The 54,867-nt window shown below is 68.6% G+C and carries 52 protein-coding genes, 1 tRNA gene and 1 riboswitch (2 of these 54 only partly in view); of the genes, 17 read left to right on the forward strand and 36 right to left on the reverse strand.

Annotated elements, in window-relative coordinates:
• The 3 genes from DMO17_RS06665 to DMO17_RS06675 form a co-directional block, all read right to left on the reverse strand.
• Positions 1–1,325, reverse strand: partial view of a TAXI family TRAP transporter solute-binding subunit gene (locus DMO17_RS06665; RefSeq protein WP_110681715.1) — the 5' portion only. 169 nt of this gene lie to the left of the window's left edge; 1,325 of the gene's 1,494 nt are visible here — the first part of the coding sequence; the start codon lies at positions 1,323–1,325; its stop codon lies off the left edge, out of view.
• A gap of 3 nt (positions 1,326–1,328) precedes the next feature.
• Positions 1,329–2,522 carry a sodium/glutamate symporter gene (gltS, locus tag DMO17_RS06670; protein ID WP_110681716.1) on the reverse strand — a complete coding sequence of 398 codons (1,194 nt, stop codon included), beginning with the start codon at positions 2,520–2,522 and terminating at the stop codon, positions 1,329–1,331.
• An 82-nt stretch (positions 2,523–2,604) separates the two neighbouring features.
• On the reverse strand, positions 2,605–3,615 hold the full coding sequence (locus tag DMO17_RS06675; RefSeq protein WP_110681957.1) for a zinc-binding alcohol dehydrogenase family protein: 1,011 nt from the start codon (positions 3,613–3,615) through the stop codon (positions 2,605–2,607).
• A gap of 132 nt (positions 3,616–3,747) precedes the next feature.
• Between DMO17_RS06675 and DMO17_RS06680 the strand changes: the two genes are divergently transcribed.
• Entirely contained in the window at positions 3,748–4,659 is a 912-nt protein-coding gene (locus tag DMO17_RS06680; protein WP_110681717.1) for a LysR family transcriptional regulator, read from the forward strand.
• A gap of 3 nt (positions 4,660–4,662) precedes the next feature.
• On the opposite strand, the gene DMO17_RS06685 is transcribed toward DMO17_RS06680, so the two are convergent.
• The 3 genes from DMO17_RS06685 to ada are packed head-to-tail and all read right to left on the reverse strand — an operon-like array spanning position 4,663 to position 6,793.
• Positions 4,663–5,412 carry a methyltransferase domain-containing protein gene (locus tag DMO17_RS06685; protein WP_110681718.1) on the reverse strand — a complete coding sequence of 250 codons (750 nt, stop codon included), beginning with the start codon at positions 5,410–5,412 and terminating at the stop codon, positions 4,663–4,665.
• The gene (locus tag DMO17_RS06690; RefSeq protein WP_110681719.1) at positions 5,409–5,711 is read right to left on the reverse strand and encodes a nucleotide pyrophosphohydrolase; all 303 of its coding nucleotides are present in this window, start codon (positions 5,709–5,711) and stop codon (positions 5,409–5,411) included. The genes DMO17_RS06685 and DMO17_RS06690 overlap by 4 nt, the downstream gene beginning before the upstream one ends.
• Positions 5,712–5,767: 56 nt before the next feature.
• Positions 5,768–6,793: a bifunctional DNA-binding transcriptional regulator/O6-methylguanine-DNA methyltransferase Ada gene (ada, locus tag DMO17_RS06695; RefSeq protein WP_110681720.1), complete on the reverse strand. Its 1,026-nt coding sequence runs from the start codon at positions 6,791–6,793 to the stop codon at positions 5,768–5,770.
• 129 nt (positions 6,794–6,922) lie between these two features.
• Here ada and DMO17_RS06700 point away from each other — a divergent pair, with 129 nt between their 5' ends.
• The 5 genes from DMO17_RS06700 (at position 6,923) to bfr (ending at position 14,162) form a co-directional block, all read left to right on the forward strand.
• Positions 6,923–10,414 carry a response regulator gene (locus DMO17_RS06700; protein WP_110681721.1) on the forward strand — a complete coding sequence of 1,164 codons (3,492 nt, stop codon included), beginning with the start codon at positions 6,923–6,925 and terminating at the stop codon, positions 10,412–10,414.
• Positions 10,415–10,429: 15 nt separating this feature from the next.
• Entirely contained in the window at positions 10,430–11,611 is a 1,182-nt protein-coding gene (locus tag DMO17_RS06705) for a response regulator (RefSeq protein ID WP_110681958.1), read from the forward strand.
• Positions 11,612–11,712: 101 nt separating this feature from the next.
• Entirely contained in the window at positions 11,713–12,600 is an 888-nt protein-coding gene (locus DMO17_RS06710) for a PA4780 family RIO1-like protein kinase (RefSeq protein WP_021701414.1), read from the forward strand.
• Positions 12,601–12,692: 92 nt separating this feature from the next.
• A complete protein-coding gene (locus tag DMO17_RS06715; RefSeq protein WP_110681722.1) occupies positions 12,693–13,580 on the forward strand; it encodes an EamA family transporter in 888 nt (295 codons plus the stop codon).
• A 117-nt stretch (positions 13,581–13,697) separates the two neighbouring features.
• Positions 13,698–14,162, forward strand: coding sequence for a bacterioferritin (bfr, locus tag DMO17_RS06720; RefSeq protein ID WP_110681723.1), 465 nt, complete (start codon positions 13,698–13,700; stop codon positions 14,160–14,162).
• Between the two features lie 46 nt (positions 14,163–14,208).
• Here the strand turns inward: bfr and cueR are convergent, their stop codons facing one another.
• The 3 genes from cueR to DMO17_RS06735 form a co-directional block, all read right to left on the reverse strand.
• A complete protein-coding gene (gene cueR / locus DMO17_RS06725; RefSeq protein ID WP_110681724.1) occupies positions 14,209–14,607 on the reverse strand; it encodes a Cu(I)-responsive transcriptional regulator in 399 nt (132 codons plus the stop codon).
• Positions 14,604–16,988 (reverse strand): heavy metal translocating P-type ATPase, encoded by a 2,385-nt coding sequence (locus DMO17_RS06730; RefSeq protein WP_110681725.1) that lies wholly within the window; start codon positions 16,986–16,988, stop codon positions 14,604–14,606. The genes cueR and DMO17_RS06730 overlap by 4 nt, the downstream gene beginning before the upstream one ends.
• 72 nt (positions 16,989–17,060) lie before the next feature.
• Positions 17,061–17,432 carry a hypothetical protein gene (locus DMO17_RS06735; protein ID WP_110681959.1) on the reverse strand — a complete coding sequence of 124 codons (372 nt, stop codon included), beginning with the start codon at positions 17,430–17,432 and terminating at the stop codon, positions 17,061–17,063.
• A 233-nt stretch (positions 17,433–17,665) separates the two neighbouring features.
• On the opposite strand from DMO17_RS06735, the gene DMO17_RS06740 reads away from it, so the two are divergent.
• Positions 17,666–17,863, forward strand: a complete 198-nt coding sequence (locus DMO17_RS06740) for a heavy-metal-associated domain-containing protein (RefSeq protein ID WP_110681726.1) — start codon at positions 17,666–17,668, stop codon at positions 17,861–17,863.
• A gap of 50 nt (positions 17,864–17,913) precedes the next feature.
• Here the strand turns inward: DMO17_RS06740 and DMO17_RS06745 are convergent, their stop codons facing one another.
• The gene (locus DMO17_RS06745; RefSeq protein ID WP_110681727.1) at positions 17,914–18,546 is read right to left on the reverse strand and encodes a TetR family transcriptional regulator; all 633 of its coding nucleotides are present in this window, start codon (positions 18,544–18,546) and stop codon (positions 17,914–17,916) included.
• 150 nt (positions 18,547–18,696) lie between these two features.
• Here DMO17_RS06745 and DMO17_RS06750 point away from each other — a divergent pair, with 150 nt between their 5' ends.
• The 3 genes from DMO17_RS06750 (at position 18,697) to DMO17_RS06760 (ending at position 24,313) form a co-directional block, all read left to right on the forward strand.
• Positions 18,697–19,854 (forward strand): efflux RND transporter periplasmic adaptor subunit, encoded by a 1,158-nt coding sequence (locus DMO17_RS06750; protein ID WP_110681728.1) that lies wholly within the window; start codon positions 18,697–18,699, stop codon positions 19,852–19,854.
• A gap of 12 nt (positions 19,855–19,866) precedes the next feature.
• Positions 19,867–23,001 (forward strand): efflux RND transporter permease subunit, encoded by a 3,135-nt coding sequence (locus DMO17_RS06755; protein WP_110681729.1) that lies wholly within the window; start codon positions 19,867–19,869, stop codon positions 22,999–23,001.
• Between the two features lie 124 nt (positions 23,002–23,125).
• A complete protein-coding gene (locus DMO17_RS06760) occupies positions 23,126–24,313 on the forward strand; it encodes a multidrug effflux MFS transporter (RefSeq protein WP_110681730.1) in 1,188 nt (395 codons plus the stop codon).
• A gap of 3 nt (positions 24,314–24,316) precedes the next feature.
• Here DMO17_RS06760 and DMO17_RS06765 read toward each other — a convergent pair whose 3' ends face one another.
• Complete coding sequence (locus tag DMO17_RS06765) at positions 24,317–25,093, reverse strand: lysophospholipid acyltransferase family protein (protein WP_110681731.1); 777 nt, start codon at positions 25,091–25,093, stop codon at positions 24,317–24,319.
• Positions 25,090–25,839 carry an L-ornithine N(alpha)-acyltransferase gene (gene olsB / locus DMO17_RS06770; protein ID WP_110681732.1) on the reverse strand — a complete coding sequence of 250 codons (750 nt, stop codon included), beginning with the start codon at positions 25,837–25,839 and terminating at the stop codon, positions 25,090–25,092. Before olsB ends, DMO17_RS06765 begins: the two co-directional genes overlap by 4 nt.
• Before the next feature lie 136 nt (positions 25,840–25,975).
• Here olsB and DMO17_RS06775 point away from each other — a divergent pair, with 136 nt between their 5' ends.
• Entirely contained in the window at positions 25,976–26,854 is an 879-nt protein-coding gene (locus DMO17_RS06775; RefSeq protein ID WP_110681733.1) for an acyl-CoA dehydrogenase family protein, read from the forward strand.
• A gap of 41 nt (positions 26,855–26,895) precedes the next feature.
• Here DMO17_RS06775 and DMO17_RS19520 read toward each other — a convergent pair whose 3' ends face one another.
• Entirely contained in the window at positions 26,896–27,378 is a 483-nt protein-coding gene (locus DMO17_RS19520; RefSeq protein WP_146224899.1) for a hypothetical protein, read from the reverse strand.
• Between DMO17_RS19520 and DMO17_RS06780 the strand changes: the two genes are divergently transcribed.
• The 5 genes from DMO17_RS06780 to DMO17_RS06800 all read left to right on the forward strand — a co-directional run bounded on the left by DMO17_RS06780 (position 27,377) and on the right by DMO17_RS06800 (position 31,523).
• The gene (locus DMO17_RS06780; RefSeq protein ID WP_110681734.1) at positions 27,377–28,162 is read left to right on the forward strand and encodes an oxygen-binding di-iron domain-containing protein; all 786 of its coding nucleotides are present in this window, start codon (positions 27,377–27,379) and stop codon (positions 28,160–28,162) included. The genes DMO17_RS19520 and DMO17_RS06780 overlap by 2 nt on opposite strands.
• Before the next feature lie 90 nt (positions 28,163–28,252).
• Positions 28,253–29,353, forward strand: a complete 1,101-nt coding sequence (locus DMO17_RS06785) for a serine hydrolase domain-containing protein (protein WP_110681735.1) — start codon at positions 28,253–28,255, stop codon at positions 29,351–29,353.
• Positions 29,350–29,679 (forward strand): amidase, encoded by a 330-nt coding sequence (locus tag DMO17_RS06790; RefSeq protein WP_110681736.1) that lies wholly within the window; start codon positions 29,350–29,352, stop codon positions 29,677–29,679. The genes DMO17_RS06785 and DMO17_RS06790 overlap by 4 nt, the downstream gene beginning before the upstream one ends.
• Positions 29,680–29,781: 102 nt before the next feature.
• A complete protein-coding gene (locus tag DMO17_RS06795; RefSeq protein WP_110681737.1) occupies positions 29,782–30,369 on the forward strand; it encodes a YceI family protein in 588 nt (195 codons plus the stop codon).
• Positions 30,366–31,523 (forward strand): phospholipase D-like domain-containing protein, encoded by a 1,158-nt coding sequence (locus DMO17_RS06800; RefSeq protein WP_110681738.1) that lies wholly within the window; start codon positions 30,366–30,368, stop codon positions 31,521–31,523. Before DMO17_RS06795 ends, DMO17_RS06800 begins: the two co-directional genes overlap by 4 nt.
• Positions 31,524–31,541: 18 nt before the next feature.
• Here DMO17_RS06800 and DMO17_RS06805 read toward each other — a convergent pair whose 3' ends face one another.
• From DMO17_RS06805 to DMO17_RS06830, 6 genes are all read right to left on the reverse strand, one after another.
• On the reverse strand, positions 31,542–32,138 hold the full coding sequence (locus tag DMO17_RS06805; RefSeq protein WP_110681739.1) for a cytochrome c3 family protein: 597 nt from the start codon (positions 32,136–32,138) through the stop codon (positions 31,542–31,544).
• Between the two features lie 7 nt (positions 32,139–32,145).
• Positions 32,146–32,622, reverse strand: coding sequence for a nitrate reductase cytochrome c-type subunit (locus DMO17_RS06810; RefSeq protein WP_110681740.1), 477 nt, complete (start codon positions 32,620–32,622; stop codon positions 32,146–32,148).
• Positions 32,623–32,633: 11 nt separating this feature from the next.
• Complete coding sequence (gene napA, locus DMO17_RS06815; RefSeq protein WP_110681741.1) at positions 32,634–35,138, reverse strand: nitrate reductase catalytic subunit NapA; 2,505 nt, start codon at positions 35,136–35,138, stop codon at positions 32,634–32,636.
• Positions 35,135–35,395 carry a chaperone NapD gene (locus DMO17_RS06820; protein ID WP_110681742.1) on the reverse strand — a complete coding sequence of 87 codons (261 nt, stop codon included), beginning with the start codon at positions 35,393–35,395 and terminating at the stop codon, positions 35,135–35,137. The genes napA and DMO17_RS06820 overlap by 4 nt, the downstream gene beginning before the upstream one ends.
• 11 nt (positions 35,396–35,406) lie before the next feature.
• Positions 35,407–35,574: a periplasmic nitrate reductase, NapE protein gene (gene napE / locus DMO17_RS06825; RefSeq protein WP_110681743.1), complete on the reverse strand. Its 168-nt coding sequence runs from the start codon at positions 35,572–35,574 to the stop codon at positions 35,407–35,409.
• 65 nt (positions 35,575–35,639) lie between these two features.
• Positions 35,640–35,930, reverse strand: a complete 291-nt coding sequence (locus DMO17_RS06830; RefSeq protein WP_110681744.1) for a hypothetical protein — start codon at positions 35,928–35,930, stop codon at positions 35,640–35,642.
• A 279-nt stretch (positions 35,931–36,209) separates the two neighbouring features.
• On the opposite strand from DMO17_RS06830, the gene DMO17_RS06835 reads away from it, so the two are divergent.
• Entirely contained in the window at positions 36,210–36,491 is a 282-nt protein-coding gene (locus tag DMO17_RS06835; RefSeq protein ID WP_110681745.1) for a transcriptional repressor, read from the forward strand.
• A gap of 52 nt (positions 36,492–36,543) precedes the next feature.
• Here DMO17_RS06835 and DMO17_RS06840 read toward each other — a convergent pair whose 3' ends face one another.
• From DMO17_RS06840 to DMO17_RS06915, 17 genes are all read right to left on the reverse strand, one after another.
• On the reverse strand, positions 36,544–36,849 hold the full coding sequence (locus DMO17_RS06840; RefSeq protein ID WP_110681746.1) for a hypothetical protein: 306 nt from the start codon (positions 36,847–36,849) through the stop codon (positions 36,544–36,546).
• A 17-nt stretch (positions 36,850–36,866) separates the two neighbouring features.
• On the reverse strand, positions 36,867–37,859 hold the full coding sequence (locus DMO17_RS06845; RefSeq protein ID WP_110681747.1) for a TerC family protein: 993 nt from the start codon (positions 37,857–37,859) through the stop codon (positions 36,867–36,869).
• A 112-nt stretch (positions 37,860–37,971) separates the two neighbouring features.
• A complete protein-coding gene (locus DMO17_RS06850; RefSeq protein ID WP_110681748.1) occupies positions 37,972–40,263 on the reverse strand; it encodes an ATP-dependent DNA helicase in 2,292 nt (763 codons plus the stop codon).
• Positions 40,260–41,897, reverse strand: coding sequence for a VRR-NUC domain-containing protein (locus DMO17_RS06855; RefSeq protein WP_110681749.1), 1,638 nt, complete (start codon positions 41,895–41,897; stop codon positions 40,260–40,262). Before DMO17_RS06855 ends, DMO17_RS06850 begins: the two co-directional genes overlap by 4 nt.
• A gap of 124 nt (positions 41,898–42,021) precedes the next feature.
• Positions 42,022–42,183 (reverse strand): hypothetical protein, encoded by a 162-nt coding sequence (locus DMO17_RS19700; protein WP_181418744.1) that lies wholly within the window; start codon positions 42,181–42,183, stop codon positions 42,022–42,024.
• 175 nt (positions 42,184–42,358) lie between these two features.
• Positions 42,359–42,432 (reverse strand) — tRNA-Gly (locus DMO17_RS06860).
• Between the two features lie 53 nt (positions 42,433–42,485).
• Positions 42,486–43,364, reverse strand: coding sequence for an alpha/beta fold hydrolase (locus tag DMO17_RS06865; protein WP_110681750.1), 879 nt, complete (start codon positions 43,362–43,364; stop codon positions 42,486–42,488).
• Positions 43,365–43,682: 318 nt separating this feature from the next.
• The gene (locus tag DMO17_RS06870; RefSeq protein ID WP_110681751.1) at positions 43,683–44,375 is read right to left on the reverse strand and encodes a pseudouridine synthase; all 693 of its coding nucleotides are present in this window, start codon (positions 44,373–44,375) and stop codon (positions 43,683–43,685) included.
• 2 nt (positions 44,376–44,377) lie between these two features.
• Positions 44,378–44,581: a cysteine-rich CWC family protein gene (locus DMO17_RS06875; protein ID WP_110681752.1), complete on the reverse strand. Its 204-nt coding sequence runs from the start codon at positions 44,579–44,581 to the stop codon at positions 44,378–44,380.
• Positions 44,578–46,062, reverse strand: a complete 1,485-nt coding sequence (locus DMO17_RS06880; protein WP_110681753.1) for a sensor domain-containing diguanylate cyclase — start codon at positions 46,060–46,062, stop codon at positions 44,578–44,580. Before DMO17_RS06880 ends, DMO17_RS06875 begins: the two co-directional genes overlap by 4 nt.
• A gap of 80 nt (positions 46,063–46,142) precedes the next feature.
• Positions 46,143–49,817, reverse strand: coding sequence for an urea carboxylase (gene uca / locus DMO17_RS06885; RefSeq protein WP_110681754.1), 3,675 nt, complete (start codon positions 49,815–49,817; stop codon positions 46,143–46,145).
• Positions 49,818–50,075: 258 nt separating this feature from the next.
• Positions 50,076–50,711: an urea amidolyase associated protein UAAP2 gene (locus DMO17_RS06890; RefSeq protein ID WP_110681755.1), complete on the reverse strand. Its 636-nt coding sequence runs from the start codon at positions 50,709–50,711 to the stop codon at positions 50,076–50,078.
• 11 nt (positions 50,712–50,722) lie between these two features.
• Positions 50,723–51,451 (reverse strand): urea amidolyase associated protein UAAP1, encoded by a 729-nt coding sequence (locus DMO17_RS06895; RefSeq protein WP_110681756.1) that lies wholly within the window; start codon positions 51,449–51,451, stop codon positions 50,723–50,725.
• Positions 51,452–51,453: 2 nt separating this feature from the next.
• Positions 51,454–52,236, reverse strand: coding sequence for an ABC transporter ATP-binding protein (locus DMO17_RS06900; RefSeq protein ID WP_110681757.1), 783 nt, complete (start codon positions 52,234–52,236; stop codon positions 51,454–51,456).
• Positions 52,233–53,048, reverse strand: coding sequence for an ABC transporter permease (locus tag DMO17_RS06905; protein WP_110681758.1), 816 nt, complete (start codon positions 53,046–53,048; stop codon positions 52,233–52,235). Before DMO17_RS06905 ends, DMO17_RS06900 begins: the two co-directional genes overlap by 4 nt.
• A 93-nt stretch (positions 53,049–53,141) precedes the next feature.
• Positions 53,142–54,209 (reverse strand): putative urea ABC transporter substrate-binding protein, encoded by a 1,068-nt coding sequence (locus DMO17_RS06910; RefSeq protein ID WP_110681759.1) that lies wholly within the window; start codon positions 54,207–54,209, stop codon positions 53,142–53,144.
• Positions 54,210–54,268: 59 nt separating this feature from the next.
• Positions 54,269–54,372: riboswitch (guanidine-I (ykkC/yxkD leader) on the reverse strand.
• Between the two features lie 166 nt (positions 54,373–54,538).
• Positions 54,539–54,867 carry the end of a putative urea ABC transporter substrate-binding protein gene (locus tag DMO17_RS06915; protein WP_110681760.1) on the reverse strand. The gene runs 727 nt beyond the window's last position, so 329 of the gene's 1,056 nt are visible here — the last part of the coding sequence; its start codon lies beyond the right edge, outside the window; the stop codon is at positions 54,539–54,541.

Raw genomic sequence — 54,867 nt, forward strand, 5'->3', positions numbered from 1 at the left:
AGCTCGACCTCGCGACTGGTCAGTTGGTCGCTGCCCAGCAGCAGGCTGCTGACCGCCAGGGTGGCCACCGGCTCGGCCTGGCCGGGGTAGCTGGCACGCGGCAGCTGATAGGCGAAGCTGCCGGGGCGCTCCTGCTGCAGGCGCGCGATGGCCGCCGGCTCCAGCGGCAGCAGGCGCAGGGCGAAGGCTTCGCTGGCGGCGCGGATGTTGTCGGCCGGGCTGCCGATCACCTGGATCAGGGCGTCCAGCCCGCCATCGCGCAGTTCCGCCAGGCCCTGCTGCAGGTCCAGGCTGGCCGCCTCGGCCAGGTCCTGTGGCTCTAGGCCGTGGGCCGCCAGCACGGCCAGAGCGGTGTGCCGCGAGGCGGAGCCGCCCTGGCCGAGGTTGACGCGCCGGCCGCGCAGGTCGGCGATGCTGCGCAGCTCGCCGTCGGCGCGCACCAGCACATGCACCGGCTCCGGGTAGAGGCTGGCCAGGGCGCGCAGGCGGTGGTTGGGGCCATCTTCGGCGAAGGGCCCGGCGCCGCTCACCGCCAGGTGCGCCATGTCGCTCTGCGACAGGGCCAGCAGCACCTCGCCGGCGCGCAGCAGGCGCAGGTTGTCGAGGCCGCCCTCGGTGTTCAGCGGCAGGATGCTCAGGCCCTGCTCGCGCAGCGCGCTGCTCATGGCCTGGGCGAAGCGCGCGTACTGCCCGGCCTGCGGGCCGCCGGCCAGCGGGTAGCCGCTGTGCAGGCGGCCGAGGCGGCCCTGGATGTTGGTCAGCGAGCGTTCCAGCTCGTCACTGATGACCTTGCGCTCGGCGCTGCCGGTGCCGCCGGGCGCCAGGTTGAGCGCGGTACTGATGGCCAGCACCAGCGCCTCGCGCGGACTGGCCGCGGCGCTGGTCTGCGGCGCCCGCGGGGCACTGAAGCCCTGCGGGACCACGGCTTGCCAGGCGCCGTCCTGCTGGCGGTAGATCAGGCTGCCGTGGGCGCGCAGCAGGTCGCCGCGCCGGTTGCCACCGCTCTCGATACCGCTGAGGCCGCGTGGGCCGGCACCCAGGGCGCTGATCAGGCTGGCCACGCCGGGCGAGTCCCAGGAGCCGAAGTCGAGGTCGCGCTCCAGGCGCAGCTCGGCATCGAAGTACACCAGCAGGCGTGCTTCGCCGGGGGCGGCATGGGCGTCGCTGGCCGAGCCGCGCCGGTGCAGCGCCACCAGGCTCAGGCTGTCGACGGGGAAGGCCTGTTCCAGGCGCTGCCGCAGGTCGGCTTCCAGGGCCTGCTGCTCGGGGCCGCGCGAGCAGGCGGCGAGCAGGGCCAGCAGGGCGATCGTGAGGATGCGCAGCATGGTTCAGCTCCCCATGCCCGGCAGCGCCAGGAATCCGGTCAGTACCAGGGCATTGATCAGGTCGATGAGGAAGGCGCCGACCAGCGGCACCACCAGGAAGGCCTGCGGCGCCGGGCCGTACTTCTGCACGATGGCCTGCATGTTGGCGATGGCGGTGGCGGTGGCGCCCAGGGCGAAACCGCAGAAGGCCGCCGACATCACCGCGCTCTCGTAGTCGCGGCCGACCGCGCGGTACACCAGCGCGCCGCCGTAGGCCAGCACCAGCACCACCTGACCCAGCAGGATCAGCAGCAGCGGGCCGGCCAGGCTGGCCACGCTGGCCAGGTTTAGCGCCATCATGGTCATGGCCAGGAACAGCGCCAGGGCCAGGCTGGAGACCAGCTCGATGGCCGCGTCGTTGAGGCGCAGGCCGACCAGGTGACCGCAATTGCGGATCAGCACGCCGAGCAGCAGGCACCAGAGGAAGCTGGGCAGGGTCACCGGCGCGCCGCTGACCAGGTCGGCCAGCCACTGCCCGGCCAGTACCGCGACCAGCACGGCGGCCAGCACCGGGATCAGGCTGGCGGAGCTGATCGGTGCGGCGTCGCCATCGGCGCTGGGCTGCGCCGCGGCGGCCTGGCCATCGGTGCCGGCCAGGGCATGGCGGCGGATCAGCCACTGCGCCAGCGGGCCACCGCAGATGCCGCCGAGCACCAGGCCGAGTGTGGCACCGGTCATCGCCAGCTCCATCACCGACTGGATGTTGTGCACCTCGGCGAAGCGCTCGGCGTAGGCTGCACCGGTGCCATGGCCGCCGACCAGGGTGATGGTGCCGCCGATCAGGCCCATCAGCGGATGCAGGTCCAGGCCCCAGGCGATCAGCAGGCCGGTGAGGTTCTGCAGCACCAGGAAGGGCGCCAGCACCAGCACGAACAGCAGCAGGCGCTTGCCGCCCTGGCGCAGCAGGCCGAGGTTGGCGGACAGGCCGACGGCGGCGAAGAAGGCCAGCAGCAGTACCGGCTTGAGGGTGACGTCGAACTCCAGGGGCAGCTCCGTGACGCTGCCGACCAGCAGCATACCGAGGGCGAACAGCAGGCCGCCGGTGATCGGGTCGGGGATGTTGTAGCGCGACAGCAGGGGGATCAGGCGGTTGACGTGGCGGCCCAGGAGTAGAACCAGCACGGTCGCCAGCAGGGTTTCCACGGGTTGCAGCGTCATCGGCGCTCCTTATCCGGATCGGCTCTGGCACGCCCGCTTGCGGGGCATGAGCAGAGCCTAGACCAGGGCGCCGGGGCTGTCTTCAGAAGCCTTCCAGAACGATCTTGCCGCGTGCCTTGCCGCTTTCCAGCAAGGCGTGGGCGCGGCGCAGGTTGGCCGCGTCGATGCGCCCGAAGTGCTCGCCCAGGGTGGTGCGCAGCACTGCGGCGTCGATCAGCTGGCCGACACGTTCGAGCAGGCGGTGCTGTTCAATCATGTCGGCGGTCTGGAACAGGGAGCGGGTGTACATGAACTCCCAGTGCAGCGACAGGCTCTTGCGCTTGAGCTGGGTCACGTCGAGCTGCGCCGGATCGTCGATCAGGGCCAGCCTGCCGCGCGGGGCCAGGGCCTCCACCAGCTGGTCGAAGTACTGGTCGGTGTGGGTCAGGCTGGCGACCCGCTCGACCTGCGCGATACCCAGAGCCTGCAACTGCGGCAGCAGCGGCTGGTTGTGATCGATCACGTGTTGGGCGCCCAGCTCGCGCACCCAGGCCTGGGTTTCGGCGCGCGAGGCGGTGCCGATGACGGTCATGCTGGTGAGCCTGCGTGCCAGCTGCACCAGGATCGAGCCGACCCCGCCGCCGGCCCCCATCACCAGCAGGCACTGGCCAGCGCCCTGGCCCTCGCGTGCGCCGAGGTGATCGAACAGCAGTTCCCAGGCGGTGATGCTGGTCAGCGGCAGGGCCGCGGCATGGGCGAAGTCCAGCGAGCCGGGCATGTGCCCGACGATGCGCTCGTCGACCAGATGCAGTTCGCTGTTGGCGCCGGGGCGGTCGATGGCGCCCGCGTAGAACACCCGGTCGCCGGGGCGGAACAGCGTGACCTCGCTACCCACCGCCCGCACCACGCCGGCCACGTCCCAGCCCAGTACCTTGGCCTGGCCGGCTTCGGGCGCCACATTGCGGCGGACCTTGGTGTCCACCGGGTTGACCGAGATGGCCCGCACTTCCACCAACAGGTCGCGCGGGCCGGGCTGGGGCACCGGCAGTTCGAGGTCGAGCAGCGCCTCGGCATGCTCGATGGGCAGGGACTGGTAGTAGGCGATGGCTTTCACGAAGTTCATTCCTCAGGGCGCAAGCGGCAGCCGGGGCGGCTGCTGTCGAGCGCATGGTGATTCATTCAATTGGCGGGAAAAATCGGCTTGCCATAGAGTTTCTTTCAACAGAATTTTGAAAGTGGAGTTGCCATGCTGCGCCTCGATGATCTCGCCCTGTTCGTGCGCACGGCCGAGCTCGGCAGCCTGTCCGCCGCCGCGCGCGAGCTGGACTGCTCGCCGGCGGTGGCCAGCGCCGCGCTCAAGCGCCTGGAGTCGCAGCTCGGCAGCCGCCTGCTGCTGCGCTCCACCCGCAGCCTGCGGCCGACCGCCGAGGGTGAGCGTTACCTGGAGCATGCGCGTGCCGCCTTGGCCAGCCTGGAGGCCGGCCGCCAGCAACTGGCCTGCGGCCGCCAGGGCCTCGGTGGGGTGTTGCAGATCGCCGCGCCCTCGGATTTCGGGCGCAACGTGCTGCTGCCCTGGCTCGACCGCTTCCAGTCCGGCCATCCGCAGCTGGCGCTGCGCCTGCTGCTCAGCGACCGGCTGGCCGACTTCTATCGCCAGCCGGTGGATATCGCCCTGCGCTACGGGGCGCCGGAGGACTCCAGCCTGGTGGCGCTGCCCGTCGCGCCGAGCAACCGCCGCGTGCTGTGCGCCTCGCCCGCCTACTGCGCGCAGCACGGCCGGCCGCGTCGGCCGGAGGAGCTGCGTGGGCATAACTGCCTGCTGTACATGCTCGGCGGTCGGGTGCACGAGCGCTGGAGCTTCACCGCGGGCAAGCGCCGTGAGGCGCTTACGGTGGCGGGCAACCGGGTCAGCGACGATGCCGATGTGGTGCGGCGCTGGGCCGTGGCGGGGCAGGGGCTGGTGTACAAGTCCTGGCTGGACGTGGCCGACGATGTTCGCGCCGGGCGCCTGGAAGTGCTGCTGGCGGACTGGCAGGGCGAACCGACCCCGCTCAACCTGATCTGCGCCCACCGCGACCAGCTCAGCGGCGCGGTGCGCCTGCTGCGCGAGTTCCTCCAGCAGCGCTGTGCCGAGCAGCTCGCCGACGCGCCCTGGTAGCCGCTAGCGCGGCCGGCAGAGCCAGTGCAGGTAGCGGCCGAGGCCGGCGAAGCTCGGGTGGCGGCGGTAGGCCAGTTCCATCTCCAGCAGGTCGGCGAGTTCGGCCTTGGCCTGGAATTCGGCCGGCATGTAGTCGTGGAATACCCGCACGCCACTGCGGCTCGCCACCGTCCAGTGCTCCGCCAGCCGGGCCGCCAGCTCGCGCGGGTCGAGCGGCTGCTGCGGGGTCAGGCTCTGTCCCTCGCCGGCGAAACGCTCCTTGCGCAGCTTGCGGAAGTGGCCCTTGAGCAGGTTGCGGTAGACCAGCGCGTCCTTGTTATAGAAGGCCAGCGACAGCCAGCCTTGGGCGGCGGTGAGCTGGTGCAGCACGGGCAGGATGGCGTGTGGCTCGGCCAGCCACTCCAGCACGGCATGGCACAGCACCAGGTCGTAGGGCTCGGTGAGCTGGCCGAGCAGGTCCTGCCAGGGCGCCTGGATAAAGGTCGCCTCCACACCGGCTTCGGCGAAGCGCTGGCGCGCGCCCTCCAGCATGGGTTCGGCCGGTTCGGCCAGAGTCACGCTGTGGCCGCGCTGGGCCAGCCACAGGCTCATGTGGCCGAGGCCGGCGCCGACGTCGAGCACCCGCAGCGGCCGTTCCGGCAGCGCTTCCTTGAGGTCGGCCTGCAGCACGGCCAGGCGGATGGCACCCTTGGCGCCGCCGTAGATCTTCTCGGCGAAACGGGTGGCGAGTTCGTCGAAATGCCGGTCGGTCATGCGAAGCGCCTCTCGCTGTCGGCCAGCTTGGCGCGCACCGCCTGCTCCAGGTCGATGCCCAGCTCGGCGCACAGCAGCAACAGGTAGAGGACGATGTCGCCGACCTCCTGACCGGCATGCTGCAGCTGCTCGGCGGAGAGCTGGCGCGATTGGTCTTCGGAGAGCCACTGGAAGATCTCCACCAGCTCGGCCATTTCCACGCTGGCGGCCATGGCCAGGTTCTTCGGGCTGTGGAAACGGCGCCAGTCGTTGTGGTCGCGAATCGCGTGCAGGCGGCGGGTGAGTTCGGCGATGTCCATGGGGCTCTCCTTCGGGGCGCATAGCTTCGGCCCGAAGCCGCCGCCTCGCAAGCCCGTCAGGCGCCTTCCCGGTCCAGCAGCGCCTGCTTGCGCGGCACGCCCCAGCGGTAGCCGGTGAGCGCGCCCTTGGCGCCGACCACCCGGTGGCAGGGCACCAGCAGGCCCAGCGGGTTGCTGGCGCAGGCACGGGCCACGGCGCGGGCGTGGCTGCCGAGCTGCTCGGCCAGCTCGCCGTAGCGCCGCGTCTGCCCCGGCGGAATCTCGCGCAGGGCCTGCCATACCCGCTGCTGGAAGGCGCTGCCGCGCAGGTCCAGCGGCAGCTTGGCGGCTCGGCTCGGCTCCTGCACCTGCTGGAGCACCTCGCGCAGCCAGTCGCGCAGGCCGCGCTGGTCGCGTCTGAGTTCGGCGGCGGCGAAGCGCTGCTGCAGCTCGGCCTCCAGCTGCGCCTCGTCGTCGCCGAACAGCAGGGCACAGGCGCCCTTGTCACTGACGGCGAGCAGCAGCAGACCCAGCGGGCAGTCGGTGATGGCGTAGCGCAGCACCTCGCCGGCGCCCCTCTGGCGGCGCCGCGCGGGGCTGAGGGCGGAAGTTTCCTCGTACAGCGCGCGGGTGCCGGAGTAGCCGGCCTCCAGCGCCGCCTGCAGCACCGTGCCGGCCTGCGGCAGGTTGGCTTCCAGGCGCTGGCGGCGCTGGGCGGCGAACCAGGCGCGCGGGGTCAGCCCGGTGCGCGCCTTGAAGGCCCGCGCCAGGTGCGAGGCGGACAGGCCGATGCGCGCCGCCAGCTGGTCGAGGGTCGGCGCCTGCTGGCTGCTCTCCAGCAGGCGGCAGGCGGCCACCACCAGCGCGTCCAGCTGCTCGGCCGGGCTCTGGCCCTGCGGCGAGCAGCGCTTGCACGGACGGAAACCGGCGGCCTCGGCGCTGGCCGCGTCGGCATGGAAGCTGACGTTGGCGCGCCGCGGCCGCCGCGCCGGGCAGCTGGGCCGGCAGTAGATGCCGGTGCTGCGTACGGCGAAGACGAACTGCCCGTCGCAGCGCGCGTCGCGCTCGCACAGGGCCTGCCAGCAGTGGTCGTGATCGAGCATGGCGATCTCCCGGAGGCGGTCCCCCGAATGCGTATGGCCCGATTGTCGATCCGCCCGCCGCCGCTGCCAATCCGCATCTGACTTTCAAAGCCTATGCTGAAAACGCCTCGACCACGGAAGGAGCCTTCCATGCCGCGCCTGTGCTGCCTGCTCCTGCTCTGCCTGCTGCCGCTGCTGGCCCGCGCCGATCTGCAGCTGGACGAGGACGAGCGCGCCTGGCTGGCCGAGCACCCGGTGTTGCGGGTGGGGCTGGAGCGTGGCGGCTGGCCACCCTTCGACGTGATCGACAAGCAGGGCCAGCACCGTGGCCTCAGCGGCGACTACCTGGCGCTGCTCGCCCAGCGCCTGGGCGTGCGCCTGCAGCCGGTGCTGCTGGACGACTGGGAAGCGGCCCAGCAGGCGCTGCGCGACGGCCAGGTCGACCTGTTGCCCTCGGTGGCCATGACCCCCGAACGCCAGGCCTACATGGCCTTCAGCGCGCCCTACCTGGTCAGCAGCAGCCTGATCTTCACCCGTGCCGACGTGGCGGTGCAGCGCCCCGGCGACCTGGCCGGCAAACTGGTGGCCATCGAGCGCGGCTATGTGCTGCAGCAGGCGCTGCGCGACAAGGTGCCGGGCGTCCAGCTGCTGGAGGTGCGCGACACCGAGGCGGCGCTGCGCGCCGTGTCGTCCGGGCGCTCCGAGGCCTATGTCGGCGACATGATCGTGGCCAGCTACCTGATCCGCGAGCTGAACCTGACCAACCTGGAGCTGCGTGGCGAGACCGGCCTGTCCACCAGCGAGTTCCGCTTCGCCACGCGGACCGACCAGACCCAGCTGGTCGCCCTGCTGGACAAGGCCCTGGCCAGCCTGGGCGACGCGGAGCAGGAGAGCATCAAGGCGCGCTGGCTGCCGCCGCTGACCGCCTTCAACTGGCGGCGCCTATTGCAGGTGGGCTGGCCCTACCTGCTCGGCCTGGTCGCGCTGATCGCCTTCGTGCTGGTGTGGAACCGCCGCCTGGCGGTGCAGATCGCCGAGCGCCAGCGCGCCGAAGCCGAGGCCCAGCGCCAGCGCAGCACCCTGGTGGCGCTGATCAACGCCATCCCCGACCCGATCTGGTTCAAGGACGCCGAGGGCCGCTACCTGGGCATCAACCAGGCCTGCGCCGAGCTGTTCGGCTGCGACCGCGAGGCGGTGGCGGGCAAGCGTGATGAAGAGTTGCTCGTCCCCGAGTGGGCCGAGGCCCGCCTTGAACATGACCTCACGGCCTTGAACTGGAGCGGGCCATTCGAAAGCGAGGGCTGGGCGATCTACCCAGATGGCCGGCGAGTGGTGTTGAACACCTTGCGCACCACGTTCGTTGATGAACGTGGATTACTGCTCGGCCTGGTCGGGGTCAGCCGCGACATCACCGTGCGCAAGCAGACCGAGGCCGAGCTGGCCAAGGCCAAGGAGCTGGCCGAGGAGGCGGCGCGGCTGAAGTCGGACTTCCTGGCCAACATGAGTCACGAGATCCGCACGCCGATGAACGCCATCATCGGCATGTCGCACCTGGCCCTGAAGACCGACCTCGATCCGCGCCAGCGCGACTACCTGAGCAAGATCCAGCAGGCCGGCCAGCACCTGCTGGGGATCATCAACGACATCCTCGACTTCTCCAAGATCGAGGCCGGCAAGCTGACCATCGAACGCATCGAGTTCGACCTGCAGCAGGTGCTGGAGAACCTCGCCAGCCTGATCGGCGACAAGGTCGGGAGCAAGGGCCTGGAGCTGGTGTTCAACCTCGATCCCGCGCTGCCCCAACAGCTGATCGGTGACCCGCTGCGCCTGGGGCAGATCCTGATCAACTACGCCAACAACGCGGTGAAGTTCACCGAGCAGGGCGAGGTCGAGGTGATCCTGCGCGACGAGGGCCGCACGGCCGACGGCGTGCTGGTCTACCTGGGCGTGCGCGACACCGGCATCGGCCTGACCCGCGAGCAGCAGGGCCGGCTGTTCGAGTCGTTCCAGCAGGCCGACAGTTCCACCACCCGCAAGTACGGTGGCACCGGCCTCGGCCTGGCCATCTGCAAGAGCCTGGCCGAGGCCATGGGCGGCAGCGTCGGGGTGGACAGCGAGCCGGGGCGCGGCAGCCTGTTCTGGTGCCGGCTGCCGCTGGGCATCGCCGGGCAGCAGGGCCAGCGCCTGCTGGCGCAGCCGGACCTGCGTGGCCGCCGGGTGCTGGTGGTGGATGACAACGACAGCGCGCGCCAGGTGCTCGGCGCCATGCTGGAGAGCATGAGCTTCCGCGTCGAGACGGTGGATTCCGGCAAGGCGGCGCTGCAGCGGGTGCAGCAGGCGGTGCTGCGCCACGAACCCTTCGAGCTGATCCTGCTGGACTGGCAGATGCCCGGCATGGATGGCCTGGAAACCGCGTGCAAGCTGCGCGAGCTGCACCTGCAGCCGCCACCGCACCTGCTGATGGCCACTGCCTACGGCCGCGAGGAAGTGCTGGCGGGCGCGCAGCGGGTGGGCATCGAGGAGGTGCTGCTCAAGCCGCTCAATCCCTCGCTGCTGTTCGATGCGGTGATCCGCAGCCTGGGCGGCGAGGGCGCGGCCGAGGGCTTCGCCCGTCTGCCGGTGGGCGAGCGGGTGCCGGACTTCGCCGGCCAGCGCGTGCTGCTGGTGGAAGACAACGAGCTGAACCGCGAGGTGGCCTGCGGCCTGCTGCAGGAGAGCGGCCTGCTGATCGACCAGGCCGAGCACGGCCAGATCGCCCTCGACCTGCTGCGGGCCAATCCCGACGGTTATTACGCCCTGGTGCTGATGGACATGCAGATGCCGGTGCTCGACGGCATCGCCACCACCGAGGCGCTGCGCCGCGAGCCGCGCTTCGCCAGCCTGCCGATCGTGGCGATGACCGCCAACGCCATGCCGGCCGATCGCGAGCGCTGCCTGGCGGCGGGAATGAACGACCACCTGGGCAAGCCGATCGAGCCGGCCGAACTGTGGACCACCCTCGGCCGCTGGCTGGTGGCGCGCGCCGAGCCGCAGGCGCAGGTGGCGCAGGCGACTGCGCCGGACTGGGTGTTGCCGGGGGTGGATGTCGCCAGCGGCCTGCGCCGGGTACTGGGCAAGCCGGAGCTGTACCGCCGCCTGCTGGACAAGTTCGCCGCCAGCCAGGCCGAGTTCGCGCCGCGCCTGCGCCAGCTGCTGGCCGCCGGCGAGCAGGAGGGCGCCGAACGCGAGGCGCACAGCCTCAAGGGCCTGGCCGGCAACCTCGGTGCCGGCGACCTGGCGGCGCAGGCGGCGGCCCTGGAAAGCGCGATCAAGGATGCCCGCCACGACGAGCTGGGCGCGCTGCTCGGCGAGCTGGAGCGCAGCCTGGCCGAGCTGCTCGCGGCGATCCGTGCGCTGCCCGTGGCGCAGGCCATGGCCGAGGTCGACCCGCAGCAGCTGCTGCCGGTGTGCCAGCAGCTGCTGCGCCTGTTCGGCGACGACGACCCGCGTGCCGGAAAAGTCTTCGACGAGCAGGCCGAACTGCTGCGCAGCGCCTTTAATGATGCATATGCCCCGCTGGCGGCGGCGGTGCACGGTTTCGACTTCGAGCGGGCCCGGACCCTGCTGCGCCAGGCCGCGCAGCAACAGGGGCTGGGGCTCTGAACAGGGGGATGGATGATGGTGGAAATGCTCGACCGGCCCGACCAGCCGCTGATCCTGCTGGTCGACGACACCCCGGAAAACCTCACGCTGATGAGCGAGCTGCTGGCCGACCACTACCGGGTCAAGGTCGCCAACCACGGCGCCAAGGGCCTGCGCATCGCTGTCGAGAGCCAGCCCGATCTGATCCTGCTGGACATCATGATGCCGGAGATCGACGGCTACGAGGTGTGCCGGCGGCTCAAGGCCGACCCGGCCACCGCCGAGATCCCGGTGATCTTCCTCACCGCCAAGAGCGAGCAGGCCGACGAGCAGCAGGGCTTCGACCTGGGCGCGGTGGACTACATCACCAAGCCGATCAGCCCGCCCATCGTCCTCGCCCGCGTGCGCGCGCAACTGCAGCTCAAGGCCAGTGCGGACTTCCTGCGCGACAGGAGCGAGTACCTGGAGTGGGAGGTGCGCCGCCGCACCCGCGACATCCAGCGCCTGCAGGAGGTGACCATCGAGGCCATGGCCGGCCTCGCGGCGATGCGCGACAACCCCTGCGGCAAGCACCTGGCGCGTATCGAGCCATACATGGTCGAGCTGGCCGCCACCCTGGCCCGTCAGCAACCGCTGCTGGCCGAGGAGCTGCATGAGGCGCGCGTCGCCCAGCTGGGCAAGTCGGCGCTGCTGCACGGCATCGGCAAACTGGTGCTGCCCGACCGCATCCTGCTCAGCCCGGTGCCGCTGCAGGGCGACGATCTCAAGCTGCTGCACAGACATGCCCAGGCCGGGCGCGACGCCCTGCTGGCCGCCGAGGCCAAGCTGGGCAGCGTCACCGACTTCCTGCGCGATGCCCGCGACATCGTCTATAGCCAGCACGAGCATTGGGACGGCAGCGGCTATCCGCAGGGCCTGCACGGCGAGCAGATTCCGCTGGCGGCACGGCTGATGGCGGTGGTCGGCGCCTACGAGGAGCTGACCAGCCACCATCCCTACCGCCAGGCGCTGTCCTGCGCCGAGGCGGTGGCGCAGATCAGCGCGGCCAGCGGTACGCGCTTCGATCCCTCGGTGGTGCTGGCGCTGATCGAGGCGGCTGAGCCTTTCGCCGAGATCGCCCGCGCACACGCCGACGATGCCGCCTCGCTGCGCTGCGAGCTGCAGCGCCTGGAGGAGTCGCTGGGCGAGAGCATCGAGCTGACCCTGCCGCCGGGCTGAAGCATGCCGTTCGCGAGGCGATTCCGCTTCGCGCTGGCGGGCTGGCGGTGGATTGCCGTATAACGCCTGCTGATTTCCCCACCGGAGCCCCTTGGCACGCGATGAAGACCCCGAAACGCCTGGAACCCCTGCTCGAAGATGGCCTGATCGACGAGGTCGTGCGCCCGCTGATGAGCGGCAAGGAAGCTTCGGTCTATGTGGTGCGCTGCGGCAAGGAACTGCGTTGCGCCAAGGTCTACAAGGAGGCCAACAAGCGCGGCTTCCGCCAGGCCGCCGAGTACCAGGAGGGCCGCAAGACCCGCAACAGCCGGGATGCCCGCGCCATGGCCAAGGGCAGCAAGTACGGGCGCAAGGAGCAGGAGGAGGCCTGGCAGAACGCCGAGGTGTCGGCGCTGTTCCGCCTGGCCGCCGCCGGCGTGCGGGTGCCCAAGCCCTACGACTACCAGGATGGCGTGCTGCTGATGGAGATGGTCGACGACGGCTATGGCGACGCCGCGCCGCGCCTCAACGATGTCGACCTGCTGCCCGAGGACGCCCGCGAGTTCCATGCCTTCATGATCGGCGAGATCGTCAAGATGCTCTGCGCCGGCCTGGTGCATGGCGACCTGTCGGAATTCAACGTGCTGCTCGACCCGCACGGCCCGGTGATCATCGACCTGCCGCAGGCGGTGGACGCGGCGGCCAACAACCATGCCTTCAGCATGCTCGAGCGCGATGTGCGCAACATGGCCGAGTACTTCGGCCAGTTTGCCCCGGAGCTGCTGGAGACCCGCTACGCCAAGGAGATGTGGGCGCTCTACGAGGACGGCAAGCTGACCCCCGAGACTCAGCTGAGCGGCCGCTTCGCCGAGCCGGAGGCGGAGGCCGATGTCGGTGCGGTGCTGCGCGAGATCAAGGCGGCGCTGGCCGAGCAGGCGCGCCGCGAGGCCGCGCGCAACGCCGAGGATGCCCCGCACGACGAGCCGCCGCCACCGCCCTGGGCGCAGTGAGGCCCGCTGTCCGGTCGCGATAGGCGGCAACTGTACCGGGCGGGGAAGGCGGGGCGCTGCTAGTGTGCGAGCACTGACTCCGGAGTCCGTCCATGCCGCTGCCGCATATTCTCCTGGCCCTGCTGGTCACCCTGATCTGGGGTGTCAACTTCGTGGTGATCAAGGTCGGCCTGGAAGACTTCCCGCCGTTGCTGTTCTGCGCCCTGCGCTTCGCCCTGGCGGCGCTGCCCCTGTTGTTCCTGCGCGGGCCGTTGCCGGCGCCGCTGTGGCGCATCGTGCAGATCGGCGTGCTGCTCGGGGTGATCAAGTTCGGCCTGCTGTTCGTCGGCATGCACCTGGGCATGCCGGCCGGGCTGTCCTCGCTGGTGCTGCAGAGCCAGGTGTTCTTCACCGTGCTGATCGCCGCCGTGCTGCTCGGCGAACGGCCCACGCCGCGCGCCCTGGTCGGACTGCTGCTGGCTGCCGGCGGGCTGCTGCTGATCGGCCTGCAGCGGCCGCTGGGCGACAGCCTGCTGGGCTTCGCCCTGGTGATCGGCGCGGCGCTGGCCTGGGCCTGCGCCAACATCGCCACCAAGCGCTCCGGGGCCAGCGACATGCTGCGCCTGATCTGCTGGGTCAGCCTGGTCCCGGTGCTGCCGCTGCTGGGCCTGTCCTACCTCTTCGAAGGGCCGCAGGCGATCGGCGCGGCGCTCGCACAGCCGAGCTGGCGCGGCATCGGCGCGTTGCTGTACATCGCCTTCCTCGCCACCACGGTCGGCTTCGCCCTGTGGAGTTTCCTGCTGCGCCGCTACCCGGCCAGCCTGGTCACGCCCTTCGCCCTGGCGGTGCCGGTGTCGGGACTGCTGGCCGGCTGGCTGCTGCTGGGCGAGGCGCTGGACGGCCTCGGCTGGCTGGCCTGCGCGCTGGTGTTTGGCGGCCTGGCGATCACCGTGTTGCCGTGGCCGCTGCGACGGCTGCGTCAGCCCGTGGCGAGCCAGTAACTACGGGGCTTTGGCTAATGCGAATCGCTTCGTGCACTGTTCGATTCCCGTGCTTGACCGCGCGCCTCTGAGGGTCGAAGCTGCCTGTCTATACGGAGTTTTTTCGGAGAAGCGTTCATGAAAGGATCGGCAGCGGTTGTCGATTACCTGAAGGATCTACTGCGTGGCGAGCTGGCCGCGCGCGACCAGTATTTCCTGCATTCGCGGATGTACGAGGACTGGGGTTTCAACAAGCTCTACGAACGCCTCAATCACGAGATGCAGGAAGAGACCGAGCATGCCGATGCCCTGCTCAGGCGCATCCTGTTCCTCGAAGCCACGCCCGACATGACGCCCAAGCCGATCAAGCCGGGCGCCACGGTGCCGGACATGCTGCGTGCCGACCTGGCGCTGGAATACGAGGTGCGCGCGGCCCTGGCCAAGGGCATCGAGCTGTGCGAGAAGCATGGCGACTACGTCAGCCGCGAGATCCTCGAAGTGCAGCTGCACGACACCGAGGAAGACCACGCCTACTGGCTGGAGCAGCAGCTCGGCCTGATCGACCGCATCGGCCTGCAGAACTACCTGCAGTCACAGGCCTGATAGCAAGGCGATGAAAAAAGGGAGCTTTGGCTCCCTTTTTTCATGTTCAGTGGCAGCACTGACCTTCCAGATCCCTGAGGATCGGGCAATCCGGGCGGTGGTCGCCCTGGCAGTGCTGTACCAGTTCGCTCAGGGTGTCGCGCAGCGCGGTCAGCTCGGCGATCTTGCGGTTAAGCTCGTCGACGTGGGCCAGGGCCAGCGCCTTGACGTCGGCGCTGGCGCGCTCGCGGTCCTGCCACAGGGCCAGCAGCTTGCCGACTTCCTCCAGCGAGAAGCCCAGGTCACGCGAGCGCTTGATGAAAGCCAGCACGTGCAGGTCCTGCTCGCCGTAGCGGCGGTAGCCGCTGTCGCTGCGCCCGGCCGGCCGCAGCAGGCCGATGGACTCGTAGTAGCGGATCATCTTGGCGCTGAGTCCGCTGTGCTTCGCTGCCTGGCCGATGTTCATGGGCGCTGCTCCGTGTCGGGTTTCCAGGTGCTGAGCAGCAGTGCGTTGCTCAGCACGCTGACGCTGGACAGGGCCATGGCGGCGCCGGCCACCATCGGGCTGAGCAGGCCGGCTGCAGCCAGCGGAATGCCCACCAGGTTGTAGATGAAGGCCCAGAACAGGTTCTGCTGGATCTTGCGCCAGGTGCGCCGGCTGATTTCCAGCGCCGCCGGCACCAGGCGCGGGTCGCCGCGCATCAGGGTGATGCCGGCGGCGTGCATGGCCACGTCGGTGCCGCCACCCATGGCGATGCCGACATCGGCGGCGGCCAGGGCCGGGGCATCGTTGATGCCGTCGCCGACCATGGCCACGCTGACGCCCGCGCGTTTCAGCGCGGCGACATGGGCCGCCTTGTCCGCCGGCAGGACCTGGGCATGCACCCGGTCGATGCCCAGGGCGTGGCCCACGGCGTTGGCGCTGCCGGCGTTGTCGCCGCTGATCAGGTGGCTCTCGATGCCCTGGTCGCGCAGTGCGGCGACGGCCGCGGCGGCGCCTGCCTTGAGGCTGTCGCCGAAGGCCAGCAGGCCGAGCACGCGCGGCGCCGTGCCCAGCTCGATCAGCCAGGACAGGGTGCGCCCCTCGGCTTCCCAGGCCGTGGCCTGCTGGCGCAGCGGGCTGCCGAGCTGCAGTTCGTCGAACAGCCGCTGGTTGCCCAGGGCCAGCGCGCGGCCTGCCACTTCGCCGCGGATGCCGCGCCCGGCCAGGGCCTGGCTGGCGGTCAGCGGCGGCGGGGTAAGGCCGCGTTCCGCGGCCGCCGTCAGCACTGCGTGTGCCAGCGGGTGTTCGCTGCCCTGCTGCAAGGCGGCGGCCAGGCGCAGCAGCTCGTCTTCCTCGATGTTCTCGCTGGCCAGGTGGACGATGCGCGGCTGGCCGGAGGTGAGGGTGCCGGTCTTGTCGAAGGCCACCACCGCGACCTTGTGCGCCAGTTCCAGGGCTTCGGCGTCCTTGATCAGGATGCCGTGGCGCGCCGCCACGCCGGTGCCGGCCATGATCGCCGCCGGGGTGGCCAGGCCGAGGGCGCAGGGACAGGCGATCACCAGCACCGCCACCGCGTTGATCAGCGCCTGCTCCAGGCTGGCGCCGGCGAGCAGCCAGCCGCCGAGGGTGAGCAGGGCGATCAGCAGCACGGCCGGGACGAACACCGCGCTGACCCGGTCCACCAGCTTCTGGATCGGCGCCTTGGCCGACTGGGCGTCCTCCACCAGGCGAATGATCCGCGCCAGCACCGTCTCGCCGCCCAGGGCCGTGGTGCGCACGATCAGCCGGCCTTCGCCATTGATGGCGCCGCCGGTGACCCGGTCACCCGGTGCCTTGGCCACCGGCAGGCTCTCGCCGCTGATCAGCGCCTCGTCGGCCTGGCTGTGGCCTTCGAGCACTTCGCCGTCCACCGGGAAGCGCTCGCCGGGGCGCACCACCACCCGGTCATCCAGACGCAGGGCGGCAATCGCCACCTCTTCCTCGCGGCCGTCCACCAGGCGCGTGGCGCGCTCCGGGCGCAGCGCCTCGAGGGCGCGGATGGCCGCGCTGGTCTGGCGCTTGGCGCGGCTCTCCAGGTACTTGCCGAGCAGCACCAGGGCGATGACCACCGCCGAGGCCTCGAAATACAGGTGCGGCACATGGTGTTCGGCCGTGGCCCAGAGGTACAGGCTCAGGCCGTAGCCGGCGCTGGTGCCCAGGGCTACCAGCAGGTCCATGTTGCCGCTGCCGGCCTTCACCGCCTTCCAGGCCGCCCGGTAGAAGCGCGCGCCGAGGACGAACTGCACCGGCGTGGCCAGCAGGAACTGCACCCAGGCCGGCAGCATCCAGTGCAGGCCGGCCCATTCGGCCAGCATCGGCACCACCAGCGGCGCGGCCAGCAGCAGGGCGAGGATCACCGCCAGGCGCTCGCGGCGCAGCGCGGCCTGCGGGTCCTGGGTTGGCGCGCTGTCGAGCAGGCTGGCCGTGTAGCCGGCGTCCTCGACGGCGGCGATCAGCGCGGCACTGGAGGTGCCGGCGAGCATCTCGACATGGGCGCGCTCGCTGGCCAGGTTGACGCTGACGCGGCGCACCCCGGCGACCTTCAGCAGCGCCCGCTCGATGCGCCCGGCGCAGCTGGCGCAGGTCATGCCGCCGAGGTTCAGCTCCAGGCTCTGCAAGGGTACCGAGTAGCCGGCCTGCTCGACGGCCGCCAGCAGCTCGTCCAGGCGTTCGCGCGGGGCGGTGATGCGGGCCTGTTCGGTGGCCAGGTTGACGCTGCTCTGTTGTACCTCGGGCACCCGGCTCAAGGCGCGCTCGACGCGGCCGGCGCAGCTGGCGCAGGTCATGCCGTGGATGGGCAGGTCGAAGGTCTGCAGGTTGGACATGGGCGATTCCTCCTCGATTCGCCCACAGGATCAACCTTGACACCGGGTCAAGGTCAAGCCCCGCCTACGCCTTCAATAATTCTGCGGTGCCGGGATCAGCTGCAGGCCCAGCGAGTCCATGGCGATACGGTATCTGAGCACCTCGCCGCTGTTGATCTGCAGGCTCTGGCTGCGCAGCTGCTCGAAACGTGGCTGGCAGTGCTGGCCGCCGAGCTGGCCGAGGCGCACCAGTACCTGGCCTGGGGGCAGGTTGAGGGTGATCGACTGGCCCTGGTACAGGCGCGCGGTGAGGTTGCCCTGCAGGTACAGGCCAATCTCGCAGGGTGTCGAGACTTCCAGGCGTTCGCGTGAGACGATCAGCACGCCGTAGTCGATCGGCGTGGGCAGGGTCATCGGTGCCAGCGGCACGGCAGCCGCTTGCGGCGCGGGAGTCGGCGTTGGCATCTCGCTAGCCGGCGGGGCAGGCTCGGGCACCGATTCATCGGCCAGGGCTGGCAGGCAGAGCAGGGCGAGCAGGACGGCGGGCAGGCGCATGGCGGTGATTCCTCGAGGCTTCCCTGCAGCTTGGTTCAGACGCCGTGGAACGACAAGTCGCCGCGGCTTGACCTTGCCATCGTGGCAGGCTTGAGACTGCTCGCAGGGCCGGAGGAGGCCCCCAACCACCAGAGGTATACACCATGCAAATCCTGAAAGTTTCCGGCATGTCCTGTGGCCACTGCGTACGTGCCATCACCCGGGCGGTGCAGGCCGGCGATCCGGCGGCGGAAGTGCAGATCGACCTCGGCGCCGGCGAGGTCCGGGTCGCCAGCCGGCAGAGCCTGGAGCAGTTGCTGCAGGCCATCCGCGACAAGGGCTACGAGGCCGAGGCGGCCTGACCGCCCCGCACGGCACCCGATCCGGGGGTGCCCCCATCCGCCGGCCCGGGCTATCGGGGCGGCGGATTCCATTCGCGCAGCAGGCCGCGCAGCTGCGCGTCGATCAGCGCGGCGGTGTCGCTCAGCGGGTCGAACAGGGTCGGGTCGCGCGTCCAGTCGGTGAACAGGCCGACCAGCTGCGCATGCAGCGCGCGCGCCGCCAGGCGCGGGGTCACCCCCGGCAGCAGGCGCTGCTGGCAGGCCGGGCGCTCGAACAGTGCCTGCACCAGGCCGATGAACTGGTTGATGAAGGCGATGTGGCGTTCCTCGGCCTCGCGCAATTCCTCGGTGAACTCGCAGCGGTGCAGCAGGATGGTGAAGATGCGCCGTTTCTGCTCGTCGCGGGCCAGGTTCTCGATCGCCTCGATGCACAGGTCGCGCAGCGACAGCAGCGGGTCGCCACCGTCGCAGCCGCCCAGGCGCTCGGCCAGTTGCTCCGGCGGCAGGCGCACCTGGCTGAGCATCTCGTGGAACAGGTGCGCCTTGTTCTCGAAGTGCCAGTACACCGCACCGCGCGTCACCCCGGCGGCGCGGGCGATCAGCTCGAGGGTGCTGTGCGCCACGCCTTTTTCCAGAAACAACTGTTCGGCAGCGGCCAGGATGGCGGCACGGGTCTGCTCGGCTTGTTCTTTGGTGCGGCGCATGGCGGGTATCGGTAATCGGTCTAGGCTCAGTCAGGGGAACGCAGTGTAACGATTTTTGCGTCATCGCTTTGTTTACAAACGTGAATGTATGTAACTAGCATGGCCGCCTTTCCGGGCTTGTGCCCGTCCAAGATGTCACGGAGACGACTCATGTTTGCTCGACCGCTCCCGCTTGCCTTTGCAACGCTGGCCCTGGGTACGTTGTTCAGCCCGCTGCTGCAGGCCGCCGACCCGGCCGCGCAGATGCCGCCGCCGGAAGTGCTGGTGGAAGCGGCCAAGGTCGAGTCGCTGCCGCTGCAGTTCGAGTACCCGGCGCGCACCGCCGGCTACCGTGAGGTGCAGGTGCGCGCCCAGGTCAGCGGCATCCTGCAGGAGCGCACCTACCAGGAGGGCAGCCAGGTCAAGCAGGGCCAGGTGCTGTTCCGCATCGACCCGCGCCCCTATGAGGCCGCGCTGGCTCGCGCCAAGGGTGCGCTGGCCCAGGAGCAGGCGCGCTACCGGCAGACCGAGCGCGACCTCAAGCGCATCCGCGAGCTGCAGAAGAAGGGCTTCGCCAGCGAGAGCGAGCTGGACAACGCGGTATCCAACTTCGAGCAGAGCAAGGCCAACATCGAGGCGGCCAGGGCCGAGGTGCAGGCCAAGCAGATCGACCTCGACTACACCACGGTGAAGGCGCCGATCTCCGGCATCACCAGCAAGGAGACGGTGTCCGAAGGCAGCCTGATGGTGGCCGGCGACCCCAACGCCAGCCTGCTGACCCAGATCACCCAGCTCGATCCCATCTATGTCAACTTCGCCGCCCCCGACCGCGAGGTGTCCAGCGTGCGCAGCGGCCTGCAGAGCGGCAGCCTGGTGCGCGACGGCGGCCAGCAGATGAGCGTGGAGATCAAGTTCGGCGACGGCTCCAGCTACCCGCTGGAAGGCAAGGTGGACTTCACCGACAGCCTGATCGACCGCGCCACCGGCACCGTCAGCGCCCGCGCCGTGGTGCCCAACCCGGACCAGGCGCTGATGCCGGGGCAGTTCGTGCGCGTGGTGGTCAAGGGCATCAGCAAGCCCAACGCGGTGACGGTGCCGGAGCGCGCCATCTCCCAGGGGCCCAATGGCACCTTCGTCTATGTGGTGGACGAGCAGGGCCTGGCGCGCATTCGCCCGGTCACCACCGCGCACACCGCCGCGGGGCGCTGGGTGGTGGACAGCGGCATCGCCGCCGGCGACCGGGTGATAGTCGAGGGCCTGCCCAAGGTGCGGCCGAACGCGCCGGTCAAGGTGGCCGAGGCCCCCGCGGCCCCGGCCACCCAGCCTTAAGGAGTCCGGCCCGTGATCTCAAGGTTCTTCATCGACCGGCCGGTGTTCGCCGCGGTCATCTCCATCGTCATCATCCTTGCCGGCCTGGCGGCGATGCGCGCCCTGCCCATCGCCCAGTACCCGCAGATCCTGCCGCCGCAGGTGTCGGTGTCGGCCAGCTACCCGGGCGCCAGCGCCCAGGTCATCGCCGAGACCGTGGCCGCGCCGCTGGAGCAGCAGATCAACGGCGTCGAGGGCATGATCTACCAGCTGTCCAACTCGGCCAGCAGCGGCAGCATGAGTCTGTCGGTGTACTTCGAGGTGGGCCGCGACCCCGACCAGGCCACCATCGACGTCAACAACCGGGTGCAGGCCGCCCTGGCCAAGCTGCCGGAGGAGGTGCGCCGGCAGGGCGTGAAGGTGGAGAAGAAGTCCTCGGACATCCTCCAGGTGGTCACCCTGTTCTCGCCGGACAATTCCAAGGACCCGGTGTTCATCTCCAACTACGCGCTGATCAACGTCATCGACGAGCTCAAGCGCCTGCCGGGGGTGGGCGACGTCAGCCAGTTCGGTTCGAAGAACTACTCCATGCGCATCTGGCTGCGTCCGGACAAGCTGGCGCAGTACGACCTGACGCCGACCGACGTGGTCAACGCCATCCGCGAGCAGAACTCGCAGTTCGCCGCCGGCAGCTTCGGCCAGCAGCCGCTGCAGACGCCGCAGGACTTCACCTACACGGTGACCACCCAGGGCCGCTTCAAGGACCCCAAGGAGTTCGAGAGCGTGATCCTGCGCTCCGATGCCACCGGCGCCAGCCTGCTGCTCGGCGACGTGGCGCGCATCGAGCTGGGCGCCCAGGACTATTCCCTGGTGACCAGCCTCAATGGCCAGCAGAACGCCGCCTTCGGCGTCTACCTGCAGCCCGGCGCCAACGCCCTGGACACCGCCGAGGCGGTGCGCGCGACCATGGATCGCCTGGCCGAGCGCTTCCCCGAGGGCATCTCCTACAAGATCCCCTATGACACCACCAGGTTCGTGCAGATCTCCATCGATGAAGTGGTCAAGACCTTCTTCGAGGCGCTGCTGCTGGTGGTGCTGGTGGTCTTCGTGTTCCTGCAGAACTGGCGCGCCACGCTGATCCCGGTACTGGCGATTCCGGTGTCGCTGGTCGGCACCTTCGCCGGCATGTACGCCCTGGGCTTCTCGATCAACCTGCTGACCTTGTTCGGCATGGTGCTGGCCATCGGCATCGTGGTCGACGACGCCATCGTGGTGATCGAGAACGTCGAGCGGGTGATGCGCACCAAGAAGCTGGGGGCCCGCGAGGCGGCCATCGAGGCCATGGAGGAGGTCACCGGGCCGATCATCGCCATCGTCCTGGTACTGTGCGCCGTGTTCGTCCCGGTGGGCTTCCTCGGCGGCCTGGCCGGCGAGATGTACAAGCAGTTCGCGATCACCATCGCGGTGTCGGTGGTGATTTCCGGCATCGTCGCCCTGACTCTGTCGCCGGCGCTCTGCGCGCTGATGCTCAAGCCCGACCACAGCGAGCCGGCGGCGCCGTTCCGCGCCTTCAACCGCCTGTTCGACAAGCTGACCGATGCCTATGGCGCCGGCGTGGCCTTCTTCCTCAAGCGCTCGCTGGTCGGCCTGCTGCTGTTCGGCGGCATGATCGCCCTCACCGTCGGGCTGTTCAGCCGGGTGCCCGGCTCGCTGGTGCCGGACGAGGATCAGGGCTACGTGATCAATGCCTACTTCCTGCCGCCGGCGGCCTCGGTCAACCGCACCGACGCGCTGACCAGCGACTTCACCCAGCAGCTGATGAAGCACCCGGCGGTAGAGGACGTGGTGACCTTCGCCGGCTTCGACGTGCTGACCTTCGGCCAGCGCACCAATGCCGGGGTGAGCTTCGTGCCGCTCAAGGACTGGTCCGAGCGCACCACGCCGGAGCTGGATGCACGCAACCTGACCCGCGAGTTCATGGGCATGGGCCTGTCCGAGAAGGACGGCCTGGTGATGAGCTTCAACCCGCCGCCGATCACCGGCATGAGCACCACCGGCGGCTTCGAGGGCTATATCCAGGACCGCAGCGGCGGCAGCGTCGAACAGCTCGGCGAAAAGGTCCAGGCCTTCCTCGCCGCGGCGCAGAAGCGTCCGGAACTGGCCGGGGTGCAGAGCACCTTCAACGCCAGCGTGCCGCAGTACTACATCGACCTCGACCGCACCAAGGCGCGCGCCCTGGGCGTGTCGATCAGCGATGTGTTCACCGCCATGCAGTCGACCTTCGGCAGCTACTACGTCAACGACTTCACCCTGTACGGCCGCACCTGGCAGGTCAGCCTGCAGTCGGAGTCGGAGTTCCGCCGCAAGCCCGAGGACCTGTCGCAGGTCTACGTGCGCGCCAGCGGCGGCGACCTGGTGCCGCTGACCAGCCTGATCAAGGTGCGGCGCATCCTCGGGCCGGACACCTACGCGCGCTTCAACGTCTACCCCTCGGCCAAGTTCCTCGGCGGCCCGGCGCCGGGCTACAGCTCGGGCCAGGCGCTGGCGGCGATCCAGGAAGTGGCCGACGAGGTGCTCGGCAGCGACTATACCGTCGGCTGGACCGGCTCGGCCTACCAGGAGCTGGCCACCCAGGGTTCCGGCAGCACGGCGTTCATCTTCGGCCTGATCATGGTGTTCCTCATCCTCGCCGCCCAGTACGAGCGCTGGACCCTGCCGCTGGCGGTGGTCACCGCGGTGCCCTTCGCGGTGTTCGGCGCGATCCTCGCCGTGTGGCTGCGCGGCATCCAGAACGACGTGTACTTCCAGGTCGGCCTGGTGACGCTGATCGGCCTGGCGGCGAAGAACGCCATCCTCATCGTCGAGTTCGCCGTGCTGCTGCGCGCCGAGGGCAAGAGCATCTTCGACTCCGCCTTCGAGGCGGCCAAGCTGCGCTTCCGCCCGATCGTGATGACCTCGCTGGCCTTCATCCTCGGCTGCGTGCCGCTGGCCATCAGCAGCGGTGCCGGTTCGGCCAGCCGCCACTCGATCGGTACCGGGGTGATCGGCGGCATGCTCGCCGCGACCCTGCTGGCGACCTTCCTGATTCCGATGTTCTACCTGCTGGTGGAGTCGCTGGCCGAGAAGCTGGGGCGCAAGAAGAAGGTTGGGGCCGCGCAGCAGCACTGATTCAGGTGGGAGCGTTGGCCGCGCTGGGCTTCCCTCACGGCCAGGGTCGCTGCCACCGATTCGTTCACCGGGCGCCCTTGTGGCGCCCTCGGTTTTCCGGGGTGCGCCCCGCAGTGGATAACGCATGAACCTTCGCATCCTGCTGATCCTCGGCAGCCTCAGCGCCTTCGGGCCCATGGCCATCGACTTCTACCTGCCCAGCTTCCCGACCCTGGCGCGGGTGTTCGCCACCGATGTCGAGCATGTGCAGCTGTCGCTGGCGGCCTACTTCGCCGGCACCGCCCTGGGCCAGCTGGTCTACGGCCCGCTGGCCGACCGCTACGGCCGGCGCAAGCCGCTGCTGGCCGGGCTGGTGCTGTTCACCCTGGCCTCGCTGGCCTGCGCCCTGGCGAGCAGCCTGGAGTGGCTGATCGTCGCGCGTTTCGTCCAGGCCCTCGGCGGCTGTTCCGGCATGGTCATCTCGCGTGCGGTGGTGCGCGACCTGTGCGACCCGCTGGCCTCGGCCAAGGTGTTCTCCAAGCTGATGCTGGTGATGGGCGTGGCACCGATCCTCGCGCCGCTGGGCGGCGGTGTGCTGCTGCAGCTGTTCGGCTGGCAATCGATCTTCCACGGTCTGATGCTGTTCAGCGCCCTGTGCCTGCTGGCGGTGTTGCTGTGGCTGCCGGAAACCCAGCAGGCCGGGGTGGCACGTCCGCCGCTGTCGGGGGCGCTGCGGCGTTACCTGGCGCTGCTCGGTGACCGCCTGCTGATCGGCCACGGCCTGACCGGCGGGGTGGCGATGGCCGGCATGTTCGCCTACATCTCCGGCTCGCCCTTCGTCTTCATCGAGCTGTACGGGGTGTCGGCGGACAACTACGGCTGGCTGTTCGGCGCCAACGCCGCCGGCTTCATCCTCACCGCCCAGTTCAATGGCTGGCTGCTGCGCCACCATGGCCCGGGGCACTGGCTCAAGCGCACCGTGTGGGTCTACTGCGTGGCGACCCTGGCGTTGCTGGCGGTGGCCATGGCCCAGCCGGCGCAGCTGTGGCCGTTGCTGATTCCGCTGTTCATCTCCACCGCCAGCCTGTCCTGCGTGCTGCCCAACGCCACCGCCTGCGCCATGGCCGGGCAGGGTGCCCATGCCGGCAGCGCCTCGGCGCTGATCGGTTCGCTGCAGTTCGTGGTGGCGGCGCTGGCCTCGGCCGCGGTCGGCACCCTGCACGACGGCACGGCGCGGCCCATGGCCCTGGTCATCGCCGTCTGCGGCCTGCTGACGGTGACCCTGGCGCTGTTCACCGCGCGCCATGCGCGCCGCTTGGCGCTGGAGTTCTGAGGCTCAGGCCGCGGCCTGTTCGCGCTCTTCCACCTCGGCGCCGCCCAGCGCCTGCTGCACCGCGCGCTGTGCCTGGCGGGCCAGGGCGTTGCGCTCCTGGCCGGTGCTGGCGATGGGGGGCAGCAGGTGGATCTCGACCTGCGCCTTGTCGCTGCGCAGCAGGCGCAGCAGGTGCGAGAGCAGGTCGTCGTCGCCGATGAAGGGGGCGATGGGGTCGGGCTCGCCGTCGCGTAGGTAGCGGATCGCCACCGGCTGCAGCGGCACGCCGGCCTCGATCGCCCCGGTCAGCAGGCGGCCATGGAAGGTGCGCACCTGGCGGCCGTCGGTGGTGGTGCCCTCGGGGAAGATCAGCAGCTGGCGCCCGGCCTGCAGGTGGCGGTGCAGCTGGCGCGCCAGCAGCGCGCTGTCCCCCGAACCGCGGCGGATGAACAGGGTGCCGGCCTTGTGCGCCAGCCAACCGGCCAGCGGCCAGGTGCGCACTTCGGCCTTGGACAGGAAGGAGATCGGCAGCAGCTGGCCGAGCAGCGGGATGTCGGTCCACGACACATGGTTGCCGACCCACAGGTGCGGGCCGCTGGGCAGCTCGCCGTGCACTTCGACGGCGAAGGGCAGGGCGCCGCCGAGGCGGGCGAGGAACCAGCGCGTCAGGCGCTGGCGCAGGCCCATCAGGTCGTGGCGGCGCAGGCGTTCGGCCAGGGCCACGCCACTGGCCAGCAGCAGGCCCAGCAGCAGCACCGCTGCCAGCCGGGCCAGGCGCAACCACAGGCGCAGCTGCTTCATACCGCGGCCTTGAAGTGGCGGGCGTAGCGCGGGCACAGCTCGTCGCGCTTGAGCAGGATGAACACGTCGGCCACCTGGAAGTCCGGGTCCCAGCAGGGCTCGCCGCACACCTTGGCGCCCAGGCGCATGTAGGCCTTGAGCAGCGGCGGCATCTCGGCGATCACGTTGCCCGGGACCTCCAGCGTCGGCAGCGGCTTGCGCGGCTCGGCGCGCAGGTGCTCGGTGCACAGGTAGCGTTCGCGCAGGCGCTGCATGATGGCCTGGGCCTGGATACCGCCGTCCTGCATGGGGATGCTGGCGCAGCCCATCAGGTAGCGGTAGCCGCCCTCGTTGAGCACCTCGGCCAGCTCGCTCCACAGCACGGCGATGGTGCCGCCGTTGCGGTAGGCCGGATCGACGCAGGTGCGGCCGATCTCCAACACCGGCCCCTCGAGGTGGGCCAGGCCGTGCAGGCTGAACTCCTCCTCGCTGTAGAAGCGCCCCAGGCTGGCGGCGGCCTGGTGGTCGAGCAGGCGGGTGGTGGCCACCAGGCGGCCGCTGCTCAGGTCGCGTACGCCGATGTGGCGGCAGTGCGGGTCGAAGTCATCCATGTCCAGGCCCAGTTCGGCCCCTTGCAACTTGGCATCGAATTCGCTGCTGAACACGGCGAAGCGCAGGCTCTGGGCCTCGCGCAATGCGTCCGGGCCGATCAGGCGTTCGGCTTGCAGGCGGCGTTCGGCAGTGGTGTCGCGGGCGATGCGGGTCATCGATTAGCCTCCATAAGCCAGCCTGCGGTGGGTTGCGGCCGGTCGATGTTGTTGGGCAAGCTCAGGCTAGGAACACCCGGTGTCACCTCCATGAAGCTTTGGTGATGCTTGCGTGACAGACGACGAGGACTCTGCGATGCCCTGGCAATCCCTGCTGGAAACCCGTGACCGCCTGCCGGCGGCGAACCTGTACGACTGGTACGCCGCGCTGCTGGAGCGCGCCGGCGACACCACACCCTTCGCCCTGGCCGTGCTCGGCGGGCGCCTGGCCGCCACGCCCGGCCTGGCTTTCCTGGCCGGCTACCAGGGCGCCCTGCGCGCGCTGTGGCCGGCGGCGCCGCGCAGCCTGGGCGCGCTGTGCGTGACCGAGAACAGGAGCACCCGCCCGGCGGACCTGCACACCCGCCTGAGCGGCCTGCACCTGTCCGGGCGCAAGGACTTCGTCACCGCCGCCGAGGCCGCCGACTGGCTGCTGGTGGCCGCGCGGGTGGAGGAGCAGGGCGCGCCGCGCCTGGCCCTGGGCGTGGTGCGCAGCGGCGCGCCGGGAGCGCGCATCGAAGCGCTGCCGGCGCTGCCGCTGATGCCGGACATCGGCCACGCCCGCCTGCATCTGGACAACGCCCTGTGCGAGCTGCTGCCGGGCGACGGCTGGGACAGCTACGTGAAGCCCTTCCGTAGCATCGAGGACCTGCACGTGCTGGCCGCGCTGAGCGCCTGGCTGTATGGCGTCGGCCAGGACGGCGGCTGGCCGCAGGAGCTGCGCCTGCGCCTGCTCGGCCTGCTGGCCGGCTGCGCCGAGGTGGCCCGCCACGGCGCCAGCGAGCCGGCCACCCACCTGCTGCTGGCCGGCCTGTTCGCCCAGTTCCAGGCCCTGCGCGCGGAGCTGGACGCGGCCGTCGCCGCCGGCCCGCAGCCCTGGGCGGCGCTGTGGGCGCGCGATCGCAACCTGCTGGAGGTGGCCGGCGCGGCGCGGGCCAAGCGCCTGGAGAAGGCACTGGAGGTATTTGGTGGTTAATTTGATTAGTGCAGAAGGTGAGCTTCCACGGCTGACATCTCTTACACCGTCTGATTGTGAGAGCTACTTCTTAGCTGCGGCAGACCTTTTTTACGGTGCAAGAGAGTTAGTGGGGAAACGCCTTTGCGTTCTTCCATGTGCTTTTCTAGCTGCTCAATCTTTGGAATGCGGCCTGAAGTGTTATCTCGTTTCTGTGGGTGTAGACAAAGAAAAGTTGAAGTTGAAGCCATACGGGCACGACTTGGCGTACTGCTGGCATGAGGCTGAAAAATTTGGACTTCCTCTGTCTTTACCCAGGTGGTGTGAGCTATTGAATGATGGTCACAAGACTTTTCTATTTCGATATCCAATGGGGCTCCATGGTCAGCAGTTCCCCAACCAGCAAGAAATGATTGATGGTCTGAAGGAGCTTCTGGATTACGTGCAAAACGCCACTCTTCTGCATCGTTTGGTTGATTTGGGTCAGTAGTCGCCAGGGTTACCTTGGCTAAGGTCGCCTCGCGTTTTTCCTGCGAGGTTGCCATGCGCCGCGAGCCCATAGTGCTGTTCGATAACGGCACCCACCAATGCCTGATGTTCGATGACCTGGTCAGCGGCGAAGGTGTCCAGTCCAACCAGTTCCTCATCGTCGACGGCGACCAGTACCTGCTGCTCGATCCGGGTGGCGACCTGACCTACACGCCGCTGTCGCTGGAGCTGTCCAAGCGCATCCCGGTGCAGGCGCTGACCTACATCTTCGCCTCGCACCAGGACCCGGACATCATCGCCTCGCTGGACAAGTGGCTGCTGCACACCCGCGCCCGGGTGATCTGCTCCAAGCTGTGGGCGCGCTTCCTGCCGCACCTCACCGCCAACTACCTGGCCCTGAGCCACGGCATCTGCACCTACGACCGCATCATCGCGCTGCCGGATCGCGGCCAGTCGATCCCCCTGGGCAGCTGCCAGCTGAAGGCGGTGCCGGCGCACTTCCTGCACTCGGTGGGCAACTTCCAGCTGTATGACCCGGTGAGCAAGATCCTCTTCTCCGGCGACATGGGCGCTTCGCTGGTAGATGACGCCAGCCCGGTGATCGACTTCGTCAATCACATCCCCAACATGGCCGGTTTCCACCGCCGCTACATGGCCAGCAACAAGGCCTGCCGCTTCTGGGCGCAGATGGTGCGCGAGATGGACGTGGCGATGATCGTGCCGCAGCACGGCCGGCCCTTCGTCGGCGAGGCCATGATCAATGCCTTCCTCGACTGGATCGAGCACCTGGAATGCGGCCTCGACCTGCTGACCCAGCAGGACTATCGTCTGCCGGACTGATACCTCCGCCACATCGGCGCGATCGGCGCTATTGCCGGTCACGCCAGGCGTGCTAGCGTCGGCTCCTCTTCATCACTGCGAGCGAGTCCGATGCCGCGTCGAACCCTCCTGGCCGCCGGCCTGCTGCTGAGCGCCGCTCCCCTGGCCGCCGAGACCTGGCCCATTCCCGAGTGGAGCAGCCAGCCGGCGGCCGTCACGCCCGCCGTGCAGGCGCTGGACGACTACGCCTTTCCCGTGCGCGACGACATCAGTCGCGCCGGCGTGCGCAGCGACGCGCTGCTGGTGGTCAAGGATGGCGTGATCGTCCACGAGCGCTATGCCGCGCCCACCACGGCGCAGACCCCGCACCTGGCCTGGTCGGTGAGCAAGAGCCTGTTCGCCAGCGTGCTCGGCGTGGCCTACGGCGAGGGGCGCTTCAAGCTGGACGATGCGGTGGCCAGGCACTACCCGCCGTTCGCCGCGCACCCCGAGGTGAAGATCGGCCACCTGCTCAACTGGGCCTCGGGCCTGGACTGGCAGGAGGACTACGAGTACGCGCCGCTGAAGTCCTCGGTGGTGGCCATGCTCTACACCCGCGGGCGTGCCGACATGGCCGCCTTCACCGCCAGCCATGGTGAGGCCGCCGTCCCCGGTACGCGCTTCTCCTATTCCAGCGGCGACAGCAACGTGCTGGGCGCCAGCCTCAAGGCCATGGTCGGCGAGCCGGCCCACAGCCACTACCCCTGGACCGCGCTGTTCGAGCCGCTGGGCATCGGCTCGGCGGTGTGGGAACGCGATGCCAGCGGCACCTTCGTCGCCTCGTCCTATGCCTACCTCACCGCCCGCGACCTGGCCCGCGTCGGCCTGCTGATGCAGCGCGACGGCCGCTGGGGCGCGCGCCAGCTGCTGCCGGCCAGCTGGGTGGCCTTCAACCGCACCCCCTTCGCCAACTACCGGCCCGACCCGCAGCAGCCCGATGACGCGGTACCCGGCGGCCAGTGGTGGCTCAACGCGCAGGTCGCGGATGCGCGCCGGCCCTGGCCCGACGTGCCGGCCAGCGCCTTCGCCGCCCTCGGCCACTGGGGCCAGGGCCTCTACGTGCTGCCGGAGCAGAAGCTGGTGGTGGTGCGCTACGCCGACGACCGCGACGGCAGCTACCGCCACAACGAACTGCTGAAACGGGTGCTGGCCGCCTATGGAGAACAGCCATGATCCGCCGTCGTCCGCTGCTGTCCGTGTCCCTGGCGCTGCTCGCCAGCCTGATCCTGCTGGCCTGGAGCAACCGCGTCCACCTGGCCGCCTTCCCCGGCATCATCGGCGCCTACTCGGCCAAGGAATACTGTTCCTGCCGCTATGTCAGCGACAATCCGGCCGAGTACTGCGCCGGCTACGTCGAGCAGTACCTGCCGCTCGGCGCCCTGCACGATGACGTCGAGCGCAAGCGGGTGACCGCCGAGGGCCTGGGCAGCCGGCAGACCGCCGCCTGGCTGGGCGAGCGCCACGGCTGCCAGCTGCAGAGCCAGGCCGATCCGCTGTGACCGCCGCGGACGGTTGCCTGCCACAAGCTGCAACCGTCCGGCGTTTGGCAAGGCCGGCCGGGGCCGCTATCGTTGCGCTCAAACCGCAACGCAAGTGAACCCATGGTCAAACCCCTGCTCACCCTCGGCGGCGCCCTGCTCGCCGCCGGCCTGACCCTGCCGGCGCAGGCCGACTGGTACCTGGACAACGAGTCCTCGCGCCTGTCGTTCATTTCCACCAAGGCCGGCAACCTCTCCGAAGTGCACCGCTTCCTCACCCTGCACGGCAGGATCGACGCCAAGGGCGCGGCGCGTCTGCGCGTCGAACTGGACTCGGTGAGCACCGGCATCCCGGTGCGCGACGAACGCCTGCGCAGCCTGCTGTTCGACGTGGCCAACTTCCCCGACGCGCGCATCATGGCCCAGCTCGACCTGGCACCGATCACCGACCTCGCGCCCGGCGCCCAGCTGGAGCTGAGCCTGCCGATCCAGGTGGAAATCCGCGGGCGCAAGCACGCCTACATGGCCGAGCTGCTGGCCACCCGCCTGGACGACCGGCGCTTCCAGGTGGTGACCCTGGCGCCGCTGGTGCTGCATGCCGAGCACTTCGGCCTGGAGCCGGGCATCGAGGAGCTGCGCAAGGTGGCCCGGCTGTCCACCATCAGCCTGTCGGTACCGGTCGGCGCGGTGATGATCTTCACCTCGCGATGAGCGGCGCCATCTTTCCCTGGAAGTCGGGCAATCGCTTCGAGCTGCTGGTCGACGGCCCGGCCTTCTTCCCGGCCATGCTCGCGGATATCGCCGCGGCGCGACAGCGCGTGCTGCTGGAGCTCTACCTGGCCGAGGACGGGCGCTGCAGCGAGGCCCTGGTGCAGGCCCTGTGCGCGGCGGCCGGGCGTGGCGTGCAGGTGCTGTGCCTGTTCGACGACTTCGGCTGCCTGGGCCTGGGCCGCGCGCTACGCGAACGCTTGGCGGCTGCCGGTGTGCAGCTGCGCCTGTACAACCCGCTGCGCTGGCGCCGTGGCGTGCGCAACCTGTACCGCGACCATCGCAAGATCCTGGTGGTGGACGAGGCCAGCGCCTATGTCGGCGGCACCGGCGCCACCGACCAGTTCTGGCGCCCGCAGGCGCCCGAGGCCGACTGGCACGAGGTGATGGTGCGCATCCAGGGGCCGCTGGTGGTGCACTGGCGGCTGTTGTTCGAGGGCCAGTGGCTGGCCTGCGAGGGGCGCAGCCCCTGGGCCCCCGGCCATGCGCCCGGCCTGGCCTATCTGCCGCCCTGTCCGCCGTTGGGGCAGGGCATGGGCCGGGTGGCCTACGCCGACTCGCGCCAGCACCGTGACATCGTCCACTCGCTGCTGCGCAGCCTGGGCCAGGCCAAGCGCCGGGTATGGCTGGCCACGCCCTATTTCCTGCCCAGCCGCAAGGTCCGCCGCCAGCTGATGCGCGCCGCCGCACGCGGCGTCGAGGTGCGCCTGCTGCTGACCGGGCGCAACACCGATCACCCGCCGGTGCGCTACGCCGGCCAGCGCTACTACCCCAGGCTGCTGCGCGCCGGGGTGCGCATCTTCGAGTACCAGCCACGCTTCCTGCACCTGAAGATGGTGCTGGTGGACGACTGGGTCAGCGTCGGCTCGTGCAACTTCGATCACTGGAACCTGCGCTTCAACCTGGATGCCAACCTGGAGGCGCTGGATGCGCAGCTGACCCTGGCGGTTGCCGAGTCCTTCGTCGCCGACTTCGCCGCCAGCCAGGAGGTGACCCTGGAGGACTGGCGGCGCCGGCCGCTGCTCAGCCGCCTGCGCCAGCGCCTGTGGGGCTGGCTGGACCGGGTGGTGGTCAACCTGCTCGACCGCCGGCGCTGAGGGCGACCGGCGGCACACTCACCAGCCGGGCACGCCGCTCATGTCCGGCAGCTTGTGGGCGATGCCCTTGTGGCAGTCGATGCAGGTGGCCTGGCCGCTGCCCAGGGCGGTGGAGTGCATCTGCCGCGCCCGCGGGCTCTGCCGGGTGAAGTCCATGAAGTCGAAACCATGGCAGTTGCGGCACTCCAGCGAGTCGTTGGCCTTGAGCCTGGCCCACTCGTGTTCGGCCAGCTCGCGGCGCTTCTCGAGGAACTTGTCGCGGGTGTTGATGGTGCCGAAGATCTTGCCCCAGACCTCCTTGGAGGCCTGCATCTTGCGCGCGATCTTGTCCGTCCACTGGTGCGGCACGTGGCAGTCCGGGCAGGTGGCGCGCACCCCCGAGCGGTTGCTGTAGTGGATGGTGTCCTTCAGTTCGACGTAGACGTTGCTTTCCATCTCGTGGCAGGAGATGCAGAACTGTTCGGTGTTGGTCGCCTCCAGGGCGGTGTTGAAGCCGCCCCAGAAGACGATGCCGGCGATGAAGCCGCCGAGGGTGAGGAAGCCCAGGCTGTAGTGCACGCTGGGCCGGCGCAGGATGCCCCAGTAGTCGCGGAGCAGGGCGAGCATGGCTTTCATGGGCACCTCAGGGCTGTTGGCCGGCCTGCTGCACTTCTTCCTGCAGCACCTGGTCGATGGTGCGGAAACCGTTCTTCACCAACGGTTGCACCTCCTTCTGCGGCACATGGCACTGGACGCAGAAGTAGCGCCGTGGTGCCACTGCGGCCAGGGCCTGGCCATCGCGGTCCATGTAGTGGGTGATGCTGATCATCGGCGCCTGGGTCCTCGCGCTGCCCGCCCGGCTGTGGCAGGTCAGGCACTTGTTGCCGTTGGCGTCCACCTGGTAGCCACGGATGGCGTGGGGAATGGTCGGCGGCTGCTCGGGGTAGTTGCGTTCGCGCTTGAGGTCCTTGTTCTCGTCGTTGGCCAGGGGCGGCGCGGGCAGTTCCTGGCTGATCGTGCCGCCGGGGCGGCGGCCGTCCGGGGCGGGAGCATCCAGCGGGTAGTCGGCGGCCTGGGCGAGGCTCGCCAGGAACACCAGCAACAGGGGCAGGCTTCTCATGATCGGGCTCCTCAGGCCAGGCTGACCAGTTCGATGCGCACCGCGCACTTCTTGTAGTCGGTCTGCTTGGAGATCGGGTCGGTGGCGTCCAGGGTGACCTTGTTGATCAGCTTGTTGGCGTCGAAGAAGGGCACGAACACCAGGCCGCGTGGCGGCTTGTTGCGCCCGCGGGTCTCGATGCGCGCACGCATCTCGCCGCGCCGGCTGATCACCTTGACCTCGCTGCCGCGCCGCGCCTTGAGGTCGCGGGCGTCGTCCGGGTGCATGTACACCAGGGCGTCGGGCACCGCGCGGTACAGCTCGTCGACGCGCTGGGTCATGCTGCCGGTGTGCCAGTGCTCGAGGACCCGGCCGGTGCTGAGCCAGAACGGGAAGTCCTTGTCCGGCGCCTCGGCCGGCGGCTCGTAGGGCAGGGCGAAGATGATCGCCTTGTTGTCCGGGTGGCCGTAGAACTGCACGCCGCTGCCTTTCTCCACGTAGGGATCGAGGCCTTCGCGGTAGCGCCAGCGGGTCTCCTGGCCGTCGACCACCGGCCAGCGCAGGCCGCGCTCGGCATGGTAGGTGTCGAAGGGCGCCAGGTCGTGGCCATGGCCGCGGCCGAACTGGGCGTATTCCTCGAACAGGCCCTTCTGCAGGTAGAAGCCGAAGGCCTTGGCTTCGTCGTTGGCATAGCCGGCGGCCAGCTCGCTGGCGGGGAAGCGGTCGACCTGGCCGTTGGCGAACAGCACCTGGTACAGGGTCTTGCCCTTGTACTGCGGGGCCTTGGCCAGCAGCTCGGCCGGCCACACCTCGTCGGTGCTGAAGCGCTTGGAAAACTCCACCAGCTGCCAGAGGTCGGATCTGGCCTCGCCCGGCGCCTGGACCAGCTGGTGCCAGAACTGGGTGCGGCGTTCGGCATTGCCGTAGGCACCTTCCTTCTCCACCCACATGGCGCTGGGCAGGATCAGGTCGGCGGCCTGGGCCGAGACGGTGGGGTAGACGTCGGACACCACCACGAAGCATTCCGGGTTGCGCCAGCCCGGCAGTACCTCCTGCATGATGTTGGGCCCGGCCTGCATGTTGTTGCTGGCCTGGGTCCAGTAGAAGCGCAGCACGCCGTCCTTGAGCTTGCGGCTCTGCTCCACGGCGTGGAAGCCGGGCTTCTCCTGGATGGTGCCGGCGGGCAGCTGCCAGATCTTCTCGGCGGTGGCGCGGTGCTTGGGGTTGGCCACCAGCAGGTCCGCCGGCAGGCGGTGGGAGAAGGTGCCCACCTCGCGCGCGGTGCCGCAGGCCGAGGGCTGGCCGGTGAGCGAGAAGGGGCTGTTGCCCGGCTCGCTGATCTTCCCGGTCAGCAGGTGAATGTTGTAGATCAGGTTGTTGGCCCAAACGCCGCGGGTGTGCTGGTTGAAGCCCATGGTCCAGAACGACATGACCTTGCGCTTGGGGTCGGCGTACAGCTCGGCCAGAGCCTTGAGGCGTTCGGCCGGCACCCCGGATTCCGCGGCGGCGCGCTCCAGGCTGTAGGGTTTGACGAAGGCGGCGAACTGCTCGAAGGAAATGTCCGTCCAGGTGTTGGCACTGGCGGCGTTCTTCGCCTTCTGCTCCAGCGGGTCGGTGGGGCGCAGGCCGTAGCCGATGTCATCGGTACCCTTGGCGAAGCGCGTGTGCCGGGCGACGAAGTCCTGGTTCACCGCACCGCTCTGGATGATGTGGTTGGCGATGTAGTTGAGGATGATCAGGTCGGTCTGCGGCTTGAACACCAGCGGGATGTCGGCCAGGTCGAAGCTGCGGTGCTCGAAGGTGGACAGCACCGCGACCTTGACCTGCGGCTGGCTGAGGCGGCGGTCGGTGACCCGGCTCCACAGGATCGGGTGCATCTCGGCCATGTTCGAGCCCCAGAGCACGAAGGTGTCGGTCGCCTCGATGTCGTCGTAGCAGCCCATCGGCTCGTCCATGCCGAAGGTGCGCATGAAGCCCATCACCGCCGAGGCCATGCAGTGGCGGGCGTTGGGGTCGATGTTGTTGGAGCGCAGGCCGGCCTTCATCAGCTTGTTCGCCGCATAGCCCTCCCACACGGTCCACTGCCCGGAGCCGAACATGCCGACCGCCTCGGGGCCGTTGGCGCGTAGCGCCTCCTTGACCTTCAGCGCCATGATCTCGAAGGCCTGCTCCCAGCTCACCGGCTGGAACTCGCCCTGCTTGTCGTACTGGCCGTTGCGCATGCGCAGCAGCGGCTGGGTCAGGCGGTCGACGCCGTACATGATCTTCGACAGGAAGTAGCCCTTGACGCAGTTCAGGCCGCGGTTGACCTCGGCCTTGATGTCGCCGTGGGTGGCCACCACGCGACCGTTCTTGGTCGCCACCATGACGCTGCAGCCGGTGCCGCAGAAGCGGCAGGGCGCCTTGTTCCAGTCCAGCGCGGTGAGGTCCGCATCAGTGATCAGGTTGCTGGCACTGCTGGCGAGCGGCACCCCCCCGGCCAGGGCGGCGATGGCCGCGGCCTGGGCCTTGGCGAACTCGCGACGGGTGAGGGTCATGGGCAGTCTCCTTCCGGGCTGAGGAGTTCGTGGTAGACCAGCGCGGCGTTGAGCACGCCGGGCAGGCCGCCGATCTGTTCCAGGCGCTGGAGAATCTGCTGTTCGTGCTCGGCCTCGAGCACCACCACCAGCTTGCCCTGGGGGCTTTCCTGGTGCAGTTCCAGGCCGGGCAACAAGCGCAGGTTGGCCTTTACCGCGGTGAGCAACTCGGGGCGCGCGTGCACCAGCAGGCTGGCGATATGCAGGGCGTCATCCATGATCCGCGCCCTCAACCGGGTGGTCCCGGCGGGCCGGTGAAGATCTGCAGGATCCAGATGAGGAAGCCGTAGCCGCCGACTATGGCGACCGAGAGGAGAGGGAACAGGCAGACCACCAGGAACAGGAACAGCCGGGTTTCCTTGGCCTTGGACGCCGGGGTGGTGGAAGGGCTGGGCATGCCGCACATCTCCATGGAGCGGATGCCAGCAGCTTAGACCCTGATTTTCGTATGGGCAAAACGCCTCAGCGGCACAGCACCACCATGCTGCGACTGGAGAAGCCGGCCGGGTTGAGGCCGAAGAGGAAGTCAGCGGGGTCGTCCTCGCCGCTGTCGCTGCCGGCCTTGGCCAGCACCTTGTAGCCCTTGGCGCCACAGGCGAGGGTGGCCTTCTTCTCGCACTGTTCCCAGCTGGACGTCAGCCCCGAGCAGTTGATGTTGAGGCCCTTGCGGCCCTTCTTTTCGTAAGTCTTGGCAGTTGCGGAACAGCCGGCGCAGAGCGCCAGCACAACAGTCAGCAGCACAAGCCTGTTCATATCTATCCCCAGCGGGCTTGTCTGTTTGCGACGATCCAGTGATCGCCAACCCCTTGTAGCAATGGTTCCGGCGGTGACGCAGCTCTTGATGTGGAGTCGCTGCTTGCACCCTGCATGGGCAGTGCAGCCGGATGAATCGAGAAATAGCACAAAGCATGCACTTGGCGCGAGACAAAAAGATTGCAGTTTTCCTACAGCTTTGGGCCGCTCGTTCGTCTTACTAGATGACGTGGTTGCAAGGGATGGAAACGCGTGTTGCAGGGCTCAGGGAGTGGTGAGATGAAGCGCGTTCAGCGCCAGGCGTTGAAGGTCATGCTGCAGGACGCCGGGCTCAAGGGCAGCCTGGTGCGCCTGAAAATAATGGAAGTGCTGCACGACAGCGCGAGCAGCCTGCGCTCGCGGGAGCTGCATGAGCGCCTCCGCCTGGCCGAGGAGCAGATTTCCATCCTCACCGTGCGCCAGGTACTCGGTCGGCTGTGCAGTTGTGGCCTGGTGCAGCGTGATGAGCAGGGAGGCTATTGGCTGCGGACAAGCGTGTCGCCGGAGCGAAGAGCGATTTGAACAGAAGCGGCCCTGGCGAGCATGCGCAGGGCCGGTCTCGTGGCGTCGTTCCTCAGCTTTCGATCAGTGCCTGCTCCGGCTGCTGCTCGGCATCCTGTTGCGGTTGCTCCTGCTCAGGCTTCGGTTGCGCCTGGTCCAGCCACTGGCGGGTGCTCTCCTGGGCCTGGTCGACCTTCTCGTTGAGCTGGTCGACCTGCTTGTCGAGTTCCTTGATGGTCTCGCCCAGGCTCTCGCGAGCCTGTTCCACGGCCGCTTCCTCGACCTTCTTGGCCAGGTTCTCGGCGGCCTGTTCGGCGCTGTCGCAGCCGGCCAGGGCGAACAGGCCCAGGCCGAGCAGCAGGGGTTTGACGATGGTCATGATGGTCTCCTCTGCAATCAGGATTCGAGCTTGTGGGCGGGCTGGTTGCGGGTCTTCCACAGCGACAGCAGCACGCCACCGGCCAGCAGGCCCACGGTCACGCTCAGCGATATCTCGGCCGGAATCTTGCCGACGATGTCGTGCAGGAAGATCTTGCCGCCGATGAACACCAGCACCAGGGCCAGGGCGTACTTCAGGTAGGCGAAGCGGTGGATCATCGCGGCCAGGGCGAAGTACAGGGCGCGCAGGCCGAGGATGGCGAAGATGTTCGAGGTGTAGACGATGAACGGGTCCTGGGTGATGGCGAAGATCGCCGGCACGCTGTCCACGGCGAACACCAGGTCGGCCAGCTCGATCAGGATCAGCGCCAGGAACAGCGGCGTCACCCACAGTTTGAGCTTGCCGCTGGCATTCGGCTGGCGCACGAAGAAGCGCTGTTCGTGCAGGCGGTCGGTCACCGGCAGGTGGTTGCGCAGCCAGTTGACGAAGCGGTTCTTCGACAGGTCCGGCTCGTCGTCGACCTTGGAGAACAGCATCTTCACCCCGGTCAGCAGCAGGAAGGCGCCGAACAGGTAGAGGATCCAGTCGAACTCGCTGATCAGCGCGGCACCCAGGCCGATCATGATGGCGCGCAGCACGATCACGCCGAGGATGCCCCAGAACAGCACGCGGTGCTGATAGCGCCGGGGGATGGCCAGGAAGCTGAAGATCAGGGCGATGACGAAGACGTTGTCCATGGACAACGATTTCTCGATCAGGAAGCCGGTGAGGTAATCCATGCTGGCGTCGCCGCCTTTCTGGAAGAACACCCAGACGGCGAACAGCAGACCCATCGAGATATAGCCGGCGGAAAGCAGCAGGCTTTCCTTGACGCCGATCTCGCGTTCATCGCGGTGCAGAACCCCCAGGTCGAAGGCCAGCAGGGCGATCACTACAGCGAGGAACGAGAGCCACAGCCAGGTGGCGGTGCCGAGGAAGTCGGCGAAGAGGAATGTTTCTAGGGCAGTCATGAGCCCCTCCTTTCAGTCGTAGTTGTACCAACTATGACTCCGACATGGCGGCTGCTAACCGTCAGAGGGGCCCGGCGTCACGCTGCGCAGGATAAGGCAATTGGCCGCCACCTCAAGCCTCGGATTTTTGCAAAGTGTTTAAGCGGCAGGCTTCGACCCGCCACCAGGTGGGCAGCAGCCGGCGTACCTCGCGGCGGTTGAAGCGGTCATCCAGCAGGTAGACCACGCCCTGATCCGAAGTGGTGCGGATCACCCGCCCGGCGGCCTGCACCACCTTCTGCAGGCCGGGGAACAGGTAGGCGTAGTCGTGGCCGTTGCCGAACATCTGCTGCAGGCGCGCCTTGAGTTCCTCGTTGACCGGGTTGACCTGCGGCAGGCCGAGGGTGGCGATGAAGGCGCCGATCAACCTCTTGCCAGGCAGGTCGATGCCCTCGCCGAAGGCGCCGCCGAGCACGGCGAAGCCGATGCCGCGGGAGTGTTCGCCGAAGCGCTCGAGGAAGGCCAGGCGCTCGGCCTCGTTCATGCTGCGCGACTGCGCCCACAGCGGGATGTCCGGGTATTTCCCGCGCAGGTGCTCCAGGGCCTGCTCCAGGTAGGCATAGCTGCTGAAGAAGGCCAGGTAGTTGCCCGGCTGTTCGCGGAACTGTCGCGCCATCAGGTGGGTGATCGGCGCCAGGCTGGCCTCGCGGTGCTGGTAGCGGGTGGACAGGTCGGTCAGGGCGCGGACCCGCAGCTGTTCGGCGTGGAAAGGCGACTGCACCTCCAGCCACTGCACCTCGTGTGGCAGGCCGAGCAGGTCGGCATGGTAGTGGCCGGGACTCAGGGTGGCGGAGAACAGGGTGCAGCTGTGGGCATTGGCGAAGCGCTCGGCGAGGAAGGGCGCCGGCACCAGGTTGCGCAGGCACAGGGTCGACAGGCGCTGCTGGCCACGGCCCGGGTGCAGGCTGATGTCGAACAGCGAGTGCGCACCGAAGGCCTCGGCCAGGCGGCAGAACAGCAGGGCGTCGAGGTAGAAGCGCAGCAGCGCGGCCTGGTTGCCCTCGGGCTGGTCGGTGAGGTGGTCGGTGATGGCGCTGACCGCCTTCTGCAGGGCGAGGATGAGCAGGTCCGGCAGGCTGGGGTGGATCTGGTAGTCGACTTCATGGTCGCGCTGCAGCTGGTTCCAGTGCCGGCTGACCCGCTCCAGCACGCCCTTGAGCCCGGGCGGGGCGACCTTGCGCAGGGCGTTGAACTCGGCTTGGTCCAGCTCGGCGCTGTACATGCCGCGCGCACGGTCGATCAGGTTGTGCGCCTCGTCCACCAGCAGGGTGACCTTCCAGCCATTGAGCACGGTCAGCCCATGCAAGAGGGCGCTGATGTCGAAGTAGTAGTTGTAGTCGCCGACCACCACGTCGCTCCAGCGGCACAGTTCCTGGGCCAGGTAGTAGGGGCAGAGCTGGTGCGCCAGGGCGATCTCGCGCACTGCCTGCTGGTCCAGCCAGCGGCGCTGCAGGGCCTCGCCGCGGGCGGCCGGCAGGCGGTCGTAGAAGCCCCTGGCCAGCGGGCAGGACTCGCCGTGGCAGGCCTTGTCCGGGTGTTCGCAGGCCTTGTCGCGGGCCACCAGCTCCAGCACCCGCAGCGGCATGTCGTCTTCCTGTTCGCGCAGGCGGGCCAGGGCGTCCAGCGCCAGGCGCCGGCCCGGGGTCTTGGCGGTGAGGAAGAACAGGCGGTCCAGGCCCTGCGCCGGGAAGGCCTTGAGCTGCGGGAACAGGGTGGCCAGGGTCTTGCCGATGCCGGTAGTGGCCTGGGCCAGCAGGTGCTCGCCGTCGCGGGCGGCGCGATACACCGCCTCGGCCAGTTGGCGCTGGCCCTGGCGGAAGCTCGGGTAGGGGAAGCGCAGGCACTCCAGGGCCAGGTCGCGGGCGACCCGATGGGCGCTTTCCCGTTCGGCGAAGGCGATGAAACGCGCGCACTGCGCCTCGAAGAAAGCCCGCAGTGTGCTGGCGGCGTAGCGCTCGCGCAGCACCGTTTCCTTCTGCGACACGACGTTGAAGTACACCAGCGCCAGCTCGATCTCCTCCAGCCCGCGCTCGGCGCACAGCAGCCAGCCATAGACCTTGGCCTGGGCCCAGTGCAGCGCGCGGTGGTTGTCCGGGATGCGCGCCACGTCGCCGCGGTGGGTCTTGATCTCCTCCAGCAGGTTCTGCGCCGGGTCGTAGCCGTCGGCGCGGCCGCTGATCAGCAGGCCCGCATGCGCGCCGGCCAGGGCCAGCTCGGCGATATAGCCGGCGCCGCGCCGGCCGACCACGGTGGCATGGCCGGCCATGCCCTCGGCCGCGCTCGGCGCCGGGGTGAAGCGCAGGTCGAGGTCGCCGGCCTTGGCGGTGAACTCGCACAGCGCGCGCACGCCGACGGCGTAGCTCATGCGCCGCTCCAGCGCACGTAGCAGACGTCCACCGGCATGCCGTGGCGGGCGCAGAAGTCCAGCCAGCGCTTCTGGTTGTCCTGCAGGCGGTCGCCGGGGCCCTTGACCTCGATCATCCGGTAGCGCCGCTCGGCCGGCCAGAACTGGATCAGGTCCGGCATGCCGGCGCGGTTGGCGCGGATGTCGCCGAGCAGGCGCTCGAACCAGGCGCGCAGGTGCTCCGCCGGCAGGCAGTGCAGGGCGGTGTCCAGCAAAGCGGGCGTCAGCACTTCCCAGTGTACGAAGGGCGAGACGATGCCCTGCTTGGCCGCGTAGGTGGCGCGGATCGCCGCGGCATGGCTGCCGTCGTCGAGCCGGGCCAGGCAGCGCTCGAACAGCGCGGCGCGGCGCTGGCGGAAATCGGCGTCGAACAGGTCCGCCGGTCCGGCCTGGAAGGGGTGGAAGAAGGCGCCGGGCAGCGGGGCGAAGATCGCCTCCCAGCACAGCAGGCCGAACAGGCCGCAGACCAGGGTGTTCTCCACATAGAAGGCCGGCGCCTGCTCCTCATGCAGGTGCTGCTGCACCGCCCATTCCACGCTCAGTCCATCGGGTTGCGGCAGCTCCAGTTCGAGCAGGCCGGCGGCGACCGCCGGCCTGGGGGGAGTCTTCGGCAGGCCGAGCTGGCGCTGCAGGCGCGGCAGGGCGCGTTCCAGCGCCTGCACCTCGGCGGCGTTGCGCGGGGCCAGCAGGGCCGCACTGGCCAGGTCGTGGGCCTGCCGGAACTGGCCGAGTTTCTCCAGCACGCGGACCTGGCGTTGCCGAGCCTCGCCGTGCGTGCTGCCGGCGTACAGGGTGGCGGCCTGTGCCAGCTCGCCGTCACGCTCCAGCTGCTGGCCGAGGTGGAACAGCAGCCGGGCGTGGCGCCTCTGCAGGTGCGGGTTGTCGCTGGCGAACTCGCCGAGCAGGGCAAGCACTGCGGGGATGGGCTGGCCCGCCTCGAACAGCTCGCGGCAGCTATGCAGGTGCAGGTACTGCTCGATATCGCGGCGCTGCCGGAAACCCCGTGCCTCGGCATCTATGGCGACGCTCTCGTAGCGGTAGATGCCCAGCTCGGCGAGGACGAACTCGGACCAGTCCTGCGCCAGGTTGCCGAAGAACAGCAGGCGCAGGCGGTCGCACAGGGGGCCTGCGGTCAGGCTGTAGAGCCGATCCAGCTGCGGGCACCAGCGGGCGAAGGGTTGCGCCTGTGGGTAGAGCGGCAGCAGGGCCTGCAGCTGCTCGTCCTTCTTCAGCCCGCGGCGCCCGGCGAGTTCGCCGAAGCTGGCGAGCAGCTCGTCCTTGCGCAGCAGGGCGAAGACCTCGGCCAGGGTCAGTTCGGCATCCTCGATCAGCCAGCCCAGCTGCAGCAGCGGCTCGGCTGCGGCGGCGATATCGCCGATTTCCGCGTAGTTCAGCTTGCTGGCGCGGAAGTGCGGCCCCTTGCGCATCACCAGGCGCACCAGCAGGGCCTGGGACGGTTGCGCCAGCGCGGCGAACCCCTGCAGAAAGGTGCGCTCCTCGGCATCCAGCAGGTCGGCATAGCGCTGCTCGATCCAGGCCAGCAGCGTGCGGAAGTTGTCGAGGTAGTAGAGGCTGGAATCGAGTGGAGCGGGCATGGATGACTTTTAACTGGTTTTTTATACAGTTAAAGAGTGCGCCATCCGTGAGGCGGGGGCAAGTCCGGGGCGACGGCCTGCAGAAGCGAAGAGGCCCGCCAGTGGCGGGCCTCGACGGTGGGGTTCAGGCGGCGGCCGAATGACCGATCAGCATGCCGTGCTGGACCCAGAACTGGCGGCCGTTGATACGCAGGGTGAATGGATGCCTGCTGACGACTTCGGCGCCGTTCTGCAGCAGGGTTTCGATGTGGGCGCGCAAGGCGAGAAACTTCCGTTGTTCCTTCATCGGACAAGCTCCTAGGGTGATTTGTGACGCAAGCCTAACAAGGCTTGTGATGCTTTCGACATATGCTCTGACGATGAATGGTGATTTCTGTCACATTTTGATGGTGGCCATTGGCCAATTCAGGCTGGGCCGAAATGCAAAGGCCCCGCGAGTGCGGGGCCTTTGTGGAGAAGTCTGGAGCGGGCGAAGGGAATCGAACCCTCGTCATGAGCTTGGGAAGCTCAGGTAATGCCATTATACGACGCCCGCTCGGGCGGGTGACTTTGTACCAGAATCGCCCGCGCAGGTGAAGCGGCAGGCGTTCAGCCGGCCAGGGCATGGGGTTCTTTCTCCAGCTCCCGCTGCTGTGCCGGCGCTGGCGCCAGCAGGAAGGCCAGCAGGGCGTCGCGGGTCTGCAGCCAGGCGCCCTTGTGTTCCATGTCGAGGAAGTGGCCGGCCTGGGCGATGGTGCGGAACTCGCAGTGGCGTACGTATTGGGTGAACAGGCGGGCGTCCTGCGCGGTGGTGTATTCGTCCCATTCGCCGTTGACGAACAGCAGCGGAATCTCGATCTGCCCGGCGAAGCTGACGCAGGAGCGCCCGCCGTTGTTCAGCACGGTTTCCACGTGGAAGCTCATCTGCTCGTATTCGTAGCGTTCCAGGCCGGTGACATGGCGGTGGTTGTAGCGCTTGAACAGCGAGGGCAGGTGCTTGCCGATGGTGCCGTTGAGCACCATGCCGATGCTCTCGCGGTCGCAGTCGCGCATCACCGCCAGGCCCGCGCGCAGGTAGCCGAGCATGGCGCTGTTGACCACCGGCGAGAAGGAGTTGATGACCGCGCGCTTGATCCGCCGTGGCCGCCGTGCCAGGGCCTGGAGGGTGGCGATGCCGCCCCAGGAGAAGGACAGCACCAGGTCGCAGGCGAAGCGCTCGACCAGTTCCAGCAGGATATCGGCCTCTTCCTCGCGGCTGAGGAAGCGCTCGTGGCGGTTGTGTGCGCGCGACTGCCCGGCGTAGGGCAGGTCGAACAGCACCAGGTTGAAGTGGGGGTGGAGGTAGCGGACCGTCTGCGCGAAGGATGCGGTGGTCGACAGCGAGCCGTTGACCAGGATGATGGTCTGCTCGGCGCCGTCGGCGCGGTAGAACTCCGTGTAAACCCGGTATTGCCCCTGGATATCCAGCACAGCGGTTTCTGGTTTCATCGTGCATGCCCCTGACGTGCAAGAGTGCGGACGCACAGCGCGCAATGCGGCTGGGCGAGCTTCGGCAGGTAGGCATGCGCCTGGGAAACGGGGCCTGTCGGCTCTGACTGCGGGCCGACGCTTGTTGTTGGTGGCGGGGCGTTTTCCGTGCGGGCTTCGAGGGGCAGGCCCGTGTGGCGTTACGGAGGAAGCGCTTTTAGATGTTCTCTATGACTATTCGGTCACTAACGGACCGTTGAGGGGATTCAAGCAGCCCGGTGTTACCGATGCAAGACATGCCGGTGAATTTGTCCCTGCCATTGGTCGGGCGAGCCCTGCTCAGACGGCGTCTATCTCGGCGGTCGTGAGCGGGCGGTAGTGGCCTGGCGCCAGGGTCGGATCGAGCCGCAGCGGGCCCATGCGCTCGCGGTGCAGGCCGATCACCTTGTTCTGGAAGTGGCCGAACATGCGCTTGACCTGGTGGTAGCGGCCCTCGTGCAGGGTCAGCAGGGCGGTGTGCGGGTCGAGGATCTGCAGTTCGGCGGGCAGGGTGGTGAGGTTCTCGTAGGCGAAGTACAGGCCGCGGGCGAACACCTCGGCGTACTCGGCGCTGATCGGTTGTTCGGTGCTGACCCGGTAGACCTTGCCCAGGCGGCTGCGCGGCTCGGTGAGGCGGCGCGACCAGAGGCCGTCGTTGGTGATGATCAGTAGGCCGGTGGTACTCAGGTCCAGGCGCCCGCCGATGTGCAGCTCGTGCTTGTCCGGCTCGTCGAGCAGGTCGAGCACGGTGCGGTGCTCGGGGTGTTCGGTGGCGCTGACCACCCCGGCTGGCTTGTTGAGCATGAAGTAGCGCGCCGGCTTGCCGGCCTGCAGCAGCTCGTCGTCCAACTCGATGCGGCTGAACTCGCGCACCTCGAAGCGGCCGTCGCGCACCGTGGCGCCGTCCACCCGCAGGCGGCCGGCGGCGAGCAGCAGGCGCGTGTCGGCGCGGCTGAAGCGTGGCAGGTTGCTGAGGAAGCGGTCGAGGCGCATCGCTACTCGGGCCCGAGCTCGCCGGCCAGGGCGCGCAGGCAGTTGGGACACAGGCAGGCCCGAGCGCCTGCCGCGGCGGGCAGCTGCTCCAGCGCGCCCGGCGCGATCGGCACATGGAAGCACCAGCAGTCCTGCACCGCCTGCTCCTCGCCCGCCTGGGCGCAGCGATTGGGCTGGCCGCAGCGCGGACAGCGCTCGGCGTTCACTGCTGCAGGCCGCCCGCGTCTTCGCACACGCGGTTGCGCCCGGACTGCTTGGCCCGGTACAGGGCGCGGTCGGCGCGGGCGATCAGGCGGTCCAGGCTGTCCTCGCCCTGTAGCTCGGTGAGGCCGATGCTGGTGGTGATGCGCAGGTTGACGCCGTTGAACTGGAACAGCTGCTCTTCGGTCTGCTGGCGAATCTTCTCCGCCAGCTGGCGCGCCGTGCTGCTGCCGGTGCCCTTGAGCAGCAGGATGAATTCCTCGCCACCCCAGCGACAGATGATGTCCGACTGCCGCAGGTTGCCCTGCAGGCTATGGGCGAAGCCGCGCAGCACCTGGTCGCCGGCCAGGTGGCCGTGGGTGTCGTTGAGCTGCTTGAAGTGGTCCAGGTCGATTAGCAGTGCGCTCAGTGGGCTGAGCTCGCGTTGCGCCTCCTGCAGCGCCTGGCCGGCCAGCAGGTCGAAACCGCGGCGGTTGGGTAGGCCGGTGAGCATGTCGGTGGTGGCCAGGGCTGCGATGCGCTGCTGGTAGCGGCGGGTGGCCAGGTAGACCAGGAACAGCACCAGGGCACTGATCAGTGCACAGATCAGCAGGTTGAGGTAGAGCGTGTGGCGGATGCCGGCGAGAGCGCCTTCCTCGTGCTTGTCGACGAACAGGTACCAGTCCAGTTCGGGGATGTAGCGCACGTTGAGGAAGTGCCCGCGGCCGTGTTCCTGGTAGCTGAAATTGCCGCTCCTGGGCTGCGGCAGCTTGGCGCGCAACGGTTCCAGGCCGGGAATCTGTTCGAGCGACTGGCCACGGCGGGCGCCCATGGGCCCACCCTCGGCGCCGGTGAGCACCAGGTTGCCCTGGCGATCGGTGAAAAAGATGCTGCGGTCGTAGCGACGCTGGTAGTCGTCCACCAGCTTGACCACTGCGTCCACCGTCAGGCCGACGCCGGCCACGCCGATGAAGCGCTCCTGGTAGTCGAACACCTTGAAGTTGATGAAGAAGGTCAGGCGGTCGGCGTTGGCCATGTCCGGGTCGACGCTGATCTCGTAGGGCTCGGCCATGCCGCGCACGCGGAAGTACCAGGCGTCGCGCGGCTCGTCCTCGCGGACCTGCTTGAGCACGCCCTTGGCCTGGTAGTAAGTGCGGGTCTTTTCCGAGATGAAGAAGCTGGTGAAGGTGCCGTAGTGGTCCTGGATCTCGCGCAGGTAGCGGGTCATCGGCTCGGCGTTCTGCTCCCCGGCCAGGGCCCAGTCGCGCAGGAAGGTGTCGCGCGACATCATCGAGGCGATCTGGGTGGGGCGGATCAGGTCCTTCTGGATCTCCGAGTAGATGTTGTCGGAAGTCAGTGGCAGCTCGGTGTTGACGATGTTGTGGCGGATGCTGTCGCGCGAGGCGAAGTAGCTGACCAGGCTGGTGGCGAGGAAGCCGCCCAGCAACAGGATCGACAGAAGCGACAGCAGGGTGATCTGGGCCTTGCGGGACGTGCTGAGCGGCATGGGGCGGGCTCTCGATGAGATGGCGCAATGCTAGCGCGTGGCGGTGGGCGGCGTCACCGCCACCCCGCTGCCTGCCGTGCTTATACCTCCTCCAGCACCACCACCCGCTGCCCGGCGCGCACCGGCGAGCCCGGCTGCACCCGCACCTCGCGCACCACGCCGCCAACCGGTGCGACCAGTGGAATCTCCATCTTCATCGACTCGAGGATCACCAGCACGTCGCCGGCCTTCACTTCGGTTCCAGCCTCTACCTGCACCTGCCAGAGGTTGCCGGCGATATGGCTGTCGATGCCGTGCTGGCCGGCGCCGAGCGGGGCATCCTCGCCCAGCTCGGCCACCGCCTCGTCCACCTCGAAATGCGCCTGACCGGAGTCGATCCAGCGCTGGCGCTCGGCGTCGAATGCCGCTCGCTGCTGGCGGCGGAAGGCGTCGATGCCTGCGGCCTCGTCGACGAGGAACTGCTGGTAGTCGGCCAGGGCCAGCTCGCTGTGCTCGATGCGCAGTGGGTAACGGCCCAGGGGGAAGTCGCGGCGGATCTGCAGCAGTTCCTCCGCGCTCACCGGGTAGAAGCGGATCTGGTCGAAGAAGCGCAGCAGCCAGGGCTTGCCGTCGAAGGCCTCGACCTCACGGTAGCGGTTCCACATCTGCAGGGTGCGGCCGACGAACTGGTAGCCGCCGGGGCCTTCCATACCGTACACGCACATGTAGGCGCCGCCGATGCCCACCGAGTTCTCCGCGGTCCAGGTGCGCGCCGGGTTGTACTTGGTGGTGACCAGGCGGTGGCGCGGGTCCAGCGGCGTGGCCACCGGGGCGCCGAGGTAGACGTCGCCCAGGCCCATCACCAGGTAGCTGGCGTCGAACACGGTCTTGTAGACCTCGTCCAGGTTGGGCAGGTCGTTGATGCGGCGGATAAATTCCAGGTTGCTCGGGCACCAGGGCGCGTCCTTGCGCACCGTGGTCATGTACTTGTCGATGGCCAACTGGCAGGCCGGGTCGTCCCAGGACAGCGGCAGATGGACGATGCGCGAGGGTACGCGCAGGTCGGTGGTGTTGCACACCGCATCCCACTCGCCGCTCACCGCCGCCAGCAGGTTGGCCAAGGGCAGGGTTTCCGGCTGGTAGTGCACCTGCAGCGAGCGGATGCCCGGGGTGAGGTCGATCACGCCGTCGAGGTGCTTGGCTTCCAGTGCCTGCATCAGCGCATGGCCGCGGAAACGCAGGACCAGGTCCAGTTCCGGCTGGCCGATCTCCAGCAGCAGGTGGGTGTCGCCGGAGAGGCGGGCAACCAGGCGTTTGTCGGCTTCGCCGAGGTCGAGAACGATGGGCGAGGTCAGCGCAGAGCAGCCCCCTCTCCCATTCATGGGAGAGGGTTGGGGAGAGGGGCTTTTTGCGTTGCCAATTGCCCTTTCCCCCGGCCCCTCTCCCATAAATGGGAGAGGGGAGAGGTTCGCGTATACCTGTTTCTGCGCCTTGGCCAACTCCCGAGCCGTGGCGACATCCACCGGGATAAACCGAACCTTATCGCCAGCCTTGAGCTGCCCAAGTTGCCACAGGTCGGCCTCGATGATGGTCACCGGGCAGACGAAGCCGCCTAGGCTCGGGCCGTCCGGGCCGAGGATCACCGGCATATCGCCGGTAAAGTCCACCGCGCCGATGGCATAGGGGTTGTCGTGGATGTTCGACGGGTGCAGGCCGGCCTCGCCACCGCTGTCGCGTACCCACTCCGGCTTCGGGCCGATCAGGCGCACGCCGGTGCGGCTGGAGTTGAAGTGCACTTCCCAGTCGGTGGCGAGGAAGGTGTCGATATAACCCTCGGTGAAGTATTCCGGCGCACCGTGCGGGCCGTAGATCACCCGCAGCTCGCGCACGGCGGGCAGGGCGGTGCACAGCGCGGCGGGTAGTTGCGCGCCGTTTTCTGTGTCGCTCAGCGCGGGGATATGCAGCACATCGCCGGCACGCAGGGCGCGGCCGCCGTGGCCGCCGAACTGGCCGAGGGTGAAAGTGCTTTTCGAACCGAGGTACTCGGGCACCTGCAGGCCGCCGCGCAGGGTGAGGTACGAACGTGCGCCGCTGCCGGCGATGGTGCCGAGGCTCAGGGTGCTGCCGGCCTTGATCAACAGGGCGGTGTTCAGCGGTTGCGCCACGCCGTCCAGCGTCACCGGGATATCTGCGCCGGTGATCGCCACCACCGCATCGGTGTTGAAGCGCAGCAGCGGGCCGCTCATGGTGATTTCCAGGCCGGCGGCGCCTTCCTCATTGCCCAGCAGGCGATTGCCCAGGCGCAGGGCGCGGTCGTCCATCGGGCCGGACGGCGGTACGCCGACCGCCCAGTAGCCGAGGCGGCCGGGGAAATCCTGCACGGTGGTCTGGGTGCCGGCGGAGAGCACCTCGAAGGTATGCGCCTGATAGACCAGGCCCTCCAGGCAGCGGGTCCAGGGCGAGCCGCTGGCAAACGGCGCGTCGGCCAGGATCTGCCGCAGGTACTGGCGGTTGGTCTCCACGCCGTACAGCAGGGTATCGGCCAGGGCCTGGTCCAGCGCGGCGCTGGCCTGCTCACGGGTCGGTGCCCAGGTGATGACCTTGGCGATCATCGGGTCGAAGTAGGGTGGAATCTCGCAGCCGGCCTCGACCCAGGTGTCGATGCGCAGGGCCTTGCCATCAGCCGCCGGGAACTCGACGGCGGTAAGCAGGCCGGGGCTCGGCTGGAAGTCGCGGCCCGGGTCTTCGGCGTACAGGCGCGCCTGGATGGCGTGGCCGCAGGGTTTCAGGCCTTTCGCCAGTTCGCTCAGCGGCGGCAGGTCGCCGGCCGCCAGTTCGATCATCCAGCGCACCAGGTCGACGCCCCACACCTGTTCGGTAACACCGTGTTCGACCTGCAGGCGGGTGTTCACTTCGAGGAAGTAGAAGCGTTCGGCCTCGCTGTCGTAGACGAATTCGACGGTGCCGGCGCTGCGGTAATTCACCGCCTTGGCCAGCTTGATCGCCGCCGCGCAGAGTTCCTCGGCCATCCCGGCCGGCAGGTTGGGCGCCGGGGTTTCTTCCAGCACCTTCTGGTTACGGCGCTGCACCGAGCAGTCGCGTACGCCGAGGGCCAGCACTTCGCCGGCGCCGTCGCCGAATACCTGCACTTCCAGATGGCGGGCGCGCTGGATGTATTTCTCGATGAACACGCCGCTGTCGCTGAAGTTGTTCTGCCCCAGACGCTTGACCGCTTCGAAGGCCTCGGAGAGTTCTTCCGCGCTGCGGCACACGCGCATGCCGATGCCGCCACCGCCGGCCGTGCTTTTCAGCATCACCGGGTAGCCGACGGCTTCACCGGCTTTCAGCGCAGCGTCGAGATTCTCCAGCAGCTCGGTGCCTTCCAGCATCGGCACGCCGTGGGCTTTGGCCAGGGCGCGGGCGGTGTGCTTGAGGCCGAAGACGCGCAGCTGCTCCGGCGTCGGGCCGACAAAGGCGATGCCGGCGGCCTCGCAGGCCTCGGCGAAGGCGGCGTTTTCGGAGAGGAAGCCGTAGCCGGGGTGGATGGCTTTGGCGCCGCTGCGCTTGGCGATCTCCAGAATCTTGTCGACCACCAGATAGGTCTGGGTCGCCGGGCCATCGCCCAGGCTGTGGGCCTCGTCGGCCTGCTGCAGGTGCAGGCTGGCGGCGTCGGCCTCGGAGTAGACGGCGACACCTTTGACGTCGAGCTGGCGCAGGGTACGCAGGATGCGGCAGGCAATGGCGCCGCGGTTGGCGATCAGGAGTTTGTCGAACATTGCAGAACCCTCGAAAGGGATGGCGGGCCGTCCCGCCTTATTCGTCTGCACCACGGTCGTCCGTGGCTGGGAGTGCTTTGCTCCCTCTCCCATGCTTATGAACAAAGAGCAGGGAGAGGGCTGGAGAGAGGGTTTAACTCGGCGTTCTGTCGTTCCCCTCTCCCCCGGCCCCTCTCCCGCCAGCGGGAGAGGGGAGAGAGCCTAGGCACTGCCCCGAGCGGCTCTGGCACAGGCGGAACAACCACAGGCGCAAGCCTTTCAGTCCCATACCAGCACCTCGGCCGGGGTCGGGTTGTAGGCGTTGCAGGGGTTGTTCAATTGCGGGCAGTTGGAGATCAGCACGATCACATCCACATGCGCCTTCAGCTCCACGTACTTGCCCGGTGCCGAGATGCCGTCGGCGAAGGTCAGGCCACCTTCCGGAGTGACGGGAACGTTCATGAAGAAGTTGATGTTGGCGCCGATGTCGCGCTTCTCCAGGCGGCCGTCGTGCAGGGCGCCGCGCAGGAAGTTGTCACGGCAGCTGTGCATGTAGCGCTTGTCCAGGGCGTAGCGCACGGTGTTGCTCTCCTGGGCGCAGGCGCCGCCGAGGGTGTCGTGGCGGCCGCAGGTATCGGCCGTGATGGTCAGCAGCGGGTTGCCGAGGTTGGACCAGAGCACGGTGCCGGTGGTCAGGTACACGCGGTTCTGTTTGCGCAGGGTGCGCTGTGGGTCGTAGCGCTCGCGCGGGTTCTTGGCGCTGAAGAACAGGGTGTCGACGGCCTGGTTGCCCTCCAGGTCGAGCAGGCGCAGGGTTTGCCCGGCCTTGACCTCGAACAGGTAGGGCTCGCCGGCCGGGATCACGTGGCGGAACACGGCGGCTTCGGGATGCAGGGTGCTTTCGATCAGGCTCATGGCGCCGCTCCTTACAGGTAAAGCCGTTCGGTGTTGTGGAAGCCGCGGCCGTTTTCCGGGCGCGAGGTGCGGCAGAGCACGCTGATGCCATCGCTCTGCACCTGCTGCCAGCTGAGCTGCACCGGCTTGGGTGCGTACGCAGGATTCGGGTCCATTGGGTGCTGCAGGGCGGTAAGCACCACCAGGGTGTCCATCGGCGCGTACAGCTCGAGGTAATCGCCGGCCTTGGAATTGCCGGCTTCGAAGTGGAAGCAGCCGTCCGCATCGACGGTGACCTTGCTGAACAGGTTGAGGTTCATCAGCAGGTCCGCAAGGCCAAGGTTCCACTTGCCCAGTTCCACCAGCAGGTTGTCCACGCCGTTGCGGAAGAAGCCGTTGCGCAGTTCCTGATAGCGGCCCTGGCCGTATTTCTCGGCGACTTCCTGTGCGTTGAGCACGCCGCCGAAGCTGTCGTGCCAGCCGCAGGTGTCGGCGGTGATTGCAGCGAGGATTCTGCCCATATCCGAGTACAGGCTGTGGCCGGCGGTGAGCCTGGCGGTGTGCTGGCACTTGAGGGTGTCCGGCAGGTTCAGCCGTTCGCTCTTCTCGACAGCATTGAGCAGCAGCAGGCTGACGTTGGCGCCGCCTTCGAGATCGGTGATGCGCAGCAGCTGGCCGCGCTTGAGCACGAAGGAGGTGTGGCCGCCACCGGGGACGGTCTCCTCGTAGAGAGTGGGGCGCAGGGCGAGAGAGGCAGTCATGCTCAGGCTCCTTGAAGTTGCGGTTGCAGGCGCTCGGCCAGTTCGGTGGGCAGGGCCGCACGGCGTTCGCTGTTGAGCGGAATGTCGTAGGTGATGCGCGCGCCGAAGGCGTTGGGCGCGTGCGGGTCGAGGCGCACCTTGTCGAACACCAGCAGGCGGGTGCCGAGGCTGAAGCCCTCGGAGAGGTCATGGGTGACCATAAACACGGTCAGCCCGGTCTCGCGCCACAGCTCCAGCAGCAGGGCGTGCATGTCCTTGCGGATGCCCGGGTCCAGCGCGCCGAAGGGTTCGTCCAGTAGCAGCACGCGCGGCTTGGTGATCAGCGCCTGGGCGATGGCCAGGCGCTGCTGCATGCCGCCGGACAGCGCGCTGGGGTACTTGTCCAGGGCGTGGCCGAGGCCGACCTTGCGCAGCAGCTCGGCGGCGCGCTCGCGGGCCTCGCGCTTGGCGCTGCCGAACAGGCGGCCGAGCAGGGGCGAGCGCGGCAGCTCCAGGCCGATGGCGACGTTATCCAGCACCGACAGGTGGGGGAACACCGAGTAGCGCTGGAACACCACGCCGCGGCTGGCGTTCGGCTCGGCCACCAGCGGCTGACCGGCCAGGAGGATCTCGCCGCGGCTCGGCCGCTCCTGGCCCAGCAGCAGGCGCAGGAAAGTCGATTTGCCGCAGCCGGAGGCGCCGACCAGGGTGCAGAACTCGCCCTCGCGCACGATCAGGCTGAGTCTCTCCAGGACGACCTGGTCGCCATATTCCTGCCAGACATTCTTGACCTGGATGAAGCTCATGCCTTGGCTCCTTCGTACCAGGGGAAGCACAGCTGGGTCAGGCGGCGCAGGCCCAGGTCCATCAGCCAGGCGAGCAGGGTGATCCACACCACGTAGGGCAGGATCACGTCCATGGCCAGGTAGCGACGCACCAGGAAGATGCGGTAGCCGAGGCCGTCGGTGCTGGCGATGGCCTCGGCGGCGATGAGGAACAGCCAGGCCGAACCGAGCATCAGGCGCAGGGAGATCAGCAGGCGCGGCAGCAGCTGTGGCAGCACCACGCGCAGGATCAGGGTCCAGGTGCTGGCGCCGAGGGTCTGTGCCTTGATCAGCAGCTCGCGCGGGATCTCGCGGGCGCGCTGCTCGATGTCGCGGGCGATGCAGGGGGTGATGCCGATGACGATCAGCATCACCTTGGACAGCTCGCCCAGGCCGAACACGATGAACAGGATCGGCAGGATCGCCAGCGGTGGGATCATCGACAGCACGGTGAGCAGCGGCGACAGCGGTGCGCCGAACAGCGGGATGCTGCCGGCGGCGATCCCCAGCGCCAGGCCGGCCAGGGCGGCGATGCCGATGCCCAGGCCGAGACGGCCGAGGCTGGCGGCGCTGTCCTGCCAGAACAGGTACTGGCCGGTGCGCTTGTCCTCGTTGAAGGCCAGGCGCTCGACCGCATCGACCATCTGCGCGGCGCTGGGCAGCAGCTTGTCGTTGGGGTTGTCCGCCAGGCGTGCCGTGGAGCCTGCGAAGTAGGCGAACAGCAGCAGGGCGAAGGGCAGCAGGATCAGCAGCAGGCGACCGCCGCGGTCCGGGTATCGGTTGATCAGGCGCATGCTGGGGTCTCGGTTGGCGTCATGCCCTCTCCCCCGGCCCCTTTCCCGCAGGCGGGAGAGGGGAGGGAAGCCATTGCGGCCGGCGGGGCGGCGTCAGAGCTTGCCTTGCGCGGCCATTTCCATGTAGGTCGGATCGAAGCGCAGCTTGATGTTGCCGGCGTCGCCGGTGACCACGTCCTTGGCGAAGGCCATGCCGATGGCGTCGGCGCTCTGCGCGCCCTCGCCGAGCAGACCATGGCTGAAGGAGAACTCGGCCACCTTGGTCATGGTCGCCGGCAGTTTCGGGCTGTTGACGAAGGCCACGGCATCCTTGGCGCTGTAGAACATCTTGGTCGCGGCCAGCTGCGCTTCGTAGCCGGCCAGGTCGGTGCCGGAAGCCTTGGCCATGTGTTCACGGGCGGCCTTGCCGGCATCCGAGTCGGCGCTCATGGTGGCCATGATCTCGTACCAGGCGCCGGTCAGGGCCTTGCCCAGCTCGGGGTTGTCCTTCAGCGTGGCGCTGTTGACCACCATCAGGTCGATGATCTCGCCGGGAATCTGGCTGGAGTCGAACACCTTGGTCACGCCCGGGGTGGCTTCGATCTCGGCCAGCAGCGGGTTCCAGGTGGCCACCGCCTTGACGTCGTCGGTGGCGAAGGCGGCGACCAGGTCGGCGTCGGAGGTGTTGACCACCTTCAGGTCCTTCTCGCTCAGGCCGGCGCGCTCCAGGCCGCGGGCCAGCAGGTAGTGGGAGACGGATAGCTCGACCAGGTTGACGTCCATGCCCTTGAGGTCGCCGAGGGTCTTCTTCTCGCCCTTGAGCACGATGCCGTCGTTGCCGTTGGAGAAGTCGCCGACGATCAGCGCGGTGCTGTCCACGCCGCCGGCGGCGGGGATGGTCAGGGCGTCCATGTTGGTCATGGTGCAGCCGTCGAAGGCGCCGGCGGTGTACTGGTTGATCGATTCGACGTAGTCGTTGAGCTGGGTGACCTTGATCTCGATCCCGTACTTCTGCGCCCACTTGTCGACGATGCCCTGGGCGGCGCCGTATTCCCACGGCATCCAGCCGGCGTAGATGGTCCAGCAGACGTCGAACTGCTCTTTCTTTTCGGCGTGGGCGGGGAAGGCGAGGGCGGCGGCGAGGCCGGCGGAAAGCAGGGCGAACAGCGGGGACTTGCGCATGGGTAGACCTCCAGTTCCAGGGATACGGGCAGGAGCGGCGCGGCACTGGCCTGTGCGCGTTCTCCCGGGCTTTTGTCCCGCCGTGTAACCCCTGTCGAGGTCGCCCACTCTCGGACCAGTCGCTCGCCGGGCTTGGCGAGCCGGAACCCTAGTCGGCCATTGCAAGTTGTAGTGCCGCGCCCCTTGCGGGGTGCTTCTGCATGTCTCGAACAAAGCGAACATCGTGCCAGTTGCCTGCAGCCCCTATCCTGCTGGGCGCGACGCGGGGTGCCTGGCGCCGCGCCGCGCCCTGCTGCACGAAAGCGGTGCGCGATGTTCGCTGTTGGTGCTTACAGCTGGTTGTCGGCGGCCAGCTGCATGTAGGCCGGCTCGAAGCGCAGCAGGACCTGCGTCGGGTTGCCCAGCACCCGGCCGTCACCGAAGGCGATGCCCAGGCGCTGCAGGCCCTGGCCCTCGCCGAGCAGCTGCTGGGCGTCGGCGAAGTTGGCCACCCGCTGCATCAGGTCCGGCATCTTCTCGCCACGGGCGAAGGCGGCTGCCGAGCGCGGTGCGTAGAAGGAGCGGATGGTGCGCAGCTGCTCGTCGAAGTCGGCCGGCGTGGTGTCCGCGGCAGCGGCCATGCGGGCGCGTGCGGCGGCGCCGGCGGCATTCGGCAGGC

Source organism: Aquipseudomonas alcaligenes (assembly GCF_003205495.1).
Classification (GTDB): Bacteria; Pseudomonadota; Gammaproteobacteria; order Pseudomonadales; family Pseudomonadaceae; genus Aquipseudomonas; species Aquipseudomonas alcaligenes_B.

What these genes read in the sequence shown, in the direction of transcription:
- gltS (WP_110681716.1), bottom strand. Translation starts at nt 2,522, where the DNA reads ATGACGCTGCAACCCGTGGAAACCCTGCTGGCGACCGTGCTGGTTCTA.
- DMO17_RS06680 (WP_110681717.1), top strand. Translation starts at nt 3,748, where the DNA reads ATGCTGCGCCTCGATGATCTCGCCCTGTTCGTGCGCACGGCCGAGCTC.
- DMO17_RS06685 (WP_110681718.1), bottom strand. Translation starts at nt 5,412, where the DNA reads ATGACCGACCGGCATTTCGACGAACTCGCCACCCGTTTCGCCGAGAAG.
- DMO17_RS06690 (WP_110681719.1), bottom strand. Translation starts at nt 5,711, where the DNA reads ATGGACATCGCCGAACTCACCCGCCGCCTGCACGCGATTCGCGACCAC.
- ada (WP_110681720.1), bottom strand. Translation starts at nt 6,793, where the DNA reads ATGCTCGATCACGACCACTGCTGGCAGGCCCTGTGCGAGCGCGACGCG.
- DMO17_RS06700 (WP_110681721.1), top strand. Translation starts at nt 6,923, where the DNA reads ATGCCGCGCCTGTGCTGCCTGCTCCTGCTCTGCCTGCTGCCGCTGCTG.
- DMO17_RS06705 (WP_110681958.1), top strand. Translation starts at nt 10,430, where the DNA reads ATGGTGGAAATGCTCGACCGGCCCGACCAGCCGCTGATCCTGCTGGTC.
- DMO17_RS06710 (WP_021701414.1), top strand. Translation starts at nt 11,713, where the DNA reads ATGAAGACCCCGAAACGCCTGGAACCCCTGCTCGAAGATGGCCTGATC.
- DMO17_RS06715 (WP_110681722.1), top strand. Translation starts at nt 12,693, where the DNA reads ATGCCGCTGCCGCATATTCTCCTGGCCCTGCTGGTCACCCTGATCTGG.
- bfr (WP_110681723.1), top strand. Translation starts at nt 13,698, where the DNA reads ATGAAAGGATCGGCAGCGGTTGTCGATTACCTGAAGGATCTACTGCGT.
- cueR (WP_110681724.1), bottom strand. Translation starts at nt 14,607, where the DNA reads ATGAACATCGGCCAGGCAGCGAAGCACAGCGGACTCAGCGCCAAGATG.
- DMO17_RS06730 (WP_110681725.1), bottom strand. Translation starts at nt 16,988, where the DNA reads ATGTCCAACCTGCAGACCTTCGACCTGCCCATCCACGGCATGACCTGC.
- DMO17_RS06735 (WP_110681959.1), bottom strand. Translation starts at nt 17,432, where the DNA reads ATGCCAACGCCGACTCCCGCGCCGCAAGCGGCTGCCGTGCCGCTGGCA.
- DMO17_RS06740 (WP_110681726.1), top strand. Translation starts at nt 17,666, where the DNA reads ATGCAAATCCTGAAAGTTTCCGGCATGTCCTGTGGCCACTGCGTACGT.
- DMO17_RS06745 (WP_110681727.1), bottom strand. Translation starts at nt 18,546, where the DNA reads ATGCGCCGCACCAAAGAACAAGCCGAGCAGACCCGTGCCGCCATCCTG.
- DMO17_RS06750 (WP_110681728.1), top strand. Translation starts at nt 18,697, where the DNA reads ATGTTTGCTCGACCGCTCCCGCTTGCCTTTGCAACGCTGGCCCTGGGT.
- DMO17_RS06760 (WP_110681730.1), top strand. Translation starts at nt 23,126, where the DNA reads ATGAACCTTCGCATCCTGCTGATCCTCGGCAGCCTCAGCGCCTTCGGG.
- DMO17_RS06765 (WP_110681731.1), bottom strand. Translation starts at nt 25,093, where the DNA reads ATGAAGCAGCTGCGCCTGTGGTTGCGCCTGGCCCGGCTGGCAGCGGTG.
- olsB (WP_110681732.1), bottom strand. Translation starts at nt 25,839, where the DNA reads ATGACCCGCATCGCCCGCGACACCACTGCCGAACGCCGCCTGCAAGCC.
- DMO17_RS06775 (WP_110681733.1), top strand. Translation starts at nt 25,976, where the DNA reads ATGCCCTGGCAATCCCTGCTGGAAACCCGTGACCGCCTGCCGGCGGCG.
- DMO17_RS06780 (WP_110681734.1), top strand. Translation starts at nt 27,377, where the DNA reads ATGCGCCGCGAGCCCATAGTGCTGTTCGATAACGGCACCCACCAATGC.
- DMO17_RS19520 (WP_146224899.1), bottom strand. Translation starts at nt 27,378, where the DNA reads ATGGCAACCTCGCAGGAAAAACGCGAGGCGACCTTAGCCAAGGTAACC.
- DMO17_RS06785 (WP_110681735.1), top strand. Translation starts at nt 28,253, where the DNA reads ATGCCGCGTCGAACCCTCCTGGCCGCCGGCCTGCTGCTGAGCGCCGCT.
- DMO17_RS06790 (WP_110681736.1), top strand. Translation starts at nt 29,350, where the DNA reads ATGATCCGCCGTCGTCCGCTGCTGTCCGTGTCCCTGGCGCTGCTCGCC.
- DMO17_RS06795 (WP_110681737.1), top strand. Translation starts at nt 29,782, where the DNA reads ATGGTCAAACCCCTGCTCACCCTCGGCGGCGCCCTGCTCGCCGCCGGC.
- DMO17_RS06800 (WP_110681738.1), top strand. Translation starts at nt 30,366, where the DNA reads ATGAGCGGCGCCATCTTTCCCTGGAAGTCGGGCAATCGCTTCGAGCTG.
- DMO17_RS06805 (WP_110681739.1), bottom strand. Translation starts at nt 32,138, where the DNA reads ATGAAAGCCATGCTCGCCCTGCTCCGCGACTACTGGGGCATCCTGCGC.
- DMO17_RS06810 (WP_110681740.1), bottom strand. Translation starts at nt 32,622, where the DNA reads ATGAGAAGCCTGCCCCTGTTGCTGGTGTTCCTGGCGAGCCTCGCCCAG.
- napA (WP_110681741.1), bottom strand. Translation starts at nt 35,138, where the DNA reads ATGACCCTCACCCGTCGCGAGTTCGCCAAGGCCCAGGCCGCGGCCATC.
- DMO17_RS06820 (WP_110681742.1), bottom strand. Translation starts at nt 35,395, where the DNA reads ATGGATGACGCCCTGCATATCGCCAGCCTGCTGGTGCACGCGCGCCCC.
- napE (WP_110681743.1), bottom strand. Translation starts at nt 35,574, where the DNA reads ATGCCCAGCCCTTCCACCACCCCGGCGTCCAAGGCCAAGGAAACCCGG.
- DMO17_RS06830 (WP_110681744.1), bottom strand. Translation starts at nt 35,930, where the DNA reads ATGAACAGGCTTGTGCTGCTGACTGTTGTGCTGGCGCTCTGCGCCGGC.
- DMO17_RS06835 (WP_110681745.1), top strand. Translation starts at nt 36,210, where the DNA reads ATGAAGCGCGTTCAGCGCCAGGCGTTGAAGGTCATGCTGCAGGACGCC.
- DMO17_RS06840 (WP_110681746.1), bottom strand. Translation starts at nt 36,849, where the DNA reads ATGACCATCGTCAAACCCCTGCTGCTCGGCCTGGGCCTGTTCGCCCTG.
- DMO17_RS06845 (WP_110681747.1), bottom strand. Translation starts at nt 37,859, where the DNA reads ATGACTGCCCTAGAAACATTCCTCTTCGCCGACTTCCTCGGCACCGCC.
- DMO17_RS06850 (WP_110681748.1), bottom strand. Translation starts at nt 40,263, where the DNA reads ATGAGCTACGCCGTCGGCGTGCGCGCGCTGTGCGAGTTCACCGCCAAG.
- DMO17_RS06855 (WP_110681749.1), bottom strand. Translation starts at nt 41,897, where the DNA reads ATGCCCGCTCCACTCGATTCCAGCCTCTACTACCTCGACAACTTCCGC.
- DMO17_RS19700 (WP_181418744.1), bottom strand. Translation starts at nt 42,183, where the DNA reads ATGAAGGAACAACGGAAGTTTCTCGCCTTGCGCGCCCACATCGAAACC.
- DMO17_RS06865 (WP_110681750.1), bottom strand. Translation starts at nt 43,364, where the DNA reads ATGAAACCAGAAACCGCTGTGCTGGATATCCAGGGGCAATACCGGGTT.
- DMO17_RS06870 (WP_110681751.1), bottom strand. Translation starts at nt 44,375, where the DNA reads ATGCGCCTCGACCGCTTCCTCAGCAACCTGCCACGCTTCAGCCGCGCC.
- DMO17_RS06880 (WP_110681753.1), bottom strand. Translation starts at nt 46,062, where the DNA reads ATGCCGCTCAGCACGTCCCGCAAGGCCCAGATCACCCTGCTGTCGCTT.
- uca (WP_110681754.1), bottom strand. Translation starts at nt 49,817, where the DNA reads ATGTTCGACAAACTCCTGATCGCCAACCGCGGCGCCATTGCCTGCCGC.
- DMO17_RS06890 (WP_110681755.1), bottom strand. Translation starts at nt 50,711, where the DNA reads ATGAGCCTGATCGAAAGCACCCTGCATCCCGAAGCCGCCGTGTTCCGC.
- DMO17_RS06895 (WP_110681756.1), bottom strand. Translation starts at nt 51,451, where the DNA reads ATGACTGCCTCTCTCGCCCTGCGCCCCACTCTCTACGAGGAGACCGTC.
- DMO17_RS06900 (WP_110681757.1), bottom strand. Translation starts at nt 52,236, where the DNA reads ATGAGCTTCATCCAGGTCAAGAATGTCTGGCAGGAATATGGCGACCAG.
- DMO17_RS06905 (WP_110681758.1), bottom strand. Translation starts at nt 53,048, where the DNA reads ATGCGCCTGATCAACCGATACCCGGACCGCGGCGGTCGCCTGCTGCTG.
- DMO17_RS06910 (WP_110681759.1), bottom strand. Translation starts at nt 54,209, where the DNA reads ATGCGCAAGTCCCCGCTGTTCGCCCTGCTTTCCGCCGGCCTCGCCGCC.